The following is a 57,671-nucleotide window of genomic DNA, read 5'->3' as shown; positions in this document are numbered from 1 at the left end:
CACCGGCCGCACCGTTCTCGCCACCCTCACGGCCGCGCGGCGGATTGTCGACACGGTCGAACATGGCGTTGAAATGCATCTCGTGACCTTCGGTCGTCGAGATTTCCACCACCTGCCCGAGACCGCCGCGAAACTGGCCGGCGCCACCGGAACCGTCACGCAATTCCTTGCGCCAGAAGATCACCGGGCCGACATGCTCGGTCGCCTCGATCGACATGGAATGCACACCGCTCGGGAAGGCTGTGGCGCTGAGCCCGTCGAGGGTCGAGCGTGCACCGGCGCCGCCACTGTTGAACAGCAGCACTTCGGCGCGCTGGCCACCATCGGCCGGCGCCTTGTCGCCCTGCAGCGGGCGAACGCTGACATGCAGGTTCCACAACGCGCCTGCCCCTTCCGCAGGCACTTTGCCCGGCAGCATCTTGTGCACGGCCCCGAGAACGGCATCAGGCACCAGATGGCCAAGCACGTGGCGGACAGAAACAGGTGCCGGATGCTGGGCATTGAGGATGCAATTCTGCGGCGCAGTTACGCGGAACGGCAGAAGCGAGGCGTGGTTGTTGGGGATTTCGGGCGCGATCGAGCACTTCATGCCGTAGCAGGCATAGGCCGCCGAATAGATGATCGGGCAATTAATGCCCTTCGGACTCGGGGGCGAGGTGCCGTCAAAATCCGCAAGGATATAGTCGTCCGCCACATCGAGACGCACGGCGATGTCGATCGGCGAACCGTAACCGTCGACGCGCATGGTGTTGGAATAGGAGCCCTTCGGCAGGGCGGCAATTCGCTCGATCGTGGCATCATAACTGCGCTTGAAGATGAATTCGCCGAGCGCCTCCAGATCGGCAAGTTCGAACTCTTCCATCATGTCCATCAGGCGGCGATGGCCGATCTCGTTGCAGGCCGCCAGCGAATAGACGTCGCCGACCACCTGCTGGCTTTCGCGCACGTTGTTGTGCAGGATGTTGACGAGATCCTTGTTGACCTTGCCACGCTCGGCAAACTTCATGATCGGGATGAAGATGCCTTCTTCGTAGACCTCGTTCGCATCCGGGCCAAAACCACGGCCGCCGACATCGACCACATGCGCCGTGCAGGCGAAATAACCGACCAGCGCGCCCCTGCGGAAGCTGGGCGAGACGACGGTAAAGTCGTGCAGGTGGCCGGTTCCCTTCCACGGGTCGTTGGTGATGTAGACATCGCCCTCGAAAATGTTTTCAGGGCCTATATCGCGGATGAAATGGCCGACAGCTTCGGCCATGGCGTTGACGTGGCCGGGCGTGCCGGTGACCGCCTGGGCGATCATCTTGCCGCCGCGGTTGAAGACACCGGCGGACAGGTCGCCGGATTCACGCACGCTGGTCGAGAAGGCAGTGCGGATGAGGGTGACGGCCTGTTCTTCGACAACGGAGATCAGACGGTTCCACATGATCTGCATGTGGACTTCGGAAAGTGCGTTGGGTTTCATGTCAAATCCTCCGTTCAGGCGCTCTGCTTGACGCGAATGAGCAGGCAGCCATCGGCCTGCATGATGACTTCGCGGCTGGCGGTAATGATGGTCGAGGTTTCCCGTTCGGTGATGACCGCGGGGCCGGCAACCCAGTCACCCGGCTTCATGTCGGTGCGCGACACGACCGATGCCTGCTGGAAGGTTTCTTCCTGCACATCGAAAATCTCGCGGGTGCCACGAACCTTGGCGGCGCCGGCCTTTGCCGTTCTGCCGACCCGTTCAGGCGGTGCGACCTTGGAGGTGGCACGCAGCGACCAGCTGACGATCTCGACATCGAGACCATCGATGACGCGACCGAAGAAATGCTCGTACTGTTCGTCGAACAGTGTCTTGAACAGATCGCCATCCGCATCGGCATAATCGCGCACGTCAATTGTGACCGGCACTTCCCAGCCCTGGCCAACATAACGCATGTAGGCCGTGCATTCGAGATCCGGGTCAGCCTCGGGCGAACCCGAGCGCACGAAGGAGATTGCCTCGGCGCTGAGGTCCATGATCGTCTGGTTGATCCCTCCTGCCTCGAAACGGCTGAGGCGGCTATAGGCGCTGCGCACACTTTCGAATCCGAAGGGCGCGCGCAGAAAACCGATGGCCGAACCGACACCCGCACCCGGCGGGATCAGCAGGTCCGACATGCCGAGCTTTTCGCACAGGCGGGCAGCATGGATGGGGGCGGCACCACCAAAGGCGATCATTGTGAACTCGGAAAGCTCCTTACCGTTTTCCACCGCATGCATGCGGGCGGCGTTGCTCATGTTCTCGTCGACCACTTCGCTCAGACCATAGGCGGCCGTAGCGATGTCGGTGTCGAGCTTCGATGCGAGATCCGCATCCATCGCCTTGTCGGAAGCCGGACGGTCGAGCTTCATCGTGCCACCGGCAAACTCGTCAGGATCGAGGCGGCCGAGGATCAGGTCAGCATCGGTAACGGTCGGGTTGGCGCCGCCGCGGCCGTAGCAGGCAGGACCCGGCTCGGAGCCGGCGCTGTGCGGACCGACACGGATCTGGCGCATGCTGTCGATGGTGGCGATCGAGCCGCCGCCGGCGCCGATTTCGACCATCTCGATGACCGGAATGGAGATCGGCATGCCGCTACCCTTCTTGAAGCGCCAGGTACGGGCCACTTCGAAGGTTTTCGAGGTTTTTGGCGTCTGGTTCTCGATCAGGCAGATCTTTGCGGTCGTGCCGCCCATGTCGTAGGACAGAACCTGGTCGAGACCGTAGCTGCTGGCGATATGCGCCGCGAAGATCGCCCCGCCGGCAGGCCCGGATTCGAGCAGGCGCACCGGAAATTCGATGGCGCTTTCGACGCTGATGATACCGCCGCCCGAATGGATCATGAAGACCGGGCAACGCGTGCCCTCTTCGGTCAGACGGCCGACGAGCCGGTTGAGATAGGATGCCATCAGCGGCTTGACGAAGGCATTGGCGCAGACGGTGTTGAAACGCTGGAACTCGCGCATCTGCGGCGACACTTCCGACGAGATCGACACCGAAATATCGGCTTTCTTGGCCAGAAGATGGTCGCGGACGACCTTTTCATGCGCGCCGTTGAGATAGGAATGGATGAAGCCGATGGCGACGCTGTTATAATCGGCGGCTATGATCTCGTCGCACAGCGCGTCGACCTCGGCGAGATCGAGAGCTTTCAGCACCGAACCATCGGCACCGATGCGCTCGTCGATGACGAAACGTTCGTTGCGTGGCACCAGCGGCGCCGGCAGCACGATGTCGAGGTCATACTGCTCGAAACGGCTTTCGGTGCGCATCTCGATGACGTCGCGAAAACCCTTGGTGGTGATGAAGGCGGTGCGGGCACCACGGCGCTCGATCAGCGCGTTGGTGGCCAGCGTGGTGCCGTGAATGATCGTGTCGATCTGCGAAAGCTCGACACCGGCAACCTCGGCCACCTGGCGGATGCCCTTGACGATCGCGTTTTCGGGGAAGGAATAGTCGGTGAGGACTTTGATCGAATGGAGCGTGATGCCGACCTCCATCGCAACGTCGGTGAAGGTGCCGCCGATATCGACACCGACCCTGATCTGCATGCCATCTTTCGCCATTTTCTAACTCATGCTCCATGTGTGAGCTGTCTTGCCGCGCCGGGAAGGCTCAAATTTCGGCGTGCAGCGGCCTGTCCCCGCCCGCGCAAACAGGCGGGGGTCAAAAGCTCTTCAGTGGTTGATGTTTCTGGTGCCCTGCGCGGCGGCTCTTCGGCGGTCGCGCAGGGCTTCAGCGTTACTGCTTGCCGGTGAAGTCGACGCCCGGCAGCGTTGTCGGCAGTTTTGCGCGGTCGACGCCGATCCACTTCTTGTAGATCGCGTCCAGCGAACCATCGGCAGTATGACGGGTCACGAAATCGGTGAGGAAGGCCAGCATTTCGGTATCGCCCTTGCGGACGGCCATGCCCTGGAAATTGTCCGCAACTTTGAACTTGCGCTCGAACTGCTTGTCGTAACCGGTCTGCTTGATGACAAGACCGTAGGTCACGCTCCCGAGGATGGCATCGACCTGACCGGAAAGAAGCGACTGAACGGTTGTCGCATCGTCGTCGAAGCGCTTGATCTCGGTGTTTGCCGGAGCCGTCTTGACGAGCAACGTATCGAAGGCGCTGCCGCGGTTGACCCCGATCACATATTTACCGAGATCCTCGCCGCTTTTGATTGCAGCATCCGTCTTGCCCCAGACGGTAATGTCGTTCGACGAATAGGGAATGACATACTGGATGACCTTGGCGCGCTCTTCGGTGATTGTCATCGACGGCACCAGGAAGTCGACATTGCCGTTGACCAGCAGCGGAATGCGGTTCTGGCCGGTAATGCGCTCGAACTTCACCTCGACGCCGAGTTCCTTGCCGATCAGCTTGGCGATCTCGATGTCGAAACCGTCATTGCCGCCCTTGGCGTCGATGAAGCCCCACGGAAACTGATCCATCTGCACGCCGATGGTCGCGGTACCCTTAGCCTTGATTTCCTCGGGCGTCACGGCAAGCGCCGTCGTTACAAAAGAGGTCGCGGCGAACAGTGCGGCGGCAAGACCGCCCAGGACTTTCGAACGCGAAAAGGTCAATGCTGTATTGAACATGTAGTTACCTCTGGTTGGTTTTTTTGACATTCGTTCTTGTTTTACCGCGCGGCGTTGAGACGTCGTTCGATGCGTGAACTGCAGTAGGTCAGGGGCAGGCAGATGAAGAAGTAGATCACTGCCACCGCCCCATAGACCTGCAGCGGCTGAAACGTGATGTTGGCCATCAACTGGCCGGAGCGGGTAAGCTCCGTGAGACCCAGCAGCGCAGCGAGTGCCGTGCCCTTGATCAGGTTGACGAGGAAACTGATGGTGGCCGGCAGGCCGATGCGAAAGGCCTGCGGCAGCACGACATCCACCATGCGATGCATGTAACCGATGCCAAGCGCCCGTGCCGCCTCGCCCTGTCCATCGGGAACGGCCTGGATGCTGCCGCGCCAGATTTCACCCAGAAACGCGCTGGTGTGGAGCGACAGACCGATGGTCAGCGCTACCCAGACATCGACCTTGAAGCCGAGAAGCGGCAGGCCGAAGTAGACGAAGAACAGCTGCACCAGCAGCGGCGTGCCCTGGAAAATCTGGATGTAGGTCGCTGTGAGGATGCGCAGCGACTTCCATTTGCTGGTACGGCCAAGCGCTATGGCCAAACCGAGAATGCCTCCGAAGGTGAAGGCGAGAAGCGACAGAACGATGGTCCAGCGCGCGCCTTCGAGCAGAAAGAGGAATTCTCCCCAACCAAACTGACGGATCATCGCAGTGCCTCACTTTGCCGGGTAGGAGAAATAGACCCGGCCGATCAAGCCGAGAGCGATGGAGAAGAACTGCGACATCGCCAGATAGATGACGCCGAGGGTGAAATAGATCTCGAAGCTGCGGAACGTCTGGGAATCCAGAGTCTGGGCGAAATAGGTCAGCTCTTCGGCCGACACCGACGACATCAGGCTGGAATTCAGCATCATCAGGATGAATTGGCTGCAGAGAGCCGGGTAAACCGCCCTGATCGCCGGCCGGAACACAATGAAGCGGTAGATATCGACAGAGTGCATGCCGAGCGCCCTGCCCGCCTCGATCTGGCCAGGACGGATGGACTGGACACCGCCGCGCACGATCTCCGCTGCGTAAGCCGCACAGTTCAGCGTCATCGCCAGGATCGCCGCCTGCTCGCCGCTCAACCGGATGCCGAGTGCCGGCATGCCGAAGAAGACGAAAAACACCTGTACCAGGATCGGCGTGTTGCGGATCAGCTCGATGTAACCGATGGCGATCGAACGCAGCATGGGAAGCTTGCTCATCCGCATCAGCATGAACACTAGACCGAGGGCCAGGCCGAAGACCATGGACAGCGACGACATTCTCAATGTTCCCAAAATGCCATCGAGAAGCATCGGCCATGCAGCAAAAACGGGACTAAAATCGAATGAATAGTTCACCTGCCACCCCTCAGTGGTTGAGAATCTGGCTGAGAAACGCCTTGGTGCGTTCATGGCTCGGATTGCTGAAGAACACATCCGGCTTGGCGCTTTCGATGATCTCGCCGCGGTCCATGAAGATGACGCGGTGGGCGACGGCGCGGGCAAATCCCATCTCGTGCGTGACGCAGATCATCGTGATGCCATCGTCGGCGAGCGAGATCATCGTATCGAGAACCTCCTTCACCATCTCTGGGTCGAGTGCCGAGGTCGGCTCATCGAACAGCATGATCTTGGGATCCATGCAGAGTGCACGGGCAATCGCCACGCGCTGCTGCTGGCCGCCGGAAAGCTGCGCCGGATATTTCAGCGCCTGCTCGGCAATGTGGACGCGCTCAAGATGGCGCATCGCCTTTTCCTTGGCATCGGCAACCGATGCCTTGCGCACCCGGCGCTGCGCCAGCATGCAGTTTTCGAGAACTGTCAAATGCGGAAACAGGTTGAACTGCTGGAACACCATGCCGACATCACGGCGGATATGGTCGGCATTGCTCCCCTTCTGGCTGAGCGTCGTCCCATTGACGGTGACTGTGCCCTGCTGAATTTCCTCCAAGTGATTGATGCACCGAATAAGAGTGGACTTGCCAGAGCCCGATGGACCGCACAGAACGATGTGTTCGCCTCGGCCGACCTCGAGATCGATCCCCTTCAGCACCTGCATATGGCCGTACCACTTATTGACGCCGCTCATGGCGATGGCTTGTTCCGATGCGCTGGTCCCGGTCATGGCCAGTTCCCCTTTTTTGTTGTCAGGCTTTCAATGCGACTTCAAATACGGCATCGACCTCGACCGATGATCCGCGCGGCAGCGATCCCGCACCGAGCGCGGTGCGGACATGCCGGCCTTTCTCTCCGAAAATCTCGACAAGCAGATCCGAGGCGCCATCGATGACGGCCGGATGCGCCTTGAATTCTGGCGGTGCATTGACGAAACCACGCAACTGCGCGCAGGCGACGACCCGGTCAAGATCACCGTCCAACGCCGTATTCACTCTTGCGACGATATTGAGCGCACACAGCCGCGCCGCCTTGTAACCGTCTTCCGGCGAAATACTTTCGCCGACGACGCCAACGAAGTGCTCCACGCCATCGATCCGTGGAATTTGACCCGAAATGAACAGCAGGCTCCCCACCAGTCGGTGGGGGATATAATTACCTGAAGCCGGCGCTAGCGAAGGCAATACGATGCCCAGCTCGGAGAGACGTGCGGAGACGACACCCATAGCAATTTTCCATTTAATTTTAAGAACGCGCAGAATTGCGCGGACCTGTTCCCGGGAACATGTCACCGATCGATTTTCAATATCGTCGGCGCCGTTCCGCTTTTTGTGTGGATAAGGATTATTGAAATAACACCTCTTGTCAATATCCAAACAAGAGGTACTATCTCGCTAAAAGCAATCGTTTATTTATTTGTAAAAAATCTAATTATATCAATATTTTACAGTGGTAATATTTTATCTAATTTTTCCTCGAAAACCAAAATAGAGAATTTTTATTTTACAAAATTTTTGGCTGATTGCTGCCGAAAGGTATTTGGAGGAGGTGCCATTCGGCCGAGTGTGCGCACTCTATACGACAATTTTTGTGAAGAGGTGGTAGCATCACTGCGCCAGGTAATGTTACCTTATCTATAAAACGCGCATAAAGCGCAGCAACAATGCGATTTGGATGGCTAAAACTTGGAAACATTGACGGACCGAACCATCAAGGCTCTAAAAAGCCATATCGGCGAGAGTCAGCTTTCGAAGGGTGACAAGATCGGCTCTCTCGGCGAATTGTCTCAGCAATTCGGCGTCAGCAGAACGATCATCCGGGAGGTCGTTTCCGCTCTGAGGTCGGAAGGCGTCGTTGAAGCGCGTCACGGTGTTGGTGTGTTCGTCAGCAATCTTCCTCGCTCAACGGGCGAAGCTGCCGCCGACATGTTTGATGCAGATGCCGCCTTGGCTCCGCTGTCTCGCCTGAAAACGTCTTTCATGGACCTTATCGAGTTGCGGATGGCTTTCGAGGTTCATGCCGCTGGTCTCGCAGCGGTCCGCCGCTCCTGGGCGCAGGAATCCAACATATGGAATGCCGCCCGCCAATTCGAGGCCTCGCTGGAAGACGAAACTGCGCTCGATCATCTCGATTTCGTTTTTCATCGCTCGATTGCAGAAGCGACGAATAACGGTGCGTTCATCGAGTTCTTCAGTCTGATGAGCCTGCAGATATTGCCACAGCCGGCATTTTCGAAGCAGCTCAACCCCGCCCTGATCACCCAAGACTATATTCAAAACACCGTAGTCGAGCACCGGGCTATCTGCGAAGCGATCAGTTCGGGCAGCGCGGAACAAGCACGCGAGGCAATGCGGGCACATCTCAACCGCAGCCACCTGCGTTATCGTGGATTTTCAGATGGAACCCATTCTCCGCTGAGTAACGTAGCACGCGAGGATTAGCGGCTTTGGCCGCCGATAAGTGAGGTTGGCGCTATGAACAACATCGAGAAGCGGCAAGCCAAGTGCAGGTCCGCGGATATCAAAGATCTCATCCACGGATAGGCAAACACGACGGCATCAAAGCCCGCAAGCCGACCTTCTCTTCAAGCCAGCAACGAGACTGCCATCACCAATCAGCGATCAGCGATCAGCGATCAGAACAAAGAAGACGGCCGCAGCTTGCTTTCAACTTTTCGGAGAAATGAAAAAGCCTGCCGCGGGAGGAGGTGCGGCAGGCTTTTAAAATAATAGAACAACGGCTGGGAGGAGGAGTGCCGCGTTCTGCCAGGCTTCCCTTGGGAGGAGGATAGGGTCGCCTGAAACCCGAAGCTCTGCGGGAGGAGATGCATTGCTTCGTTGACATATGGATACGCGGATTTGCAGGCCGCAGTAAGACGGTTAATTGCAGCGCAGCCATGCAGTTTTGCATCGCTCGAACGGACAATGCCTAATTTCACGCCTTGGCTCTTAATCTCTCCTGTGAGGTCGAGACTTGGTCAAAGGATATTTGGAAACGGAGTTCACACAACAGAGAGAACATTGGGATCACCACCGCGAGACATTTAACAAGCAGATAGCGCCGAGGCGGTGGACAGAATTTCCAACACCATTTGCACGACAATCATCGATACTTTCGATCAGATACGCCTGGCCACTAGTGCAGAACCCTGGATGTTCCGCATCGATCTTGCGTTGAGCTTTAACGACATCGCTGAGGTTGACGCGATCTCTGCGCATTCGAGGTGGCCCGCGAACGGTTTCCCGAAGCCGTTCTCAAGATGACAGGCCTCCGACATGGAAGGCGTGCTGATCTCTCGCGTCGAAATCGATGCCATGGACACGTCCTGAGAGATCGGCACGCTTGCGCCACTTTGGACCTGAAGGACAATAAGCCCCATTTCACTCTGCTGCCAATAATGTGACCCTCTACCCCTAATTGCTGCCCTACTTATGGTCGGCGCTCCGCTCTTGCAGTAAGAGGGGGTAAGAGGCTGCCTGTGGCCACTTTTTAAATGGAGAATCGTTTTTGGCACGTCAGCCCGTCAAGCATGGACATGCCCACATTGAAGAGACTGAGCTTTCCTCCCGCGGCAAATCACCGAGCGGAACCCAGACCTTGCTACGCGGCCTCAATCTGCTTGAGCATGTCGCCCACGGTATTCGTGATGTGAAGGGCTTGTCAGAGCGTCTGGGCATGCCGCGCAGCACAACCCATAGGGTGCTGAGCAATCTGGTGGCGGAGGGCTACCTTCATCACGTCCCTTATCAGGGCTACACCCTGGGCTATAAGCTCATCTATCTCGGAACTCGGGCGCGCGAACAGCGGCCCCTCACACAACTGGCTCGCCCCTTTCTCGAAAAGCTTGCCGATTTCTGCGGCGATACCATCCATCTCGGACAGATCGAGGGACCGCACGTCCTCTATCTCGACAAGCTGTCCGGTCAGCGTGGCCTTGAAATGCGTTCCCGCATCGGCCAGCGCATGCCGCTTGCCTCTACCGGTGTCGGACGGGCACTGATGCTCGGCATGTCGGAAGAACGGTGGCGTGAAGTCTATGACGAGGCGGTATTGCTGCGCGAGCGGATCAATAGCGAGCGTCCTCCCCTACCCGAGTGGTCCGATTATCGTGCGGCCATGCTTGATTATCGCGAACGCGGCTGGGTGATGGAATTCGAGGAGAACGAAGTCGGTATCCGCTGCGTTGGCGCCCCGATCTTCGACATAAACGGCGAAGTTGTTGCGGCAGTCAGCATAGCGAGCGCCAGCTTTCATATGTCGAAGGAGCGTATGCTCGAACTAGGCCCAGTCGTTGCGGAGACCGCAAAGTCGATCTCCGCTGCACTTGGAAACGTGCCGGCCGAAGCGGCGCAAGCGTAGTGCTCATGACGAAGAGACTTTTGCTCGAAGGTCGCGGTGCGGCGCAGACGCCGAGCACCCATCAAAGTCTCGCACATCGATTAATGTTGTAAAACAGCGCCGGCCAAGCTGCCTTGCCCGGCGCTGCTTCGCCTCAATAAGGGGTGACCGGCGTTATCAGTGCCTCGCCAGAAAAATGGGCAGCAACATTGTCGAAAACCAAATCTCCCATGGCTTTTCGCGTTGCATGCGTGGCGCTTGCCATATGGGGCGTGACGACAACGTTCGGGCGACCATACAACGCCGCCGGGACTTCCGGCTCGCGTTCGAATACGTCGAGCCCGGCACCTGCAATCGTTCCAGCGTCAAGTGCCGCAATCAGCGCCGTCTCGTCGACCACCGTTCCGCGTGCAATGTTGATAAGGATTCCGTCCGCACCGAGCGCCGTCAAAATCTCGGCATCGACGAGGGCGCGGGTCTTCTCACCGCCATTGACGCAGATGATGAGGAAATCCACTTCACTCGCCAGGGTTTTCAGATCGGCAGCGAAAGCATAAGGCAAGCCAGCAATCGGCTGTCGGTCGGTATAGCTGATCACCATGTCGAAGCCTGACGCGCGGCGGGCGATTGCCTGACCAATGCGGCCCATGCCGGCTATGCCAAGCTTGCCGCCGGAGACTTTCTTTGTCCAGGTGAAACCGCCCTTTGCCCATTCCCCACGCTCGACGAAGCGCTGTGCTTCGACGATCTGGCGTGAGGTGGCAAGCAGCAGACCCATCGCCATGTCGGCGACATCGTCAGTCAGTACGCCGGGCGTATTGGTCACTGCAATGCCACGTGCATGGGCGGCGGCCACGTCGATGCCGTCGTAACCGACGCCGAAATCGGCAATCAGTTCCAGCTTGGGAAACTGGGCGATGAACTCGGCCGTGATCACGGATTCGCCGTTGACGGCCAAAACGCGGGCATTTTCGGCGGCCGTCTGCCGCTCGGCCTCATCCAAAAGTTCCCAGTCGGCGAGCGTGCAGGTTTCGTCGAGACGCTTTGCCAGCGCCGGGGGCAGAAAGGCGGCCTTGACCACTCTCGCTTCGGTCTTGTCGAACATCGTCATCTGCTTCCTGTTCCTACCATTCCGCCACGGAGCCGTCGGCAAGGCGCCATACCGGATTGCGCCAGTCGGGCGCCGTCTTGGACCGTTCGATGACCAGTTCTTCGTCGACCTCGACACCGAGACCGGGGCGCTTGTTGGGATAAAACCAGCCATCCTCGATGCGGAAATCGTCCTTGTTGGCGACATAGTCGAACAGTTCGGCACCCTTGTTGTAATGGATGCCCATGCTCTGTTCCTGGAACACAGCATTGTGCGAGACGAAATCGACGGCAAGGCACGATGCTAGCGCCAACGGTCCGAGCGGGCAATGGGGGGCGAGCGCCACGTCATAGGCTTCGGCCATGGCGGCGATGCGGAAGCATTCCGAAATGCCGCCGGCATGGCTAAGGTCCGGCTGGAGGATGGAGATGCCGCCGCCTTCGAGCACGCGCTTGAAGTCGAAGCGGGAGAACATCCGCTCGCCGGCGGCAATCGGAATATGAGTCTGGGCTGCAAGGCGCGGATAATATTCGGCCTGTTCGGCCAGTACCGGTTCCTCGATGAACAAGGGGCGGAACGGTTCCAGCTCGTGAATGAGCACTTTTGCCATGGGCGCTGCGACGCGGCCATGGAAGTCGAGACCGAATTCGATCGTATTGCCGAAAGCGCTTCGGATTTCGGCAACGACGGCAACGGCGGCATCGATCTTGGCCGAGCTGTCGATAATGCCCATTTCCTCGCAGCCGTTCAGCTTGAACGTGTCGAAGCCGATTTCCTGCAGCGTGCGGATATTGGCGATGACATCAGCTGGACGGTCGCCGCCGACCCAGGAATAAGCCTTGATGCGATCGCGAACGAGACCACCCAGCAGCTCGTAGACCGGCGCATCGAGCACCTTGCCCTTGATATCCCACAATGCCTGGTCGATGCCGGCGATGGCGCTCATCAGGATCGGGCCACCGCGATAGAAACCGGCGCGATAGAGAACCTGCCAGAGATCATTGATGCGGGCGGGATCCTTGCCGATCAGATATTCGCTGAGTTCGTGCACGGCGGCTTCGACGCTGCGGGCACGGCCTTCGATGACAGGCTCGCCCCAGCCGGTGACGCCTTCATCCGTCTCGATCTTCAGGAACATCCAACGCGGCGGCAGGCGATAGGTAGTGAGTTTGGTGATCTTCATTGAAAATAACTCCAGATTGGAAAATGGCCGGCACGATCAGGCGCCGACGCGTCCGGCTGCAAAGGCGGCGACGAAGCGGCGTGCCTCGGCGGTCAATTCCTGCCAGTTTCCGGCCGCGATCAGGTCGCGACGGACGAGATTGCTGCCGACGCCGGCGGCAAAGGCACCGGCGCAAGCGAAGGCTTCCAGATTATCCAGGCCGACACCGCCAACCGGAATGAGAGCCGCCTCGGCGAACGGTCCCCTGATATCCTTGATGTAACCGGGACCGAGGCTGCCGGCCGGAAACAGTTTTAGCAGGTCGCAGCCGAGCCGATAGGCTTTCACCACTTCGGTTGGCGTTGTGACCGAGGGGATCATCAGCCGCTGCCGCTCGTGGACGGCTGCGATCACGTCCGGCTCGAAATTGGGAGCGAGAACGAAATCGGCGCCGGCATCGAGCGCCAGTGTCGCAGAAACCGGATTGACCACCGTTCCAGCCCCGATCCGCATCCGGTCTCCGAGCGCCGCCTTCAGCGCCCGGATGCCCTCATAGACGGAAGGGCTGTTGCAGGTGATCTCGAACACCTTGACGCCGCCTTCGAGCAGCGCCTGGGCTGTTGGCACCACGTCGGCGGGCGAAAGCCCGCGGGCGATGGCAATGATGCCGCTTTCCCGGATGGTGGCGATAACCTCTTGTTTCAGCATTGGATCAACCTTTCTGGATGGTGGTATTTATACCTTTGCTTCGATCGGCGTGCGGACGATGAACCAGTAGCAAATGGCCGAGCAGGCAGCGATGAAGCCACCGCTGATGAAAGCGAGTGCATAAGAACCCGTGGCATCGACGATCATGCCGGTGACCAGTGGCGACAGCGAACCGGCGAAATAACCGCCGAAATTCTGGATGCTGCCGACCGAACCGACCATCGAGCTGGGTGCGACGTCGCCAGGCAGGGCCCAGCCATTGGCCGACAGCGACGACAGCATGGCCATGCCGATGGTCAACAAGGCGAGCGTTCCACCGAGGCTGGTGAAGAAGGGGGCAAGCATCAATGCAAAGCCGCCGAGCAGAGCCGAGACGGAGATGACGGCACGCTTTGCGTTGAGTGGCGAAGCGATGTTCTTGTCGACCAGCCATTTGGAGACGTAGCCGCCAAGGAAGGCACCGACGATGCCGCCGAAGAACGGTACCGAGGCGAGAAAGCCCATCGTCTTCATGTCGAGGTTCTGGGTTTTCAGCAGATAGAGCGGCACGAAATAAGTGAGGATGTTGAACATCCAGATGTAGCAGAACCAGCCGAGGATCATTCCCCAGACAACGCGATAACCGAAAAGATCGCGCCAGCGGATGGGGTTTTCACCCTTGCCCAGTTCCGTTGGGGTGCCGCCGCCATCGGCCTTGATGTAATCAAGCTCTTCCTTGGACAGCCAGCTTGTCTTTTCCGGCTGGTGATAGGCGACGATCAGCAGCAGGCCGAACAGGATGCCGAAACCGCCGGCAATGTAGAACAGTTCGCGCCAGCCGAAGCTGACCATCAGATACACCAGCAGCGGCGGTGCAAGTGCCGGGCCCCATTTCGAAGCGGCGTCCCAGATGCCGGTCGCAAGCGCCCTCTCCTTCTTCGGGAACCAGGCGGCGGTGATCTTGGCTGCACTCGGCCAGCATGGGGCCTCGGTGACACCGAGAACCGCGCGAGCGGCAATCAGGCCAAATTTGGACGAGCAGACACCGGTCAGCGCTGTGGCGCCGCTCCACAGGATTATCGCTCCCGTATAAACGCGCTTGGCACCGAACTTATCGATCAGCCAGCCGGCCGGCAGCTGAAATATAGCGTATATCAGCGAAAAAATCGTGCCGAGCAGTCCGATATCGGAATTGCTGAGCTGGAGTTCCTTCATCATCTCCGGCGCAGCGACAGACAAAGCCGTGCGGTCAACGAAATTGACCATTCCGCCAACTAGAAGGATAGCCACGATGATCCATCTGCGGCTACCGGCACTCTTGGCTGGCGCCGCAGCGTGTTGAATAGACATTTCTCTCTTCCCTTTACTTCTGAAGTCCTCAAATCAGTCCGCGGACGCGCGCAATTTCCATGGCGCCCAAGGCAGAAATAGAATGTATGCCGTCCGGCACCGTCTCGATCGGGCCGGTGAAATATGGGTCGGCGGCAATCAGCTCCATCAACGCGTCCCGCAGTCCTGCCTTGCCGGCAACAATGATCCGACTGTCGGGCAGAACGTTAAGCGAGTTGCTGCTCTTGAGCGCGATAAGGTCGCTGGCGAGAACTGCGCCGAGCAGAAAACTGGCTCGGCCATCGCGGTCGAGATCACCGAAGAGATCAAGGAGGCGCACGAGAAAAGCGGACCGTCCTATTCCGAGTCGGGCGCCGACGCCGGCTCCCTTAAGCAAGGCTTCGGAATTGACCTTCTCGGCGAAACCATGATCGACCGATCCGGCAATCAGTGTATGGCGGCTGATGACATCAAGCAGTTCTCCGGAAATGGTGGTGATCGATCCGGAGATCCGGCCGGCTTCATCAATGCCGACGAATTTCGCATGCGAGCCCGGCAGGATCAGCACCGCAGGCCCGCTGATGCCGAGCGCATGCAGCACGCCGATTGCCTCGGTTTCCTCGCCGCGCATGATGTCCATTTCATCGCAGTCATCGATGGAAATGGCACCGGCCCTGTTCTTGACACCCGGGATAAGCCAGATCGGCTGGTCGGTCACGCCGGGAAGTTCGACCGACTGCATGCCTGCCGCAAGTTCGGTTTTACCTGCAGGTGCGGGCAGGTGAGGGATTTCGCGAAGACCGTTGTTAGAGGTGATCATGCCCGAGGCGAGATAGAGGCATTTCTCGTCCGGGGATATGTTTGCACCGGCGAGCGCTTCCGACAATGCCTCACCGACAGCTGCCTTGAGCTTGTCCGTACTGCCGGTGATGGCTGTATCGCGAACACCTACTGGCCTCCCGGCTTCGGCGACTGGAGAACCGTCGCGCCATGCGATTACGCGGGTGTTGGTGGTACCTGTATCTAAAGTGGTAATCAGCATCGAAAACCCCTCCCGCGGTTCGGCTGTTAAATTATGATTGCTCCGGGAAGGAGGCAGTGAGCCGCATCCAGGATGCTTTAAATCGATGCATCATTTGTCTCAAATAATGAGATAAGCATCTCATATTTAGATATACCTGCAGTGGGCGACGGTCAAAGGTAAAAATGCCGCATTGCAGCATGGCGGGATGAAATTCGCTTCGGGGCCGCTATGTTCCGCGATGGATAAGGAAACGGCTACCGGACTCTTCCAACGACAAGTCCCAGCAGTTGATGATCGATGCCACCCATTTGAAACCCCATCGCGCAGCAGCCAGCCTAGAGAAAAGAGGGCGCTTCTCCGAATATTGGATGCACCAAAGGTGGATTGAACTTCATGCCGTTTGCCATGGTCACAGTCGGCCACTTGTCCCGATACACCCTGCCCGCATGAATTATGCTTGCATGTCTCCCATCATGGGCGAACCGCAAGGCAGTCATCTCGCATGAACCGATGCTCCACAAAAAATACAAAAGAAATCTAGACCGTGTCCGCCACGGTTAGGGACTGCAGGCGAATTCACACTTGATACGACCGCGGCACTCACACTTTTTTCAACGACATCACTGGCGCAAAACTCGGCTTCGCCAAAAACTATAACAGAGCGATACTGGATGTCGTGATTGAAGACGGCGCGGAAAAATACAATGCCGTCGAGATGGGGTGACAGTAAAACACACCGGAATGCCCTTCTGCTGGACTTTCAGCATCCGACTTGCCGACGAACGTGCCAGTGGACATAGTCGTCGATGCGCCAGTGATTTGCCGGCGTGACATAGTGCATTCCATCGATCGCGTAGCCGATCTCGCAAACGATCCCGGCATCGATGATTGGTCTATCGTCTCGCGATCACATTAGCCAGCCAGTTATATCGACGAAGACGTGTTTTGTCAGTTGGCGGTAGAGGCTGCTGTATTCCAGTCTCTATTGCAAAATGGTGATGACCATCGAAGTAACTTCGCCTAAAATCCGATCGAAGGCCATTCTGTAAAAGATCATGGGACAACTTGGGAGCGCATTTCGACCGGATATTCGGCTAGCCAAGCGTTGACATGCGTCATGAAGCCGCTTGGAGTACTCTGCATGGTCTGGTCGCTTCTATGCCGCACCCACTAGGCACAGGATGAGCTTCGACCTTTCGTGATTGCCTTGTAAAGACGTCCAGGACCTCACTAGATCTTGCTGAGACTTAACTCAGAAAAGCTCCTCGACGCATTCGCGGAGGAGCTTTTTGATGAGCGGCGTCCTCGATTCCGTTGTTTGATCTTGGTTGCGGGCACCCGCCATCAATTCACCGGGTGCGGTCGAGGCGCAGATAGCTTCGGAGAGTCTTTCGGCAAGGCGCGATGGTCACTAAGGTGGCCGAGCGACACGGCCCGAATCCGAACCACCTATCCAGCTGGCGGATGATTGCAAGGTAAGCTGGCTCTCCCTGCACCCGAGGATGCAGTGGAGTTCGCAGCAGTTATCGTTGACCCATCTGTTTCCGAGCTGCCGATCAAGAAAGCCAGCCGTCCCGAGATCATCATCGAAGCTATCACGATACGTCTGGAAGAGAGCGCATTCGCCGCTCGGATCGCCGTCTGTTCCGTCCGTCGCTAACGACACCCAGTCATCGGCGTTGTCAGTCCGCGGGCTTTAAATATGACAGGCGGCGGTGCTGGTGGCGACCGACGCGTCGGACACGACAACTCATACCAGCCTTAATAGAGCCAATGGAGGGACAAACTGCGATTTACGTTCTCAAGCTTGAGAGCCCCACGGCCATCATCATTCGCAGCTGGGTCGGACACTGCCTGACATTACAGCGACGGTTTTGGGGAAAGCCTTGTTGGCTTGGCTTTCAGCAAGAGAACTGGAGGCCATTCTTCCTGACATCGACTTCGAAGTGATTACCAAGAATTCGATTATTATGGTGGAGTTTTGGGGCCTGCCGCCGTACTACTTCTGCTCCAATGGCAGTACGAGCCTCGCCACGAGCCCACCGTGTTCTCGATCGAGCAGCACCAATTTTCCATTATGGGCTTGGATGATTTCAACAACGATGGAAAGACCGAGGCCGAACCCGGTTTCGGTGTCGTGGCGAGCCGTATCCACCTTGAAGAATGGTTCAAGAACGCGGCTCCGATATTCCTCAGGAATGCCGGGCCCATCATCCATGACGTCGATCATCGCCTGACCATCACTTATGCATAGTTCGACATTCACATGAGTGCCGAACTTTACAGCGTTTTCGCAAAGATTGGTGATCGCGCGCGTCAGCGCCAGAGGTTTAAATCTGGTGACCATGCGTGCCGGGCCATTGTAATTCACGTCATGTCCCATATCGGCGAACTCATCGCAGGTTGTCTGCAATACTGAGGCCAAATCGGCGCGTTGCGATAGTTCCCGTTGATGGTTGTCACGAAGGTAGCCAAGGCTCTCCTTCAACAGCCTGTCGATACGCTCGATATCTCCCAGCAGTGCTTCCCTTACTTCTCCCTCATTCACCCGTTCAGCCCGCAGCCGCAGGCGCGTCAACGGCGTCCTCAGGTCATGGCTGATGCCGCGTAGCATTCTTGTCCGCGACTCGACCATCGTCGAAATACGGCGCTGCATGCCATTTAGCGCGCGGGCGAGCGTCACGATCTCGACACTCCCGCGCTCTTCGAAAATTGCGGGCCCAAGCGATATATCCGCCTTCATCGCAGCGGAAGCGATACGTCGAAGCGGGCTGGTGAGCGCCCGAACCGCGAAGACCGAAAACAGGATGAGAAGCGTGACGGTCGCGACCAGATAATTCGCGCCGAATATCAGTGCGTCGTTACGAAGGAAGCTTTCGGGAAGTTCCCTTACGAGAAGCGTGTCATTATCGACCCTGGCGGCAAGAACACGTTTACCATCAACGAACGTCCTCCAGCCTCCGAATGGTACGGGATGATTTTCCGGAGGAATGAGCCGATCGACTGCAATCTGAAGGAAGGGCTCGTCAGGCGAGGATGTGGTGAACCGTTCGGAATACGAGAGGGGCTGCAAGCTCAGACGCCCGTCTTCTCGATTGGCCGCGGCAAGAACCAAACCTTTTTCCGCGGGAGTAGCCGATGCGAGGACCGAGGCGATCGCCGACACTTGGGCCGACATACTTTCCATATCGGGAGCGTTGTATTCCTCCCGAACCCAGGTTTCCAATGTCGAACCAATTACGAAAGCAATGATCAGGCAAGCGAAAATCACTGCGGTGATCTGGCCTTGTATGGTCGAGATCAACCGGGAGACCCGAAATCCCAAAGTGCCCCCTGGGGCTACACAGCCCGATATAGAAAACAATATGCCCCATGTCGCGGGGCTGGTCGGACCGAGGATAAAGCCTTCATTCGAAAAACGACATTAAGTTTTATGTCGATCGGGTTCCAACGCCCGCCCGCAATAAAGCGTAACACAAAGACATGCCGTGTCGGCTCCGCCCGTGACAGGACAGATGCGTTGCAAACACGGCTCGCTTTTCGGGGTGACGCCCGTGTCAAATCACTGGAGCACCCATGTCTTTTATCCAACGGACCGATCGGCGACTTCTCGCAAGCGCCTTATACGCCACGCTTGCGATCGTCGGCACGGCTTCGATCACGCTTGCCGCCGATGCGAGCCTGTCAGGACAGCCCCCTGAACCGCCATTCGATGAGGAACGGTTCAACAAGGAGAAACCGGAACGCAGCTGGAGCCTTATTGTTGGCGCCGGGGCTATCTACGAACCTGAATATGAAGGCGGCAAAGACTTCCAGATACAACCTGTACCATTCGTGGTTTTCAGCTACGGCGAATGGCTGGAAATTGATCCGAGAGGCGTGACGATAACCGCGCTCCGTCACGACGGCTTCGCACTCGCGGCCAAGGTTGGCTACGAGGGCGGACGCGACGATGACGACGCGGACCGCCTGGAAGGGCTGGGCGACATTGACTTCGCGGCCACCGTCGGCGCCAAGGCGTCCTACAACTGGAACGGCTTTGAAATATATGCCAGCGTCGACCAGACGATCAATGGCAGCGAGAGCCTGATCGGCACGTTTGGTGCCGAGTATCAGGCGCCGGTAACGGAACGGCTCATCCTCGGTGCGGGTGTCGAGGCGGTGGTTGCCAACGACAAGCACATGGAATCCTATTTCGGTGTGACTGCCGCCCAATCGGCAAGATCCGGTCTATCCGAATATAAGGCAGAAGCCGGCCTGAAGCGCGTCAACGTTTCGGCATCGGCAATCTACATGTTGAGCGAAAACTGGCTTGTCCGCGGTGAGGCAGGCGTAGGCTTCCTCACCGGCGACGCTGCGGACAGCCCGATCGTGGAAGAAAAAACACAGCCTTCCGCCTCCCTTTTTGTCGGCTACAAGTTCTGACAAGGACAGACACGTCAGATGACCGAAGCCGGGCGTCCTGCCCGGCCTCTTTGTTTCCAGTCGTTAGGACTGCTCAACATTCGCGGTAAACATGTAACCGCCAAGTCGCACCGTCTGCAGCAGGACGGGGGTCTTCGGATCCGCCTCGATCTTCTGCCGAAGACGGCTGATATGAACATCGACGCTACGCTCGATCGGCCCTGCAAGACCGGTATGGGTGAGCGAAAGAAGCTCTTCGCGGGTAATCACCCGGCCCGGATTGCGGCAGAAGGCAAGCAGCAGGTCGAATTCCGTCGTCGTCACCGCAACCCGGGCATTGCTCGGATCGTGCAACTGGCGGCGCAGCGGGTCGATCTGCCAGCCCTCGAAGCGCAGTTTTCGCTGAACCGCGGTAGTCACCAAGCCATAGGAGGCGCGCCGAAGCAGGCTGCGGATACGGGCGACGACTTCGCGGGGGCTGAACGGCTTGGTGACATAGTCATCGGCTCCGACCTCCAGCCCGACGATACGATCGACTTCTTCACCGAGCGCGGTCAAAAGTATGATCGGCGTCGTTTTTTCCGAGCGGATACGCCGGCAGATGCTCAGGCCATCCTCGCCGGGCAGCATGACATCCAAGATAATGAGATCGAATTCATTGTTGCGCAGCAGGGCATTCATGACATGCGCGTTTTCCGCAACGGTCGCCATCATGCCGTTTTCCTGAATGGCCAGCGCAAGCAGCTTGCCGATTTCGGGATCGTCCTCGACAATCAGAACCTTTGCATTGGCGGAATTTGCTTGCACCACTGTTGCCCTCACTCGCCTGACTGCACGCGTTTCGCATGTCGGCAGGACAGCATATGTTTCGCTTTATTAAGTTTTGTTGCGAGGATTGGGAAGCTGTCACGGTAGCCAACGAACGGGACGCAGGCCAAATGCACTCCAAGACCGATAGGACAGCGTGTTGATCGATCAATACACGCTCAACAAGCCTATGGCAGGCGTCGCTAAAGAGGCGCGAAACATTAGGAAATAAGACGAAATGAACTGATCCTGTGACCGATACTAGGCTTGCCCGGAAAACTCGGAGCAAACCTATGACGTCATCGATCCCGCGCAGCAAGCAAGCAGGTTTGCACCTTTCGCTCGTACTAATGACGACGATGGTGACGAGCGCGGCGTTTTATCTCAATCCGTCGATCGATATGGCTGTCTCACGGTATTTCTTTGACGGCGAGCAATTCCCCCTCAGGCACAACGGGTTTCTCCAGGCGCTCAGGCAGGCGAATTTCTGGGCCGGCGTCGTTGTCATAGGCGTTTCGATGGCTTTGATCGCGTCGCGCCGTTTGAGAGATGCGGCTGGCATCAATTTCGGGCGCGCGGTTATTCCCCTGGTCACATATGGAATGGGTGTTGGGCTCATCGTGAATATGTTCCTGAAAGACACTTTTGGAAGAGCCCGGCCACGGGACACAATTGGCCTGGGGGGCGATCAACCACTAACCGCTGCCTGGGAAATGTCCCAGGCCTGCCCGTCGAATTGTTCATTCACGTCCGGAGAGGCGGCCGGTGCAATGGCGATGATGTCTCTGGTTTACCTCATCCCGATCGGTTGGAACGTGACGCGCAGGGTTGTACAGATCCTGCTCGCGTCGCTTGCAATCTCATTGTCCTTCAACCGCATACTGTTTGGAGGCCACTATCTGTCCGACGTCGTGCTTTCCATGCTCATCGTCACCGCTGTGATGTTCGCTGCCGAATGGCTATTGCGCCAAATACGATGGGAAAAACTCGACCCGAATAGAGGTCGACGAGGATCTTCTCGACGTGGGAACGCGACTGATATCGCTTATCCGCGCACTCAATGAGGCCGGGCGTTTGGGCATCACGCACGGTTTCCAGCCCTTCCGAACGATGGCAGACGAAGGGCGCACTTTGCGCCTCGGCGACTGTCGGCACGTATCTCGAATTATCAAGTGAAGACATCTCCCATCGCAATCTCGAAAGAGCTGACCAACATGCAAACTAAACCCGATGCCGGTTTTCGCCGGCCGACCAACGAAGACCTGAATGACAGAGTCAAAGGCATCATTGCGACCTATCTCGACCTTCCCAGGGAGCTTGTCGTTGAAGAGGCTAGCCTGTCGCACGACCTCTGCGCAGACTCGCTGGAGATCACTGAGTTGGTGATGGTCTTCGAGGAAGAATTTGGCTGCAAGATCGGCGACGATGCGGCTGACCGATTTCTGACGGTTGGCGACATTGTCAGACATCTGCAGAGCCTTGCAGGCGTTTGAAATTGAACAGTGTCACGCACACGAGTGCCGGGAAAAACCACAGCCTATCGTGCGTTCCAGGATCAGGTTTGTTTCGCAGCGCTCCGCGCTCAAAACACCCACGCAGGAATTCGCTATCCAACAGGTACGGATCGCCCTGAATGGCCCGGAGAACGCTATCGCGCCTTATCTTCCAGGTACTGGTGTCGGCCGTCGTGATCGGAGCTCTTTTAGGCGGCCCCATCATTCTGATGCTTTTGGTGGATGGCAGCTATTAAAGGTCAGCCGCATCCTGACTGATGGAAGGTGACCACCATCGGAAGGTTTCCTACCGAACCGCAATGCCCCATGCTTCTGAATGCGGCGGCCCGAAAACTGAGAAGCCAATCGAAAAACACTAGCGAAAAAGCATTGTTTCCGCTGACATAAGGCATAGCGGCATCGTGCAGTCAGCCACCCGATATTTTTGCCTCATCGCAATTCACTCCCCTCCACGAACGCTGCCATTTTGCCTTGGGCAATATTGGCTTCAGTCAAATCCCTAGAAAAAGATGACGGGGCCAGCCTGCGGAAGCTGGCCCCGTCAAAAGCGCGCCAGGGATCGGCCTGGGGAAGCCGTGCGGTGATGGCGCGCTTATTGTCGGATCTCTTTCGAGCCCGCTTCGGCCGACTGGAGGAAAGGCCGGAAGACGTGACTGACGCGATCGCCGATATCCGAGACGATCAGGTGCAGCGATGGGATCACGATCAGCGATAGGACGGTGGAGACAAGCAATCCGCCGATCACGGAGATTGCCATCGGAGCCCGAAACTCGCCGCCTTCTCCGATCCCGAAAGCCGACGGCAGCATGCCGCCGACCATCGCAAGCGTCGTCATGATGATCGGGCGCACGCGCTCCCGGCATGCCTCGACGATCGCCTCACCACGGGAAAGCCCATGCGCCTCCCGCTCGATGGCAAAATCAACCAGCATGATCGCATTTTTGGTCACGATGCCCATCAGCATCAGGATGCCGATCACGACGGGCAGGGATATCGGGTATCCGCTTATGAGAAGGCCAGCCACGACGCCACCTATGGAAAGCGGCAAAGATGCAAGAATGGTCCAGGGCGACACTATGCTCTTGAAGAGCAGGATGAGAACGATAAGCACCAGCATGATGCCCCCTCCCATCGCGACCGCAAAGCTTTCGAAGACATCGCCCTCCGTATCCGAATCGCCGGTTGCCTGGACACGCACGCCGTCAGGCAGTTTTTTGACGCTATCGAGCTGCATCAGGCGCTCAAGCCCTTGCCCTGAAGTCAAACCAGCGGCCATATCAGCGCCGATTTCGATCCGGCGCTGACGGTCGAAGCGATCGATCGCGGCGACGGTCTCGTCGAAGCTGATCGCGGCGATAGCGGACAGCGGCAATTGCCCCCCGTTTGCGGTCGGCACACTCAGCGTTTCAAACACCGGTAATCGGCCTCGCGCGGCTCGATCAAGAACAACGCGGATCGGGATTTGGCGCGAGCCTTCGACGAAATTCGCCAGGCGCGAATCCACATCGCCAATCGTCGAAATCCGCATCGTGCTGGCAATGGCTGCGGTCGAGACGCCGAGCGTTGTCGCTTTCTCGGTATCGACCGTCATGCGAAGCTCTGGCCGCATCGCGACGTTATCGCTTGTCGGTCCGACGAAGCTACCGTCCGCGGCCATCTCCCGAAGGATTTGGTCGGTCGCGTTCTGAACGACGGCACCGTTACTGCCCAGCACAGAGAATGATATGTCGCGACCACCGCGATCGTTGAGAAAGCGCAGGCGAACGTCCGGAATGTCGATCAACGTCTTTTCAAGTTCGGCTTCGATCGCAAAGGAGGACCGGCTACGCTCGACCTTGTGCAGGAGATCGATCGAGACGACGGCGTAACGCACGTCCTGCTGGCCGCTCATGCTCGATCCGGCCCGAACCAGCACACCTTCGACCTCATCGACCTGACCGATCGTGGCCGCGATCCTATCAGTTACCTCACGGGTGTCGGCAAGGCTTGAGCCTGGCGGCAATTCGACAGTCAGCGTCAGGCGCCCGGAATCTTCTGCCGGTAGGAACGTGGTCGGTACCGACATGAGCGCGATCATCGCAAGAATGAATAACCCGAAGGCGGATATGACCGTCACCCATTTCCAGCGAAGAGTCTGTCGCAAAAAACTCTGGTAGCCGAGCAACAATCTCCCCTGCTTTGCTTCGATCGGGTGAGCGGCGCTCATCATATAGGCCGCCATGACGGGGGTGATCATCCGGGCCACCAACAGCGAGAAGAACACCGCAATTGCCACCGTCAGTCCAAATTCCCGGAAGTAGAGCCCGACGACACCGCTCATCAGGCCAACGGGCGCAAAGACAGCGATGATCGTCGCCGAAATCGCAATCACCGCAAGACCGATTTCGCCAGACGCATCGAGTGCCGCTCTGTAAGCTGATTTGCCCATATTGCGATGACGGACAACGTTCTCGATCTCGACGATGGCATCATCGATCAGGATGCCTGTCACCAGCGTGATTGCCAACAGACTGAGAATGTTGAGCGAGAAGCCAAGCAGATCGATCGCAAAGAATGTCGGGATGATCGATAACGGCAGAGCGACGGCCGCAACCAGCGTCGCGCGCCAATCACGCAGGAACAGGAAAACTATCACGATCGAGAGTGCCGCTCCTTCGAGCAGCGTGTGCATCGCCGACCGATAATTTCCGGAGGTATAAGAAACAGTGTCATCGACGATTTCGAAACGAAGATCGGGATGGCCGACACCTAATTTTTCGACGGCACCCGCCACCTCTTTGGCAACGGTCACATCGCTTGCCCCCTGCGAGCGATAAACGGAGAAACCGACAACATCGGCGCCGTTCAGCGTCGCGAATGAACGAGGTTCGGCAAACATATCGCTCACAGTCGCGACATCCGCCAACCGGACGGAGTTTTCACCACCAAGCGACAGACGCGTTTCTGCAATCCCCTCAACGGTACCGGCAGCGGCGGCGGTCGTCAGCACCTGCTCGCGGCCTTCCATATCACTGCGCCCGCCGGATCGGTCGAACTGGGTTTCCATGATCGTTTCGTTCACCGAGTTCACGGAAAGCGAGAGTGCCTGTAGCCGGTCCGCATCGAGTTCGACATGGATCTCGCGGTCGGCACCACCGATCCGATCGATACGCCCCACACCGGAAAGGCCCTGCAGATCTCGCATCACGGTGTCGTCGATGAACCAGGAGAGTTCGGCTACCGTCATCTCCTGACTGGCAACCGCATAGGTAACGATGGACTGCGCTTCCTCCTCAATGCGCTCGATAATCGGTTCGTCGATGGTTCCTGGCAGATCGCCCCTGATCCGCGCGATCACGTCACGCACATCGTTCATCGCACGATCTGGCGAAACAAGGCCGAGTTCGAATTCCACCGTTGTGACCGAACGTCCCTCGCCGATCGTGGAGGATAGTTCCTTGATGCCCGGAAGCGACGCGATCGCATTTTCGACAAGCCGCGTAACTTCGGTTTCCAGTTCGATCGGCGTTGCACCCGATTGCTCAACAGTTACCTTGACTGCAGGCGTGATGATCGTAGGGAAATGCGTGACCGGCAGGCGGGTGAAACTGTAGAGACCGACCACCGCCAGGATCACGAAAAAAAGGATGGATGGAAGAGGATTGCGGATCGCCCAGGCGGAGATATTGCCGTTCATCGCGCCATCTCCCTGTGTTCGACGGCAAAAGCCGAAGCGACATGATTTGCAGTCGGTCGATCGGACACGGCAAGAACAGGCCGAACCTTTTCCTGGGTTTTGAGAAACCCACCGGATTTCAGCACCACGATCTCGCCATCGCTGAGCCCATCGACAATCTCGACAAGGCCCTCTTGCCGCACACCCACGGTCACGTTGCGACGATCCACGACGCCATCTTTGACCACGAAGACATTGCTCGCGCCGCTTGCTGTATTGACCGCGCTTCCAGGCAGGAGAATGTTGCGCCGTGGCGAGGCGTTGATGCTGCCGCGAGCGAAGACGCCCGGCTTCAGTCCATCCGTTTCATCAAGTTCGATGCGTACCTCACCGCTGCGGGTAACCGGATCGATCTGCGCTGCGGTCAGTCGCAACCTGCCGCCGAGCAGGCCTTCGTATCCCGGCAGGCTGATCTGCGCGCGCATGCCCTCGTCGAGCCGCATGAAGCTTGTTTCGGTCACCTGCGTGACAAATTCGATCGCGGCATCCTTGGCGATGACAAACAAAGGGCTTGCGGATGCCGAGGTCATCGCGCCGATCCGAGCAGCCCGCTTGAGCACCAGCCCGGCATCAGGCGCCCTCACCGTGCTGCGCTCGACCGTCAGCGCGATTTCCTTTCGCTCGCGGGCGATCAGTTCGGCATCGGCTTCCGCCAGAGCGAGGGACTGGCGCGCGAGTCTTAGTTCCGCAACGGCGCGGGCATGGGCGTTTTCGTGCTCATCCAGAAGCTGTTGCGATACTGCGCCCTTGGGCTGCAACGCCCGACTACGCTCCAGCGCCTTGCGCGCCTCCGCCTCGCCGACCGCAGCAACATCGAGCCTGCTGCCTTCCACCTCGGCGGCGGCTCTCGCCCGCAGCATGCTCACGGAATTCTTGTCGAGCAGCATTCGCGCTTCGGTCGTATCGATCAGGGCAAGCGGCTGCCCTCGCTCGACCCGCTGCCCCACTTCGGCAAGGATATGCTCGATGACGCGCCCTTCGATAAACGGTTGAACCTCTACCTCCTCCCTGGCGATGAGCGAGCCGACAACGGGGATTTTCTCCGTCACCTCCCCCTGCCGGGCGACGACGACCGTGACCGGCGTCTGGTTTTCAGCTTGTGATGCGGAGAGAAAGACAAGCCAGACCACCAATGCCGACACGACAAGACGCAGTTGCGGCAGCACTGATCGGGATATCCCTTGCATGAATCGACCCTTCCGTTTGATCCGCAGGTACTGCGAATGATCCGAAAGGAACCGTATCGATCACGCGCTTGGCCAGTGTGTCGTCACGTTAAGAAAGGTTACGCCGGCGGTGGACAGAAAGCTCGGCTGGGTTTGCCAATGCTGCGGTTCCTGGAGCCGAACTTCTACCTGCTAGTGTCCCACGACCGGAGCTTCATGCACAAGCAGCACCACGAAGAGCCGAGGACAGGCTGATACGGGCATCGCCGGCAATTTAGCGCTCGCCACCGAGGAGAACCATCTCAGCCGCACAACCTGCGGAGGCGGCATCCCTGCAGTGCTGCAGGAAGCGATGCCCTAATCGCGTTAAAGTAAAGACATCGCTGTTCCGCTCCACGAGCATCGATTTGAGGTAGGAGCCTCGAGGTCTGCGGCTCAACGTCGACTTGGGCAGGTCCAATGCCCGGCTAGGCCTCGCTATGCCGCCGTGATCGGCAAAGAGGGCAAAAAAGGCGAAGATCGTTAAGGTCCAGCATGTGCGCCAATCAAATAGATAATGTCGCGCATGTTTGAAGCGGCTGCCCGGACAAATGGCACGCATCTGTCCGGGTGAAAAATCAGCTACTCTTCCTGAAATGCTTTCTCGCGACCCTTGCGTACCGACGGCAACAGCACGGCAACGAGCAGGACAGCCGCGACGATCAGAAGACCGGCGCTGACCGGACGGGTGACGAGTACACTCGGGTCGCCCTTCGAGAAAAGCAGTGCGCGGCGCAGGAACTCCTCCATCATCGGGCCGAGGATGAAGGCGAGAAGCATAGGCGCCGGCTCCGCATCAAGTTTGCGGAAAACGTAACCGACCACGCCGAAAATCGCCATCATATACACGTCGAAGGCGTTGTTGTTGACGCTGAACACGCCGATCGCGCAAAACACAATGATGATCGGGAAGAGGAAATTGTAGGGAATGGCGATCATCCGTACCCACAGCCCGATCAACGGCAGGTTCAGGACGAGCAGCATCGCATTACCGATCCACATGGATGCGATCAGTCCCCAAAACAGCGTGGGCTGCTCGGTCATGACTGAAGGACCCGGTTGGATGCCCTGGATGATCATCGCGCCGATCATCAAGGCCATGACGGAATTCGATGGCAATCCAAGCGTCAGCATCGGGATAAACGACGTCTGGGCACCGGCATTGTTGGCCGATTCCGGACCGGCAACACCTTCGATTGCGCCCTTGCCGAACTCTTCCGGATGCTTGGCTAATTTCTTCTCCAACGAATAGGAGCCAAACGAGGCGAGTGCCGCGCCGCCACCGGGCAGAATGCCAAGCAACGAGCCAAGCGCGGTGCCGCGCAAGATAGGCGCAATGATGCGTTTCCAGTCTTCCTTCGACGGCATCAGACCGGTAACGCGCTTGGTCATGACCGAGCGATCCGCTTCGTCTTCGAGGTTGGCAATGATTTCGCCGAGACCGAAGACGCCCATGGCGATGACGACGAAATCAAGCCCGTCAGAGAGAAGCGGCATGCCGAACGTGTAGCGAGGCACGGCCGAGTTCACGTCGGTACCCGCCATGCCAAGCAACAGCCCGACGAGAATCATGCCGAGGGCATGAAGCAACGGACCAGAGGCCATGACGATCGAGGCGATCAGGCCGAGGGCCATCAGCGAGAAATATTCGGCCGGACCGAATTGCAGCGCGACAGCGGCAAGCGCCGGCGCAAAAACTGCAATCAGGATGGTTGAAATCGTTCCGGCAATGAACGATCCGATAGCGGCTGTCGAAAGCGCACGGCCGGCATGCCCCTGACGTGCCATCTGGTAACCGTCGAGCGCGGTCACGACCGACGATGGTTCACCCGGCAAATTGACCAGAATAGCAGTCGTCGATCCACCGTACTGAGCACCGTAATAGATGCCGGCCAGCATGATCAGAGCAGATTCCGGCGGCAGTCCGAAAGTAATCGGCAAAAGCATGGCGATCGTCGCCACCGGACCAAGGCCCGGGAGAACGCCGATGGCGGTGCCGAGGAAAACGCCGACAAGGCAATAGAACAGGTTGTAGAATGTGCCGGCAACGGTGAAACCGAGCCAGAGATTTGCGAAAATATCCATCACTTCGGCCTCACTTGAACCATTCGCCGATGAGCGGCATGGGGACGCCGAGTCCCTTGATGAAAACGACGGCGCACACGATGATGAAGGCAACAAGACCGAGTGCAGCGCGCAATTCGAAGCGGAACCGTTCACTGGCTGCAGCCGAGATAAGGATCAACGCCAGGAGTGCGACGATGACGCCCGCCGTTTCCAGGAGATAGCCGAAGGCGCAGACCGACAAAGTGATCAGCGCCATGCCCTTCCAATTTAGACTGCCAATCGGCTGACCTTCACGCATAAGACCACGCAGCATGGCGATGATGCCGAAAAGGATCAGCAGGCCGGAAATGATGGTCGGAAAATAACCCGGCCCCATGCGCCCCGATGTGCCGAAGGAATAGTCTCTGGCGATGATGAAGCCGGCGAGACCGAGGGCGAGATAGATCACCCCGATGCCGAGATCCTTTTGTCCGCGTATTTGCGTCATTCTTACCTTCCTCCCTGGTATGAAGGTTATTTTGTAGAGGCCTGCCCGCCGAGAGAGGGGCCGGAGTGTTCTGTCATGGGCAGTAGCCTGAGCCCGAAGGGCTCCTCCGGCTTCTGCCAGCGCTCGATGAGACGGCGATAGACACCGTCGACCTGATCGGCGGCGCTGTAACCGATCACGTGAAAGAAGCCGCCGGCTTCCGGCGCAAGATCGGTGCGGCCGAGAAGGATGACGGAAAGGTCGCGGGGGATGGCCAACCCTGCCCGCTCAACCAGGGCCTTGAATTTGGCGCCGTCATCAATGCCCCAGATAATCAGCGCGCGTCGGCTGGCGGCCTGATCTCCGTTGATTGCATTGATAAATGCATCGACAGCAACATCCTCGTAGTCCTTGGGCGGCAGTTTCGCGACGCGGATTTCGGGCTGCAGGATCTGCGCCAGATCCGGTCGTTCGCGCAGGTTCCGCCAACGGTGAAGACCCATCTCGTTGGCGAGAAAGAAACTCGTCGTCGTGAGAAGATGGATGCAATCATGCCCGGTTGCGGTCAGGCGTTGAACCGCAGTTTCGATCGATTGGCCCCATTCGAAACCGACCGCATCGATATCGGTACCAACCAACCATGCGCCGTCAACGACGATCGTTTCCGTCTTGCGTCGGATCGCGGCGATCATGTCCACCGGCATCGTATCGAAGGAGTTCTGGACGATGCAGGCATCGAAACGTGGCAGGGTTTGAAGAACCTGCTTGGCATGTTCCGGATCGGAGTAACCGACTTCGAGCGTCACATGTCCGGCATCGGAAAGGCGCCGCTGCAACTCTTCCAGCACGAAGCGTCCGCGAAGATTGTTGGACGAGCGGCGAAGCAAAATGACACTGCGCTGAGCTTTGTCCTGGCCAGCAAGGTTGCGCGACACGGCAAGCGGTTGGGAATTTTCTCCGGTGAAAAAGGTGCCTCGACCGACATGAGCCGCCACGAGCCCCTCATGCTTCAAAGCCTTCAGTGCGCGCTCGACGTTCTGCTGACTCAGCGAAAAGTCGCGCATCAACTGCCGTACGGTCGGCAGACGCTCTCCGGGGGGGGCCGTCAATGCGACCGACCGCAAATAGGATTGGAGTTTGCTAGTCTCGGACATGAGCGTCTCCTTAATACAATACAATATGTATCTTCAAGCTAAAATTGATTTTGAATTTTGGCTTGATGTGCGGAATTTTCGGCTATAGTAACGCTATAAGTGATTATATCTAACGATACAATATATATTGTATCCAGTCGGGAGGAAAAATGTTTAGACGTCATTTCATCGCCGCAGCCGTGACTTCGCTCACGCTGGCCGCATCTCCGATTGCGGCTTTCGCCCAGGACAGCGGTCCCATGACATTGCTGGTCGGTTATTCGGCTGGCGGCAGTGCCGATTATGCGGCACGCGTCATGGCGCCGGAACTTACCAAGCGCCTCGGTCGCTCTGTCGTGGTGGAGAACGCCACCGGCGCCAGCGGTATGATCGCACTGCAGAAGCTGATCAACGGCAAGGCCGATGGTGCGACGCTCTATTACGGCGGCTTCGACACGGTTGCGGTCCCTATGGTCAACAAGTCGGTGGATATAGACTGGAAGGTATCTACCTTACCGGTCGGTCGCACCGCGCTGACCTCGATGGCAATCGCCGTACCGGCTGAATCACCCTACAAGACCCTGGCCGAACTCGTCTCGGCCGCCAAGGAACAGCCCGAAACGGTAACCTACGGCTCTCCGGGCATCGGTTCCGCCCAGCATTTCGTTGGCGAGATGATCGGCCATCGCGCCGGCGTAAAGCTTCTGCATGCCCCCTATCGTGGCGGCACGCAGGTTTCAAACGATCTGCTGGCAGGCATTCTCGATTCTGCCGTGCTGACCACCTCGACTGCACTTCCCTTCGCAAAGGACGGCAAGATCAGGATTCTGGCCGTCACCAGCGCTGAACGCGCCGCTGCATTGCCGGACGTCCCCGCTCTCGGCGAGATTGAGGGTTTCAACGGCCTGGCGCTGCCGCTGTGGCAAGGACTGTTCGTCAAGGCAGGCACCGACGAGGCCGTTGCCAAGATGATCAGCGATGCAATTGCAGAATCACTGGCCCAGGATGACGTCAAGAAACGTTTGGCCGATGCAGGCTTTGCTGCGGCCCCAATGCCGGTTGGCGAGTTTACCGGCTTCGTCGAGGAGCAGGCGAATACCTACAAGAAGATCGTCGAAGAATCGTCGATTTCCGTAGAGTAGTGATCCCGGCGCTCCGGTTCGCCGGAGCGTTTTTTTCTTTCATTGATTGATACAGATCCGGAATTGTCATGACTGCAGGAATGTTCGACTCCTTCATCACCCGCCATTGGTTCAGCGAAGAGGCGAAGGAGATCTGGAGCGACTTGCAGACTCTGCAGGCATGGCTGGATGTCGAGGCCGCGCTTGCGCAGGCTCAGGGTCGTCTCGGCGTCATTCCGGCAGACGCCGTACCGGCGATCACTGAAGCAAGTCGTCACGAGCGTTTCGATACCGAGCGCCTCAGTCGCGATATCGCCCATGCGCAGCATCCCTTCGTGCCCGTTCTTAGGCAGATGGAAGAATTCGCCGGCGAACCGGCCGCCGGATACATCCATTGGGGTGCAACGACCCAGAACATTTTCGATACCGGCGTGGCGCTACAGATGCGTCGCACGCAGGCACTGATCGACACCAGCCTGGCCACTGCGGAAATCTCGTTGTCGGAACTGGCACTCGCTCATCGCGACACGCTGCAGGCTGGCCGCACCCATGGCCAACATGCGCTACCGATGACCTTCGGCTTTAAGGTAACGGGCTGGCTTGAAGAGGTGCGCCGCGATCGTGTGAGACTGCGGGATCGCGTTTCGCCGTCCTTCGTCGCGTGCCTCGGCGGCGCGATCGGAACCTTTGCGGCGATGGGCGAAAAGGGGCCAGCGGTCGAGGCTGAAATGGCAAGAATTCTTGGGCTTGAGCCCGCGGTGCTGCCGATGCGCTCGTCCTTCGACCGTGCAACCGATTATTTTTCCGCTCTCGCCTTGCTTGCCGGGACGGCTGAGAAGATCGCCCAAGACGTCGTCTTCATGCAGCGTACGGAGATCGGTGAGGTCGAGGAGGCTTTCCATATGGGCAAGGTCGGTAGCTCGACCATGGCCCAGAAGCGCAATCCGTCCACCGCATTGTTGCTCATCAGCCTCTGCAGGCTGCTGTCCGCTCGCCTGCCGCTGATGCTGGGCTCAATGGTGCGTATGGATGAAGGCGATTCCTCGGCCACCAACGTTGCTGACGTCGCCGTCCCGGAAATTGCCATACTCGGCGCTTCGGTCGCCGCCACCCTGACGCGTCTCGTCACCGGCCTCGTCGTTCACGTCGATGCGATGAAGCGTAACGTCGAGATCACCAACGGGTTGATCGTGTCGGAAGCAGCCATGATGCAGCTTTCCGATAGACTGGGACGGCACAAGGCCCATCACATGCTCTACGAGGCGGCACAGCGCTCTGTCATGGAGGGCGTACCATTCACCCAGGCGATCTCCGAGCATCCGGAAATGGCTGGCCATGACATGGTGACGCTTGATACTGCGGGATATACGGGTTGCTCCGAAACGATTGTCGACACGCTCGCGAAGAACACGAATCCGTAGAGAGCCAGACCCCAGCGACCCAAGGACATCCTGGATGTCCTGGATGTCCTGGATGTCCTGGATGGATCTGAACCTAGCATGTTCCATTTCCAAGCGCGCCGTATCATTGATTACAGAGGATTATATCCGGCAATTTGGAATGTCTCATTGCTGTTCGCGGCATCAACGATCGGCGGCACTTACAGCAACTTGTGGGACGCAATGTGCCAATCAATGAGATCAGTTCGGCAGACTAGTCGGCGTCTATCAAACATATATCGCAAAATCTGGCGCAAAACGTTCCGCGAACGCGAACTGCCGGATTATGATAGTCTTATGGCACCACTTGCCAATGATATTGCAAACCTGCAGCAGCGACTTGATTGAGCTTGGCAACCAAGCCTGTGTTGCAGCGCAGCATCCACCGCCATCGCTTTTCCCGATGGGCATCGGCGATCCATCCACCGCGCTTGCTATCAGATAAGACTTTAGCCACAACCGCGCCATGATTTCAATTTCCGATCTTTCCACCCGCATCGCCGGCCGTCTCCTCCTTGATAAGGCCAATGTGACACTTCCAAGCGGCACCAAGGCTGGCCTTGTTGGCCGAAATGGCGCGGGGAAATCCACTCTGTTCAAAGTCATCACCGGGGACCACGGCGCCGAAAGCGGCTCCGTATCGATCCCCAAGAATGCCAGGATCGGACAGGTGGCGCAGGAAGCTCCCGGTACGGAAGACAGTCTCATCGAGATTGTCATGGCGGCCGACAAGGAACGCGCCGCGCTGATGTTGGAATCGGAAACAGCAACCGACCCGGAACGCATCGCCGATATTCAGATGCGGCTGGTCGATATTGACGCGCATTCGGCCGAAGCGCGTGCATCCAGCATTCTGGCCGGTCTCGGTTTCAACCAGGAAGCCCAGCTTCGCCCGGCATCGTCCTTCTCAGGTGGCTGGCGCATGCGCGTGGCACTGGCATCCGTGCTGTTTGCCGAACCTGACCTGCTGCTGCTCGACGAACCGACCAACTATCTCGACCTTGAAGGCACGCTCTGGCTTGAGGATTACATCCGCCGGTATCCTTACACGGTCATCGTCATCAGCCATGACCGCGACCTGTTGAACAACGCCGTCAATGCCATTGTCCATCTCGACCAGAAGAAGCTGACCTTGTATCGCGGCGGTTACGACCAGTTTGTGCGCCAGAAGGCCGAGAACGACGAATTGCAGACCAAGGCCAAGGTCAAGAACGATGCAGCGCGCAAGCATCTGCAGAGCTTTATCGACCGCTTCAAAGCCAAGGCTTCCAAGGCCAAACAGGCACAATCACGCGTCAAGGCACTGGAGCGCATGGGTACGGTATCTTCGGTCATCGAAGATCACGTTCAGCCCATAACCTTTCCGGAACCGGCGAAGCAGCCCGCCTCGCCGATTATCGCCATCGATGGTGGCTCGGTCGGTTACGAACCAGGCAATCCGATTCTCAAGGACATCAATCTCCGTATCGACAATGATGACCGAATTGCGCTGCTGGGTTCCAATGGCAACGGCAAATCGACGTTCGCCAAGTTCATCTCCGGCCGTCTGGCGCCCGAAACCGGCGATCTGCGCACAGCCCCTTCGCTGAAAATCGGCTTTTTTGCCCAACACCAACTGGATGATCTGGTGCCTGAAGAATCAGCTGTCGAGCATGTGCGCAAATTGATGCCGCAGGCACCGGAAGCCAAGGTCCGTGCCCGGGTGGCACAGATGGGTCTTGCAACCGAAAAGATGGCGACTGCTGCCAAGGATCTCTCGGGTGGTGAAAAGGCTCGCCTACTGATGGGTCTGGCGGCATTCCATGCGCCGAACCTGTTGATCCTTGACGAACCGACCAACCATCTGGACATCGACAGCCGTCATGCGCTGATCGAGGCGCTCAACGATTATGATGGCGCAGTGATTCTGATTTCGCATGATCGTCATCTGATTGAAGCGACCGTCGACCGCCTGTGGCTCGTCAACAACGGCACTGTCACCACATTCGAAGGTGACATGGACGAGTATCGCGATCTCATCGTTTCATCTGGGAAAAAGAAAAAGAAAAAATGATGTCCTGGGCGATCCCACTTCGAAGGCACGCCGGATCGAGACTAACGCGTACTTCGTTGGCGCTTTGGGTAAGCTTCTCTAGTGAGGAAAAAACACCTCCGGACCTTTTGGCTTAAGCCTGAGCCCGTTAAGCGAACTACGCGAGGAGCTGGCTCAGCGTCATTGCGAGCCCGTGATTTCTTACGCTTTTGAGTGGGATGTGAACCGCCGATCCTTACCTTTCGAAAGAGCTCAATGTACTTTGATATTGGATTTTCGCGGACAACTGCCTCGCAAACGGTTTTGAAAGTCCTCAATCTTGCCACGGGTCTAGAAAGATAACGCCGGTTCCCAGGAAGTCGTGAGTATTGCGTGTGACAACTAGTAGCCCGTGAACCAGTGCCGCTACGTCGCCGTCGATGGATGCTGAGTATCCAGCGCTCAAGCTCTAAAATGCTATGGCGGAAATAAACAGGTCGCGGGAGTCTTGAGCGCTTATCCAGTTAGTAACATTCGGATCAGCTTTACGCAGCTTGGAGACGACGTTTGTGTCGAGCAAATATTTCAAGAAGAATCGATCTCGCGGCTGGTGATTACCAGCCGAGGTGGATCAAAATCGATATTCGATAAACCAGGCATGGAGAGCGCGTCGACAAGATTGTGATGTTTGCCGATCAGGCGCTCAAAATCGCCGTATGTCATAAGGACATGCGGCGGTCTGCCTCGATCTGTAATAACGACAGGCCCCGCCTCGGAGGCCTTTTCGCTGTGCTGACATCGTGGTTCATTTTGCAGCTGGTTAAGCTGATAGTGCCCATACGAGTCTCCATGTAGGAGCATACCCACATGGAGAGCCTATGATCTCCACATTTGTAGGACTAAAGTCGAGATTTTACTGCCACTATGTTCGGCTCGTCCAAACTCGGATCTTTGATCAATGAGTTAAACCGCAGAACGTCCAAATGAGCGGCTATCAACTCGCATTTTCTCATGCTTATCGGACACGTCCTCCCACGAAAGGACCCGCGGCAGCACGACAGATATCTTCTCACAAAGTGTCGACACATTGGTAGACAGATACGATTTTGCTGATCTATATTGAATGCAATCAGATCAGGGGAACAGAATGGACGGGTTTGACGTCATCGTCATCGGAACAGGATCAGCGGCATGCTCGGCAGCGCTACGTTCTGCAAAGGGTGGGCTTCGTGTCCTCGCGATAGAGAAGAGTGCAAAGCTCGGCGGAACCTCGGCAATGTCCGGATCCGGCGTCTGGATCCCGGCAAACCACATCGCGGCAGCGGAAGGCGTATCCGACAGCAAGCAGGAAGCACTCGATTATCTGCGTGCCGTGCAGCCGGCGGATTGGGCAGACAGGGAAGGCACCCGCCATCGTGCCTTTGTCGAAAACGCACCGACCATGTTGAAGTTTCTCTCCGACAATACGCCGATCGATTTTCGGCTGATCGACGAGCCCGACCCCTATGTTGAAGCATCCGGCGGAAAGAAATACGGGCGCATGTTGTCGCCCATGCCCTTAAGCAGGCGACTGGTCGGCAAATATGCCGGCAAGATACGGCGATCCACCCTGCCGCATGTCTTCACCTATCAGGAAAATGTCGATCTGGACCTCTACCATCGTCCGTTTTACGCCATTTTCAAGATGTGGCCGAAGCTCTTCTGGCGCTGGCTGAACAATGCAGGCGCCCAGGGCACAGCGCTGATGACCGGCCTGATCAAGGGCTGCCTCGATGCCGGCGTGACATTCCGGCTCGAGACTCGGGCCGTCGGACTGGTGCAGGACGACAGTGGTCGCATCACCGGCGTCGAGATCGAGAGCTCGGGGCGGCGCGAAACCATTTCCGCACGTCGCGGCGTGGTAATCGCTTCCGGCGGTTTCGAGTGGAACAAGGAAATGCGGGAGCGTCATTTCCCCGGCCCGCTCGACCGCATCGGAACGCCGATGAGCAACGAAGGCGACGGCCAGAAAATGGCGGAAGCCGTCGGCGCGCATCTCGACAACATGGACCAGGCGAATGTCTATGTCTGCCTGCCAACGCGTTATGAGGGAAAGCGCTACGGATTGCCGATCAACTTTCTCTACGAGCCGCATTCCATCGTCGTCAACCGCAATGCCAAGCGGTTCGTTAGCGAGGCGCATTTCAACATCGGCGAGGCGCTCGATGCCCGCGATGCCGATGGCGCGCCGGTGAATCTGCCCTGCTATCTGGTCGGCGATCATCGTTTCCTGGAATCCTCCTTCCCCTTCCGCTGGTATGCCTCTTACGAGCGCGACTGGGTAAAAAAAGCCAATACGATTGAAGAGCTCGCTGCCAAGCTCGGCTTGCCGGCAGCGGAGCTTAAAGCATCGATCGACCGCTGGAACTCCTTCTGCGCCAAAGGCGCCGATGACGATTTCCATCGGGGCGAACCGGCCTGGGAGCGCAAGAAGGATGGCGGCAAGGTTCGGCTCTACCCGATCGACGAGGCGCCTTATGTCGGCCTTTCGGTCAACCGCTCGATCATCGGCACCAAAGGCGGCGCGCGCACCAATGAATTCGCCCAGGTTCTGCGGCAGGACGGCTCGATCATTCCGGGGCTCTATGCCGCGGGTCTGGCGATGGCCAATCCGATCGGCACCAGGGCCGTCGGTGCCGGCACGACGCTCGGCCCGAACCTGACATGGGGGTTCATCTCGGCCGAAACGATCCTGAAGCAGAACCAGTAGGTCGCGTATTTCGATGTCAGGGCCGGCCTTGCGCCTTTCCTGGCCTGATATGCCAGTGCATGAAACGAGAATCTTGAAGCGTCGCAGGCTTCCTGCCACGCCATAACGAGAGGGAACGAGAATGGAAGACGTTGCAAAATCCGACACGCCCGCCGGTGTTCACGTATCCGGCCCGGATGAACGGGAGAGCTATTGGCAACCCGTGCCTGCCAACGGCCATGTCGACGTGGCGCTGGCGCCGCACATCGTTCCGATGGAATCTCCGTTCGGGATGGGAACGCAGTCTGTGGCACCGGGCGGTTACGTCCGCGAACACACGCATGATCGCAACGAAGAAGCGGTCTACGTGATCGAAGGCCATGGCCGCGCCGTGATCGACGGGAAGGAATTCCCGCTGGCGCCGGACACCGCGATTTTCCTTCCCAAAAATGTCCGGCACATGTTCATCAATGACGGCGACACCCGGCTGCGCTGGGTCTGGCTCATCGTGCCGAACGGCCTTGAGGACTTCTTCCGCCAGATCGGCAAGCCGCGCAAACCCGGCGACCGTGTCCCCTCGAATTTCCCACGTCCGGAAAACGTGCTGGAAATCGAGCGACATACGGTTTTCGGCACGGACCTGAAAGACAAGTTCGACCCCCTGAAGCAGAGCTGATCGCCATGGCATCGGTCGAGCCCGTTACCATTGGATTGATCGGCTTCGGTGCGCTGGCCAGGCAGGTCGTTGCAGCATTCGAGGCGCAGACGATCCGATGGGTCGTGCTGCTTCGCGATGGGTCGACCGCAAGGCCGCCGACGTCCGTAAAGATAGTACGGCGCCTCGACCAGCTGATTGCGGAACACCCGCAGGCCGTCATCGAGGCAGCCGGCCAGCCGAGCGTCACGGCCTATGTGCCGGACATTCTGCTTGCCGGCATCCCGGTTGTGGTCGCCTCAGTCGGAGCGCTTGCAGACGAGGATACCGCCCGCGCGATCGCGGACGCCCGACAGGCATCCGGCGCACGGCTTGTCATTCCCTCGGGTGCGATCGGCGGTCTCGATTATCTTGCAGCGGTATCTAGCCTTCCCGACGCGAAGATCCGCTACCGGCTGAGAAAGCCGGTAGCGGCCTGGCGCACTGAACTGGAAGCGCTTGGCCGTTCGAACATCACCGAGCAGGTCGTGCTGTTTACGGGCAGCCCTGCGGAAGCGGCAAGGCTTTATCCCAAAAATACGAATGCCGCCTTCACCGCAGCCCTTATCGCTCATCCCGCCGAGATTTCGGTCACGGTCATTGCCGATCCGGACATTGATGGCAACATTCACGAGATCGAAATCGATAGCGCCGCCGGCAACGCACAGTTCCGCTTCAACAATGCGCCGTCGCCCGACAATCCCAAGACATCCGCCGTCACCGGTCTCAGTCTGGCAGCGGCTGCACGCGATATTCTCGACATCGGAAGGAAACTCTAGTGGCTTTTTTCGTCGCGCCTGATGGCTGCCGTATCCACTACGAGACCTTCGGTGACCAGGGGCCGCGGGTGATGCTTATTCCCGGCCTCGGCGGCGATGGCCGTTTCTGGGGCGGAGTGGTCGACGAACTTCTGGGAACTTTCCGTCTGACGGTTGTCGATCACCGCGGCGCGGGTCGAAGCGACAGGCCGGAAGGAGGTTATTCGATCGCCCGGATATCGGCCGATTGCGCTGCCATCGCCGCATTACAGGGGGAGGCCGTTCACATCGTTGGTCATTCGACCGGCGGCGCGATCGCGCAGACGCTGGCGCTCGACCATCCGGGTATCGGCTCAAGCTTCACGATCAGCAGTTCATGGGCACGGGCAGACGAACGCTTCCGCAGTCTCTTCATCGCGCGCGCAGAACTTCTGGAAGGTGGCCTGCCGGAGGCCTACCAACGGCTGACCCATATCTTCGGCCACGAAGCATCCTATCTCGACGACCACAAGGACCGATTCGAAGCTGCGGTAAGGGCGGCGACGACCGCCCTGGCGCCACTCAACGTCACTGCCGACCGGGTGCGCATGCTGCTCGACCATGACCGGCTGGACGATCTTCGGCGGATCGACCGTCCGGTTCACGTCATCACCGCCGATGCCGATATCCTGACGCCACCGGCGCTGTCGCAGGCGATCGCGGACGCGATCCCTGGTTCGCACATGACCAAGCTCACCGGTGCACATTTCCATCCGAAAGACCGACCGCGGCAATTCACCGAATCCATTCGCCTTTTCATCGAAAAAGTCTCGACATGACAGAAGCCCCAACACCCGAACTGACCGATCCTCGCCTCTCTGCCGCTCGCGACCTGCTGCAGGCAGGTCGCGACATGGCGCGCCAATGGCGGCTCGGGACATGCCTGTTTCTGTCGGAGAAAGGCGTTGGTTCGGAAGCTGCGTGGAAGACGCGCTGCGCCGCCGAAGGGCGGGTGATGCAGCATGCGCATATCGGGTTTCGAGACGTCAACCGCACGATCGATGCCATCCGCACCGTTCATGCAACCTGCGCAAGATCGGGTGTGACGGTCGATCGGTTCGGCATCACGCTGGACTGGTCGATGGGTTATCCGGAAGCCATGCGGGCCAAGGCTTCACGCGGAACCGGCATCGTGCTGGGCGGACCGGAGGATTTCGCCCGGATCACCAATGCCGCGCCGGCCGCGGCGCATTTCGGCGATTTCATGCTCGGGCTTCCCGGCGCGGTCGAAAACACCCGCTCCGCGATTGCCGCAGGCGCGACGGCGATCGGCAATCTGGGCCAGTATTTCACCTTCCGGCTTCCCTACTGGGACGACGACGTCGCAACGACCGAAGCGACCGTTACCGCGCTTGGCCTGATCGCGGCGCAGGATGAAACGATACTGGTACATTCAAACCTGGACGACGGATTTGCCGGCCTGTTCATCGACATGGCCTGCGCGCTCGGCATGGTCGTGATCGAGAAATACATCGTCGAGGACCTGATCGGCGCCCGCGTCTCGCATTGTTACGGGCACCATTTCAGTGACCCGCTGTCACGCGTGGCCTTCCATGCCGCCCTTGTTCAGATCAATGATGCGCCCGGCACGATGATCTTCGGCAACACGGTGGCTTACCAGTCGACATCGGCGGGAAATTACGCCAGCCTTTCCAGCTACCTGACGGCCGATATCCTGGCGCTCGGACGCTGGCCTTCCGGCCATGCCGTCAATCCCGTGCCGGTGACCGAAAACCAGCGCATCCCCGATATCGACGAGATCATCGACGCGCAGACCTTTGCCCATCGCCTTGCCTACCATGCTCCCTTCTACGCGCCGATCCTGGACTGGCCGACGATCGAGGCGATGGCAGCGACGCTCGTCGAAGGCGGCCGCCGTTTTGCCGCAGCGGTCATCGCAGGGCTGGCTGACCGCGACGTCGATACGAAGGATCCGGCGGCGCTGATGCTCGCCATCCGCCGCATGGGGCCGAAGCGGCTGGAGCTTCTGTTCGGGCCGGGCGCCGAGACGCCGCGCGGAAGGCAGCCGCTCATCCATGCCGAATGGGCACGTGAACTCAATCACAAGGCCACCGAGTGGGTGGGGCGACAATCTCCGCTGGAGGTCCCGAAGACGCCGCTGGTCTGCATCGGTACGACGGACGTGCACGAGCACGGCAAATACCTGGTGGAGCAGGCACTGGAAGGACTGGGCGCTGACATCGTCGATGCCGGGGTCGCGGTTGATCCGGAGACCCTTGTGAGGCGCGCAAAGGATGCCGGCGCAAACGTCATTGCCATCAGCACGTATAATGGCGTTGCGCTATCCTATGCGAAAGCCGTGAAGGCAGTCATGGCCTCTCACGGGCTCGATTTGCCGCTGCTTGTGGGCGGCCGCCTGAACGAGATACCGAAGGATTCCAATTCCGGCCTGCCGGTCGACGTACGATCCGATCTCGCGGCCGCCGGATGTTTTCCTTGTTCGGATCTCGACGAGATGCTGGCCGCCCTGCGCACCACCATCCCGTCTGCTTGAAGATCTACCAGGCCGTCATTCCACCATCGACGGTGAGGATGGAGCCTGTTGCGTAAGAGGATTCGTCACTGGCCAGCCACAGGATCGCCTGGGCAATCTCGTGGGGCTGCGCCACCCGGTTCATCGGTGCCCGTGCGTTGAGGGCCGCGACGAAACCGTCCGGATCGGGATGGGTTTCGAGGATCTTGTCGAAATAGCTCGACCATGTCGTGCCGGGCGCGACGGCGTTGACCCGGACTTTCTGGCCCGCATGGTCGAGAGCCATCGATCGCGTCAAGGCTGCGACCGCCCCCTTCGACGCGACATAGGCCGCCCTGTCGGCAAGCCCGACATTGGCGACGTTGGATGCGGTGTTGACGATCGCCCCGCCCCCGGCCATCAGCGGGATCACGTGTTTGGAGCAAAGAAAGACGCCTTTGACGTTGACCGCCATCAGGGCATCCCAATCCGCCGCCTCTGTCGTCAACACCGAACCACGAAAACCATAACCGGCATTGTTGACGAGGATGTCGACGGCACCGAACAGCTCGGCCGCGCGTTTCGCCATCGCCATCACCGCGGCCTCGTCCGACACGTCCGTCGCAATCGCCGTACCACCGACCGCCAGGGCGACTCGCTCGGCCGCGGACGCGTCCCGATCCACGACAAGAACCCGGGCACCTTCGCGCCCGAACAACTCGGCCGTCGCCGCGCCGATACCGGCGCCGGCGCCCGTCACGATGGCTGTCTTGCCCTTCAAACGCATTATCCACGCTCCTTTTCCAACTGTCTGAAATCTATTCTGCAGAAATGCTTGCAAAGTGTCGACACTTTTGTATTAAATTTCATAACGCATTTGGAGGCCTCTTGTGAAGAACACACCCTCGACGGAAGACCATCTCGAAATCTACCGGAAGATGCTGATGGTGCGGCATCTGGAAGTCGGGCTTGGCGCCCTTCACAAGGAAGGCCGGACCCGCGGCCCCATTCACCGCTGCGACGGCCAGGAGGCTGTCGGCATCGCGGCCACGGCCATGCTGGAAACGGAAGACAAGGTGGCGACAACCCATCGCGGCCATGCCGTCTATATCGGCAAGGGCATGGCCATGCGGCCGGTCATCGCCGAGATCTTCGGCCGGACGACCGGTGCCTGCGGCGGCCGGGCCGGTCACATGCTGGTGGCTGATGCTGCAAAGGGCGTCGTCGGCGGCAATGCGATTGTCGGTGCCGGGATTCCGGCGGCAACGGGCATGGCGCTTTCGATGCAGATCATGGGCAAAAAAAATGTCGCGATGTGCGTTTTCGGCGATGGAGCGGCGCAGACCGGCATCTGTCACGAATCGATGAACATGGCCGCGCTTTGGAAACTGCCGGTCGTTTTCGTGCTGGAACACAATCAGTTTGGACTGACCGTGCCTTCGGATGTGCAGTCATCCGTCGACGACATTTCGGTGCGCGCCGCCGGCTATGGCATGCCTTCGGAGATCGTCGACGGCAATGATGCGATTGCAGTCTACCGCGCCGTCTCCGGCATGGTGGAGCGCGCCCGGCGCGGCGAAGGTCCGGGCATGATCGAATGCAAGACCTATCGTCTGGAAGGATTTTCGACATCCGACATGGGCGGTTATCAGGCGCCTGACGACATCGCAGCCTGGAAAGCACGCGATCCGTTGATCGTATCCAGAAACGTGCTTCTTGCCGACGTTGGCGAGGCAAAGCTCGCCGAAGTCGAGGCCCAGGCGAAGGCAGAGGTGGATGCAGCCTTCGAAGCCGCATTGTCCGACCCGATGCCGCAATTTGCAATCGATGAAGCATGCAACCCCTATAGCGAGGCGCACTGACATGGCACTGATGCGATATGCCGAAGCCTTGAATGCAGCGCTGCGCGAAGAAATGGCCGGCGACCCCTCGGTGTTTCTCTTCGGTGAGGATATTGGCCGCTACGGTGGCGTCTTCAAGGTCACGAAGGGCTTGATGGAGGAGTTCGGCGAAAGCCGCGTTCGCGACACGCCGATTTCCGAACAGGCGATGACCGCGATGGCCGTCACGGCCGCCATGACCGGCACTCGCCCGGTGCTGGAAATCATGTACGCGGACTTCATTCCGCTATCGCTCGATGCGCTCGTCAATCAGGCCTCGATCTACAATTACATCTGGAATGGCCAGGTCAAGATGCCCTTTGTCCTGAGAACCCAGGGCGGCGGCGGCGCAGGCGCGGGCGCCCAGCATTCCAAGGCACTCGACTCGATGCTGGCGCATATCCCCGGCATCAAGGTCGTTGCCCCGTCGACCCCCGCAGACGCGAAGGGCATGCTGAAGGCGGCGATCCGTGACGACCAGCCTGTCGTTTTTTTGGAGCACAAGCTGCTCTACAACATCCGCGGCGAAGTGCCGGACGGCGACATCATCGTGCCGCTCGGCAAGGCGGCAACACTGCGCGAGGGAACGGATGTTTCCATTTTCGCCACATCGAAAATGGTCGTCGAAGCGGTCAAGGCCGCAGATCTTCTGGCGGGTGACGGCATTTCGGCCGAGGTGATCGACCTGCGCTCGCTGCGCCCGCTCGACGTCAACGCCATCACACGCTCGATCGCCAAGACCCATCATGCCGTGGTCGTCAACGAGGGGTGGCGTTTCTGTGGTTATGCGGCAGAACTTTCTGCCACGATCATGGATCACGCCTTCGACGAGCTCGACGCTCCCGTCGCACGCGTCACCCTGCCGGACATGCCGATCCCCTATTCCGAGCCACTGGAAACGGCGATGCTGCCCAATGCTGAAAAAATCCGCGCTGCCGCTCTCGCAACGCTGAAATGAGGGTGTGACGATGACAACCCATCCCATCAGCATTGAAACTGCCGGCGGCGAATACATGGAGTCCGTGCTTGTCATTGCCTGGTCGGCCAAGGCTGGCGACCGGGTAAAGGCTGGCGACCTGCTGGTCACGGTCGAAACGGCGAAGGCTGCCACGGAAATCGAAGCGGACCGCGACGGCTGGCTGGCGGAAATTCATTACCAGGAAGGGCAGGAAGCGCCGGTCGGTGCGATACTGGGTGCGATATCGGAAACCGAGCCGCAGCCATTCGCTGACACGAGCAAGACGCAAAGCGCGCCCGCGGCTGTCGAGAAAGCAGCGTCAGCCACAGAAACCGCTGAAACGGCTGTGCCAATCTCGTCCGTCGCGGGCGCTCGGATTGTCGCCAGTCCTTTGGCGCGTCGCCTCGCATTGCAGGCGGGTATCGACCTTTCCGGTATCGCAGGATCCGGTCCCAACGGCCGGATCAAGCAGCGGGACATCGTCAAGGCGATCGATCAGCGGAAGTCACCCAAACCAGCAACTGCCGCCTCGCTGGCAGCACCGCTTGTCAACGCGCCTCAGGACAGTCTTCCGATCGTGCTGCTGCACGGTTTCGGCGCCGACCGGTCCGCCTGGCGACAGGTGATTCCGCTGCTTGGCAGCAATATCCACACGGTCGCGATCGACCTTCCCGGGCACGGATCGAATGCCGATCAAGGTGCCGAAAGCATCGAGGACCTGGCCGCTTTCGTATCCGACACGCTCGAAGACGCAGGCATCGAACAGGCACATGTCGTCGGACATTCCCTCGGCGGGGCAACGGCGCTCAGCCTGACCTCCGTCGGCCGGGTCGCCGTCCGCTCATTGACCCTGCTTGCGCCGGGCGGCCTCGGTCCGGAAATTGCCGGCAGCTTCATTGCCGGGCTCACCCGATCGACGTCCGCGGACGCCCTCGATCGCTGGCTGACATTCATGCTCGCCGAGGCGACAACCCTTCCTCAAGGATACGCCAGCGCAATCCTGCGGCAGATGGAAAAGCTCGGCAACAGGGCTGCTCTGCAAACCCTCGCCGGCCATCTGTTCTCCGGCGACACCCAGATCTTCGACGGCGTGCCGGCCCTTTCCCGGCTCGACGTACCGACGCGGATCATATGGGGAAGGTCCGACCGCGTCATTCCCTGTAGCCATGCCTTGCGGGCACCGGATTTTGCAGCGGTTCATCTTTTGTCGGGTGTCGGGCACGTGCCGCAAATGGAAACCCCGGCCCTGACGGCCCGACTGATCATGGAGACAGTGAGAAGCGCGAAAACATGACCCCGGCGTACCGGCCAGACCCGTGGTCGGCCACAACAAGCAGACATCAAGGAGCACAGAATGATCTTCGACCATCGCACCTACACTGCCAAGCCCAACATGTTGCCGAGCTTTCTCAAGCTCTATGAGGACGTGGGCCTGCCGATGCAGCGCCAATATCTCGGAGAACCTTTCGGTTTCTTCCAGACCCATATCGGCGATCTGTCGCGCACCGTGCATCTGTGGAAATACGACAGCCTTGCCGATCGTGAAGCCCGTCGCGACCAGATGGAGGCCGACCCTGAATGGCAAGCCTACCGCCGCAAGGTGATCGACACCGACTATCTGGCCGATATGCGCAACCAGATTCTCAAGCCGGTATCCTTCTTCATTCCTGGAAAGTAACATGCATCTTCATTTCTCGGCCGAGGGCCAGAGCTGGCCGATCAAGCTGACCGGCAATGCCGAGAGGACGCGCAACGCAATGTTGCGCACCCTTCCGATGCCCCTCCAACTGCATACGCCGAAGATCGCCGGCAGCCATATCTATTGGCACGCCCCTTTTGTCGAAGACGTCGAGGGCGCGACCCATGTCCTGGATGCGCCGGCCGGCGCCTTCCTCTACTGGCCCGTTCGCCAGTTTCTCGAGATCACCTTCGCACCGCTCCAGGCCGAAACGGCGCAGGTGACATTGCTTGGCGTGCTGGATGCGCCGATCGAGAGTATCGCTTCGCTTGCCGCGACGCTGAAGCGTGATCAGGGCCGGCGCATCATCTCGGGCAGCTTGACGCCGGACGATGGCGAAATACCGCCATCGACCTCCCCGTCTCCCCTACCCGCCGACATGCTTTCGGCGCACCAGCGGCTCTGGAAGGAAATGCCTGCCGACATCGCTCAGGTGACTGCGTCGCGCGCCATCATGCATCCGGCTGGCCCGGTATTTGCTGCCGAAGGCGAAGCGCGCGTATTGCACGAGCTTTTATGGTGGACGCGTGCCGAAATCGGCAAGCGAGATGAACGCGTGTTGCGCCAGACTGCCGAACTCGCACTCAACAAGGCGGCGACGCGGCTGCGCGACTTCTGCCACATGGACGAAACGCCGGCGCTTCTGTTTACGCTGGAATCCGCCATGAACGGCCCGCTGCACTTCAATGCGTTGATCGATGAGGCGATCACCGTCGCCGGTCGCATCGGTGCCTGGATCGACCTCCTCATTCCATGGAACGACCTCAATGAGTCTTTCCGCAAAGCGCTAGACTGACGAGGAAGCAGATGGTGAAGAAAACAATCGGGATTGTCGGCTTCGGGGTCATTGGTCAGCGATGGTCGGCTGCCTTTCTGCACGCCGGTTACGATGTCCGCGTCTATGATCGGGCAGACAATCAGGAAGCGGATTTTCGGCTGCTGCTTCCCAGCCTGCTGGGTGACCTTGAGGCGGTCCGCCCGCGGGGCGTAGCCGAGCCTGGTGAGATCAGGCTTTTTACGTCCATGACCGAGGCCATGGACGGCGTCGATTTCGTTCAGGAAAGCGGGCCGGAGACTCTGGAGATCAAGCGCAAGCTGTTATCGGAAATCGAAAGCTGCGTGTCGGATCATATCGTCATCGCCTCGTCGTCCTCCGCGCTGCTTGTCTCGGACATGCAGAGTGAATGCCGGCTTCCCGGACGGATCGTGCTGGGCCATCCGTTCAATCCGGCCCATCTCATGCCGCTTGTCGAAATCGTTGGCGGATCCCTGACCGATCCGTCGTCGGTTGAGGTGGCAAGGGCGATCTATGAGGAAATCGGCAAAAAGCCCGTGGTGATGAACCGGGAAATCACCGGCCATCTGGCGCTGCGCCTGATGGGGGCGATGTGGCGCGAGGCGATCGCGCTCGTCCGCGATGGCGTCGCCTCGGTCGAGGATATCGACCGGGCCTTCGTCTATGGACCTGGCCCCAAATGGACGCTGCAGGGATCCTTCATCTCCAATCAGCTCAATGCGGAAAACATGGACGATTTTCTGCGCAAATACGGCCCCACCTATCAGGCGATCTGGGACACGCTGCTGGACGCGAAGCTTGACGAGCAAACCATCGCTGCCGTGACACAGTCGACCAGCATGGCCGTTGGCGGGCGCAGTCAGGCGCAGCTGAAAACCGAACGCGAAGCCGGGCTGGTCTCGATCCTGAAGAGCGTCGCCGAACACGGCGCATTGTAAACATCTTGAAGGAGAACCGCGATGAACTATCGCTGCGCGCTGGTGACGGGCGCCTCTAAAGGCATCGGTGCCGCCATCGCTTCGGCGCTCGTGGCCGAAGGTCTCGTCGTCTATGCGCTCGGACGCAACGAAGCTCCGCTGTCCGAGCTCGCCTCGCGACTGGGTGAAAGGTTGAAACCGGTGGCAGCCGACGTGCGTGATCATTCGCGGATCGCCGAAAAGCTGGCCGGCGTCGAGATCGACGTGCTGGTCAACAACGCGGGCGGCATCTCGACAGTCCGGCCACTTCACCAACAGACGGCCGAGGAGACGGAAGAGGTTGTTGCCCTTAATTTGACCGCGCCGCTGCAGCTCATACGCATGATGCTTCCGGGCATGATCGCCAGGCAGAAAGGGCATATCTTCAACCTGACCAGCACCGCGGCCTCCGGCGCATTCCCCGGCACGACAGGCTACGGCGCCGCCAAGGCCGGACTGTCGCAGGCAGGCCGGATTCTCCGCTACGACCTTGCCGGAACAGGTGTGAGGCTCACCGAGATCGCGCCGGGCAGAGTGGAAACGCAGTTCTACCTTCAGGCCTTCGATGGCGATGCGGCCGACTTGCAGGAACGGATGTATGCGAAACAGCGCCCGCTACGCCCGGAGGATATCGCCGCGGTGCTTGTCGGCGCCCTGAACCTTCCTTCGCATGTGGACGTGGCGGAACTGATCGTTTCTCCGACAGATCAGGCGATCGGCGGCCACATCTATCCCGCTCCCTCCACCTCATCGACGTAACCACTGCGATCTTTCGGTACGGATGTGAGCCGTGCGAAAACCGCGTCGCAAGCGGCCTGCCAGGCAGCAGGCTGTCCCCGCTCTTCCAGAACCTCAAGGCCGAGTTCGGTAATGCCGCCGGGCGTTACGAGATCCTTGAGGATCGTTTCCATCGGCTCGGCAGTTTCGGCAATCATGCGGCCAGCGGCGACGAAGGTCTGGGCCACGAGTTGGCGCATCGTCTGCTGATCCGCACCATGATCGTGCCCCCAGTGGACGCTCTGCCGCACGATGTCCTGTGCCCAGCCGTAGATTGCGGCATTCACCGTTGCCACCTCGAATTCGTCCTCGTTGCGAAGCGCGATCGCCAGGCCGAAGCGCGCGATCAATTGGCGTGCTTCGGCGATTTCCGGATAAAATACGGTCGGGCTGGCGTTGATTTCAGCCGCCGTCAGCGGCATGGCGCGCACGATCCGGGCTGCAATCGCTGGAAATTGCGACAATGCAACGCCGGCACAAACGGAAACCACGATCTGTCCGGCTCTCCAAGGCAGGCCTTCCAGCGCCGCGGTTGCATCTGCAGGGCGAACCGCGAGGATGACTATTTCTGCCCGCTCCACCAATTCACGGTTGTCAACACAGATCTCCAGCCCATATCGGGCGGCAAGCTCTTTCGACTTTCCTCGCGGCGAAAGCAATATTGTCTGGCGGTCGCCGGACTTCATGAGGCCCGCGATCATGGCGGCGGCAAGATGTCCTACACCCAGAACTCCGATTATCATATTATCCGATCTCCATGATCTTGAGGTTGCATCGATCACACATTAGAAACGATCAGAACTGCATATATAACTGTCGACAATATCGCTCGACGACGGACCATTTACTGATGAAGAATTCCCCAGAAACGACCGACCACATCGCTCTTGCCGAGACCGCGGAGCCGGAAACCCGCAGATCTGCAGACAGCAGCGAGCGCGCGTACAATGCCATCCGGAAGCTTCTGGTGGAGTTCCAATTGAAGCCGGAGGAGCGCATCAATGAAATGCGGCTGGCAAAGAGCCTTTCCATCTCCCGCACGCCGATCAGGGAAGCTCTGAACCGTCTTGCATCGGAGGGCTTCGTATCGCTCACGCCCAATCGCGGTTTCTTTGTCCGAAGCCTCAGCACGGAAGGTCTTATCGACCTTTACGAATTGCGCTCGATCATTGAGTGCGCAGCTTTCCGTCTGATGTGCGAGCGAGCCTCCGACGATGAAATCGACAGTTTGCGGTCGTACTGGGCCGGCCTCGTCGAGGGTTACCGGGATCAACCACCGGACGATATCCTGGCGGAAGACGAACGGTTTCACGTTCTCATCGCCGAACTGTCCGGAAACCCCGAAATCGTCAACCAACTGCAGGCGATCAACGCACGCATTCGTTTCATCCGCCGCATTCAGATCGAGCATCGCAGCCACGACAAGGATCTGGTCGCTGCGCATTCGGCAATCGTCGATGCTGCGATAAAGCGCGATGCGGAAGGCGGGACGGAGTTGTTGCGCAAACATATCGAACTCACAGTTTCTGCCACGCAGGAAGCTCTCAAAGATGCCTTGCTCAAGGTCTATTCCTCCGCCGATCAGAGCCCGCGCCAGCGCCGCGGCCGAGCCGCATCCAACACATGAATAAAACGTGGCAAAATTGAACGCAATAGTGTCGACACTTTCTTGACGTATCTCAAATTGTCTGCTTCCATAGCGTTACCAGCAAGAAGACCACTAAGGCCTGCTGACGCGATAGGACCGCAACAAAGGGGAACACAATGAAGCTGATCGCTGCGCTATCTCTTACGACTGCCCTTTTCGGCACACCAGTTTTCGCCGAAGAGATCACCGTTGGTCTTGCTGGCCCGACATCCGGGCCACAGGCATTTTTCGGAACCACATGGCATAACGGCTTCAAGCTTTACATCGACAAGCTGAATGCCGCCGGCGGCGTCAACGGCGTTACCGTGAAGATCGACCAGCAGGACGACCAGGCCGATCCGCGCCAGGGCACTCTGGTCGCACAGAAGTTCTGCGATGACGACGGCGTGATCCTCGGGGTGGTCAACTTCAATTCCGGCGTGGCGCAGTCGACCTTGCCGATCTACGAAGATTGCACGCTTGCGACCATGACATTTGGCTCGAACCCGGCGCTGACGCAGCAGGGTTACAAGTTCATGGTTCGCCCTGTCGCCAACGACTTTGCCGGCGCCCTGCTGCCCGCCGAATACGCACTGCAGAAGCTCAGCGCCAAGACCGCTCTCATCGTCAACGACAAGCAGGTATTCGGTCAGGGGATCTCGGAAATCTTCGGTAAGAATTTCACGGCTGGTGGCGGCAAGGTGCTGGATACGCTCTCCGTCGCACCAACGGACGTCGATTTCAGCGCAGTTCTCGCGCAGATCAAATCGAAAAATCCCGACGTGATTTATCTCGGCGCCGTAATGCCGCAACTGGCGCTGTTCGCCAAGCAGATGCACGAACAGGGCGTCAAGGCGACGCTTATGGTTCCGGATGGCGGCTACACGCCAGAATTCATTTCCCAGGCAGGTCAGGCCAATGTCCAGGGAGCCACGGTTGCCGTACAGGCGCCGCCACTGGATGCCACGCCGGCGATTGCGGATTTCGCCACGCAGTACAAGGCCAAGTACGGCCAGGATGCGGGCCCATATTCGATCTATGGCTATGCCCAGGGACAGATCCTTGAGGCCGTGTTGAAAAGCACCAAGGGCTTGACTCGCGAAGACATGAACGACGCGCTGCACGCCGTTAAAGCCGACACGGCTATCGGTGTTCTCGAGTTCGACGAGAAGGGTGATCTGAAGGTGGCCCCTTCCTATCTCTACAAGGTCGACGGCGACAAGTTCACCTTGATCGGGACGAAATAACGGCACGACAAGTCGGGCCGGCTCGCGCCGACCCGTGACTTTTCGACCGCGCGGCTGCAAACTCGCTCGCGAGCGCAGCCGCGTCTCCTATCCCGCCGTTTGCGGCGCACGTGGACAGGACACCCATGCTCGGAATCCTTATTCAACAAACATTCAACGCCCTGACGATCGGTGCCATCTACGCACTCATCGCGCTTGGCTACACCATGGTCTACGGTGTCCTGCGCATGATCAACTTCGCCCATGGCGAGATGTTCATGCTGGGGGCATATGCAGCGTTTCTGGCGCTCACCCTGTTCGTCGGCGATATCGGCGGCGTCGGCGCGCTTGCCCTGACGCTGGTTTTTGCGGTGGCGGTCGTCGGCGTAGGATTGGTCGGCGTCGGCATTGAGCGACTGGCCTACAGGCCGTTGCGAAACTCCAACCGCCTGGCGCCGATGCTGTCTTCTCTCGGCGTCTCGCTGTCGCTTGTCACAGGCGTGCAGATCATGGCAGGCCCCCAGCCTGTCGCTTTCCCCAGCTTCTTCCCGGCAACCCGCATCGGAATTCTCGGCGGCACCGTCACGCTGGTGCAGATCGGCATTCTCGTGGCGGCTTTCGTGCTGATGGCGGCGCTCTACGTCCTGGTCAACCGAAGCCGGGCGGGCATCATCGTTCGTGCCGTGTCGGAAAACCGCTCGACCGCCCAGTTGCTCGGCATCAACGTCAACCTTGCCATATCCCTGGTGTTTTTCTTCGGTCCGCTTCTGGGTGCGGCCGGCGGCATCCTTTATGCGAGTTATTACGGTATCATGACACCCACGATGGGCGCCGTCGTCGGCCTGAAGGCCTTCACCGCGGCAATCCTCGGCGGCATCGGCTCCATCCCCGGCGCGATGTTGGGTGCCTTCATCCTCGCTTTCGTCGAAGTTGCCGGGACGGCCCTGCTACCTGTCCTTTCGGGTGGTTTGCTCGGCACCGAATATCGCGACGTCCTGGCATTCGTCATTCTCATACTCGTTCTTCTTGTCCGGCCCGCAGGTATCCTCGGTGAGCCCGTCTCGGAGGAGAGCATGGTTTACAAGAGGGAGTTCTGATGTCCTCCGTCGACACATCCGTTCAAATGCGCATGCGAGGCGGCAGACTCCTGTCCCTGTTGATCCTGGCGACCGCTGTTGCCCTGATAATCGTGACGCCCTTCCTGCCGAACTATTATGTGCGCGTCGCCAATGGCCTGCTGATCTACATTCTCCTCGGCATCGGCCTCAATATCGTCATCGGCTATGCAGGACTGCTCGACCTAGGCTTCGTCGCTTTCTACGCCGTCGGGGCCTATACCTATGCGCTGCTGGCGAGCCCTCAATTCGACCTGCATCTGCCATTCCTGCTCATCGTGGTGATCGCAGCCGCCGTCGGAGCGATCACCGGCATCCTTCTTGGCCTTCCGGTGCTGAAGATGCGGGGAGACTATCTGGCGATCGTGACGCTCGGCTTCGGCGAGATCATTCGTATCGTGATCAATAATCTGGATTGGCTGACCGGCGGACCCAAGGGCATCGCCCGATTGGACAAGGCGTCGATCGCTGGGATCGAACTGGCAAGGCCGACTGAAATCTACTGGCTCCTGATCGTGGTTGTCTTCGCTGTCGCGATCTTCGTGTGGCGGATGGAGAAATCCATTCTCGGAAAGGCCTGGGCGGCCATCCGCGAAGACCAGGATGCGGCGCGCGGTATCGGCATCAACACGACGAATGCCAAGCTCGCAGCCTTTGCGACCTCCGCAACGATCGGCTCTATCGCCGGTGTCATCTTCGCGGCATCGCAGCGCTTTGTCAGTCCGGACAGCTTCGCACTGCAGGAGTCCGTCCTGATCGTGCTGATGATCGTGATCGGCGGCATCGGCAATATTCTCGGGATCGTCATCGGCGCGGCCATCCTCATCCTGCTTCCGGAAGTCCTTCGGGAATTCGCCGAGTGGCGCATTCTGTTCCTCGGCCTGTTGATGATCGTGCTGATCATCGTGCGACCTGCCGGGATCGTGCCGCGCACGTTCGGACCGGAAAAACTCATTCGGGGGCTGTTCGGAAAATGACACTCGTTTTTCACAACCTTCGCAAGCAATACGGCAGTCACGTTGCGATCGACGACGTCTCGACGGTATTTCAACCGGGCCTCATCCACGGCATTATCGGCCCCAACGGCGCCGGAAAGTCTACCCTGATCAACATGACTGCCGGCTCCTATCTGGTGTCCGGCGGCAGGATCAGCCTCGACGATCGAACGCTGAGCGGCCTGAAGAAATACCAGATCGCCAATTCAGGCGTCGCGCGGACCTACCAGAACATACGGCTGTTCGACCAGATGACGGTGCTCGAGAACCTGGAAGTCTGTTTCTATCCGACGCAGGTCGGACAGGTCTGGCGGGAAATTCTCTGGCCGCCATTCGCAGCGAAGCGACGGATAAACCGCCGCGACGTGTGTATGGAGCTGCTCTCTTTTTTCGGCCTGCAGCACTATGCCGATGCCGAAGCCGGGAGCCTGCCATATGGGCGCCAGCGCATGCTGGAAATCGCCCGCGCTCTGGTGACCAATCCGCGTGTGCTACTGCTCGACGAACCGGCAGCCGGCCTCAATCATCACGAGACGACAGAACTGACCGCCAGGCTTGCGGAGCTGAAATCGCCCGACCGCATCATGATTGTCGTCGAGCACGACATGGATCTGGTCATGAGTGTCTGTGACCGCATTGTCGTGATGCATCACGGCAAGCTTCTCTTCCAGGGAACCCCCGCGGAAGTTCAGGCAAGCTCCGACGTCCAACTCGCGTATCTGGGAACAGCCAATGACATCGACGACATCAAGACCGCTGCTAAAGATCGCCGGGCTCAACTCGGGATACGGGCGCGTCGGCGTACTTAACGCCGTCGACCTGGAAGTCGACGAGCGCGAGATCGTCGTCATTCTCGGGCCGAACGGTGCCGGCAAGACAACCCTGCTGAATTCGATTTCCGGTGTTGCGCGCGCAACCGCGGGATCGATCGAGTTCGACGGCAAGGATATTACCGGCGCACGGCCGGAACAGGTCGTGCGCATGGGTCTCGCGCATTGCCCGGAAGGCCGGCAGATTTTCCAGCGGCTGACGATCGAGGAAAATCTCGTTGCAGCCCATATCGGACGCGGCGGCAGGAGCTTCGAAACCCTTCGCAACGAGGTGTTCGAACTTTTCCCGATCCTGAAGGAACGCCGCAACGGTATGGCAAGCAGGATGTCGGGCGGCCAGCAGCAAATGCTCGCCATCGGCCGGGCGCTGATGGCCGAACCGAAGCTGTTGATGCTGGACGAACCTTCGCTTGGCCTTGCACCGAAAATCATCCAGCAAATCTTCCACATCATTCTCGATCTTTCGAAATCCGGGATCTCCATCCTGCTTGTCGAACAGAACGTGCAGCTCGCGCTGGAATGCGGTGATTACGCCTATCTCCTGAACACGGGCCGGGTACGCGTCCATGGGCCGGCGCAGGAACTTGCCGAGCATTCGGCAATCAGCGAGCATTATCTCGGCGGTGCGATCGAGGAGACAATCCATGTTTGAGGTCGACTGGCAGACCCCGCATCTCTGGAGAAAAACAGCTCAAACGCGGACGACGGCGCCCAGGCTCTCAGGGGATCACCACACGGATGTACTCGTTGTGGGCGGCGGCTTCACCGGCATGGCCGCCGCTCTCGGCGCCCGAGATTGCGGACTGAACGTCGTCCTGCTGGAAGGTAACGAGATCGGTTCGGCTGCGTCAGGTCGCAATAACGGGCTCGTTATCTCCCACCATTCGAAAGCGTCGCCTTCCGAATTCGAGAAGGTTTACGGCAAGCCATTGGGAGAGCGCTACAACCGCATGGTAGCGGATGCGGCGGGTGTCGCCTTCGGCCTGATGCAGCGCTTCAACATCGATGCCCATCAGGTGCAGGAAGGCTGGATTCAGCCGGCGCATACGGAAAAGACGCTGGAGCGCGCGCGCCAGTTCCATGACGAGTGGAAAGCCTTCGGCGCGAATGTCTCCTGGCTCGACCGCGACGACGTGTCAGCCCGTATCGGCAGCCCCTATCTGGGCGGCTGGATGGTGCACAATTCGGGCCACATCAACCCTTTCGCGATGACGATCGGGCTTGCTGACGCACTGGAACGTGAAGGCGTGAGGATTTTCGAGAATTCCCGCGCGACACGTATCGAGCGCATCGCGACCGGTTGGCGGGTTCTGACCACGTCGGGAAGCGTCACTGCGCCGGAAGTCATTCTCGCCACCAACGCCCTGACCGAAGACATCTGGCCGGGGCTGAAGCGTACGCTCATACCATTCAAGGTGTTTCAGGCGGCGACGCCTCCGCTCTCGGAGGAACTGCGGGCGCAGATTCTGGTGGGCAATCCTGCCGTATCCGACATGCGCAACGATCTCCGTTATTTCCACTACGATTGCGATAACCGCCTCGTCAGCGGCGCCACGCACTCGCTCTGGTTCGACGAGGCCCAGCGCGGACGCGCGAAGGTCGCCCAGATGCTTGGAAAGGCATTCAAGGCATTCGGCGGCCCGCCCGAAGTCGATGAATATTGGCATGGCACGTTCGCGGTTGTGCCCGACCGGCAACCGCGTCTCTACCGCTTGGCACCCGGTCTCGTGTTCGGCGGCATTTACTCGGGCCGGGGCGTCGCGCTCTCCATGTCACTCGGCCAGGAGCTGGGTCGCTGGGCAGCCGGCAAAAGTAGCGACGATCAGATGCCGCTTCCCGTCACATCCATGAAACCGATCCCGTTACATGCGCTGGCCGTGCAGACAGCAAACAAGATGCATGCATGGCATCGGCTGAAAGATCGCCTTGGTTGAAATCCATTTCCGCTTTGATCCCATTATTTTATGAGGCCAGGATGACAGATACCAGAGACCATTCTAACGACGACGCGGTCGTGTTGGCCGGGTGCTTCATCTGCATTTTACCTGACAGAGATTGCCGACCTGAAAGCAGATACAAGCGAGATCGGGCCTTGTCTTTCCCGCATTTGCCGCTTCGATCGGCTCTGCGTTCTTTCCTCAACCGATACCTGCGCCTTATTCGCAAAGCCGGATCCGTAACGGCCTAGATTTTCACAGCCGTCTGCACCATCGGGCTGATGATCCCAGGGATTCGACGAGCGTATTTAAAGCGACGATGAAGCATTTGATGGAGTTGTGAGCTCATATGGAAATCCGGCACATCGCAATCGTCGGCACTGGTATCATGGGAAACTCCTGGGCAATCGTCTACGCGAGAGCCGGCTTTCGGGTCAGCCTGTATGACCGCGAAGCTGGGCCAAGAGCGCTGGCGCCACAAAAGATCCGGACAGCCTTGGAGCATTCCCGGCCGCTGCTTCGTGACGGCGATACCGTCGACGGTGTGCTGGAACGCATCACGGTCAGAGGTGAACTTGTCGATGCCGTCTCTGGCGCTCAGTTTGTCCATGAGTGCATCGAGGAGAAGATCGACA

Annotated in this window: 47 protein-coding genes and 4 pseudogenes (2 of these 51 only partly in view); 28 read left to right on the top strand and 23 right to left on the bottom strand. The window is 58.9% G+C overall.

Going from position 1 to position 57,671, the window contains the following annotated elements; translation table 11 throughout:
- The 7 genes from FHP24_RS20505 to FHP24_RS20475 form a co-directional block, all read right to left on the bottom strand.
- A protein-coding gene (locus FHP24_RS20505) for a hydantoinase B/oxoprolinase family protein (RefSeq protein WP_139678093.1) crosses the window boundary here: on the bottom strand, nt 1-1,465 show its 5' portion. 173 nt of this gene lie to the left of the window's left edge; 1,465 of the gene's 1,638 nt are visible here — the first part of the coding sequence; the start codon lies at nt 1,463-1,465; its stop codon lies beyond the left edge, outside the window.
- A 14-nt stretch (nt 1,466-1,479) separates the two neighbouring features.
- A complete protein-coding gene (locus tag FHP24_RS20500) occupies nt 1,480-3,570 on the bottom strand; it encodes a hydantoinase/oxoprolinase family protein (protein WP_139678092.1) in 2,091 nt (696 codons plus the stop codon).
- Between the two features lie 175 nt (nt 3,571-3,745).
- Nucleotides 3,746-4,591, bottom strand: a complete 846-nt coding sequence (locus FHP24_RS20495) for a transporter substrate-binding domain-containing protein (RefSeq protein ID WP_139678091.1) — start codon at nt 4,589-4,591, stop codon at nt 3,746-3,748.
- A gap of 41 nt (nt 4,592-4,632) precedes the next feature.
- Nucleotides 4,633-5,283: an amino acid ABC transporter permease gene (locus FHP24_RS20490; protein WP_139678090.1), complete on the bottom strand. Its 651-nt coding sequence runs from the start codon at nt 5,281-5,283 to the stop codon at nt 4,633-4,635.
- A 9-nt stretch (nt 5,284-5,292) separates the two neighbouring features.
- Nucleotides 5,293-5,961, bottom strand: a complete 669-nt coding sequence (locus FHP24_RS20485; RefSeq protein ID WP_139678089.1) for an amino acid ABC transporter permease — start codon at nt 5,959-5,961, stop codon at nt 5,293-5,295.
- A 10-nt stretch (nt 5,962-5,971) separates the two neighbouring features.
- On the bottom strand, nt 5,972-6,727 hold the full coding sequence (locus tag FHP24_RS20480; protein WP_139678088.1) for an amino acid ABC transporter ATP-binding protein: 756 nt from the start codon (nt 6,725-6,727) through the stop codon (nt 5,972-5,974).
- Between the two features lie 22 nt (nt 6,728-6,749).
- The gene (locus tag FHP24_RS20475) at nt 6,750-7,223 is read right to left on the bottom strand and encodes a RidA family protein (RefSeq protein WP_139678346.1); all 474 of its coding nucleotides are present in this window, start codon (nt 7,221-7,223) and stop codon (nt 6,750-6,752) included.
- A gap of 459 nt (nt 7,224-7,682) precedes the next feature.
- On the opposite strand from FHP24_RS20475, the gene FHP24_RS20470 reads away from it, so the two are divergent.
- Together FHP24_RS20470 and FHP24_RS20460 are read left to right on the top strand one after the other, a co-directional pair.
- Nucleotides 7,683-8,438, top strand: a complete 756-nt coding sequence (locus FHP24_RS20470) for a FadR/GntR family transcriptional regulator (RefSeq protein ID WP_139678087.1) — start codon at nt 7,683-7,685, stop codon at nt 8,436-8,438.
- A gap of 1,066 nt (nt 8,439-9,504) precedes the next feature.
- A complete protein-coding gene (locus FHP24_RS20460) occupies nt 9,505-10,356 on the top strand; it encodes an IclR family transcriptional regulator (protein WP_210237848.1) in 852 nt (283 codons plus the stop codon).
- A 133-nt stretch (nt 10,357-10,489) separates the two neighbouring features.
- Here the strand turns inward: FHP24_RS20460 and FHP24_RS20455 are convergent, their stop codons facing one another.
- The 6 genes from FHP24_RS20455 to FHP24_RS20420 form a co-directional block, all read right to left on the bottom strand.
- Nucleotides 10,490-11,446, bottom strand: a complete 957-nt coding sequence (locus FHP24_RS20455) for a 2-hydroxyacid dehydrogenase (protein ID WP_210237847.1) — start codon at nt 11,444-11,446, stop codon at nt 10,490-10,492.
- Between the two features lie 13 nt (nt 11,447-11,459).
- Nucleotides 11,460-12,608, bottom strand: a complete 1,149-nt coding sequence (gene dgoD, locus FHP24_RS20450) for a galactonate dehydratase (RefSeq protein WP_139678086.1) — start codon at nt 12,606-12,608, stop codon at nt 11,460-11,462.
- 36 nt (nt 12,609-12,644) lie between these two features.
- Nucleotides 12,645-13,295 carry a bifunctional 4-hydroxy-2-oxoglutarate aldolase/2-dehydro-3-deoxy-phosphogluconate aldolase gene (locus tag FHP24_RS20445; protein WP_139678085.1) on the bottom strand — a complete coding sequence of 217 codons (651 nt, stop codon included), beginning with the start codon at nt 13,293-13,295 and terminating at the stop codon, nt 12,645-12,647.
- A gap of 27 nt (nt 13,296-13,322) precedes the next feature.
- Nucleotides 13,323-14,624: an MFS transporter gene (locus FHP24_RS20440; RefSeq protein WP_139678084.1), complete on the bottom strand. Its 1,302-nt coding sequence runs from the start codon at nt 14,622-14,624 to the stop codon at nt 13,323-13,325.
- Nucleotides 14,625-14,652: 28 nt separating this feature from the next.
- Nucleotides 14,653-15,645, bottom strand: a complete 993-nt coding sequence (locus FHP24_RS20435; protein WP_139678083.1) for a 2-dehydro-3-deoxygalactonokinase — start codon at nt 15,643-15,645, stop codon at nt 14,653-14,655.
- A 1,981-nt stretch (nt 15,646-17,626) separates the two neighbouring features.
- Complete coding sequence (locus FHP24_RS20420) at nt 17,627-18,805, bottom strand: ATP-binding protein (protein WP_246091872.1); 1,179 nt, start codon at nt 18,803-18,805, stop codon at nt 17,627-17,629.
- A gap of 398 nt (nt 18,806-19,203) precedes the next feature.
- Between FHP24_RS20420 and FHP24_RS20415 the strand changes: the two genes are divergently transcribed.
- Nucleotides 19,204-20,052 carry a MipA/OmpV family protein gene (locus FHP24_RS20415; protein ID WP_139678081.1) on the top strand — a complete coding sequence of 283 codons (849 nt, stop codon included), beginning with the start codon at nt 19,204-19,206 and terminating at the stop codon, nt 20,050-20,052.
- Between the two features lie 63 nt (nt 20,053-20,115).
- On the opposite strand, the gene FHP24_RS20410 is transcribed toward FHP24_RS20415, so the two are convergent.
- Complete coding sequence (locus tag FHP24_RS20410) at nt 20,116-20,838, bottom strand: response regulator transcription factor (protein ID WP_139678080.1); 723 nt, start codon at nt 20,836-20,838, stop codon at nt 20,116-20,118.
- Nucleotides 20,839-21,131: 293 nt separating this feature from the next.
- Here FHP24_RS20410 and FHP24_RS20405 point away from each other — a divergent pair, with 293 nt between their 5' ends.
- Together FHP24_RS20405 and FHP24_RS20400 are read left to right on the top strand one after the other, a co-directional pair.
- Nucleotides 21,132-21,902 carry a phosphatase PAP2 family protein gene (locus FHP24_RS20405; protein WP_139678079.1) on the top strand — a complete coding sequence of 257 codons (771 nt, stop codon included), beginning with the start codon at nt 21,132-21,134 and terminating at the stop codon, nt 21,900-21,902.
- 150 nt (nt 21,903-22,052) lie between these two features.
- On the top strand, nt 22,053-22,331 hold the full coding sequence (locus FHP24_RS20400; protein WP_139678078.1) for an acyl carrier protein: 279 nt from the start codon (nt 22,053-22,055) through the stop codon (nt 22,329-22,331).
- Nucleotides 22,332-22,944: 613 nt separating this feature from the next.
- Here FHP24_RS20400 and FHP24_RS20395 read toward each other — a convergent pair.
- The 5 genes from FHP24_RS20395 to FHP24_RS20375 all read right to left on the bottom strand — a co-directional run bounded on the left by FHP24_RS20395 (nt 22,945) and on the right by FHP24_RS20375 (nt 30,959).
- Nucleotides 22,945-26,028 (bottom strand): efflux RND transporter permease subunit, encoded by a 3,084-nt coding sequence (locus FHP24_RS20395; protein WP_139678077.1) that lies wholly within the window; start codon nt 26,026-26,028, stop codon nt 22,945-22,947.
- A complete protein-coding gene (locus FHP24_RS20390) occupies nt 26,025-27,254 on the bottom strand; it encodes an efflux RND transporter periplasmic adaptor subunit (RefSeq protein WP_139678076.1) in 1,230 nt (409 codons plus the stop codon). Before FHP24_RS20390 ends, FHP24_RS20395 begins: the two co-directional genes overlap by 4 nt.
- 600 nt (nt 27,255-27,854) lie before the next feature.
- Complete coding sequence (locus FHP24_RS20385; RefSeq protein WP_139678075.1) at nt 27,855-29,357, bottom strand: tripartite tricarboxylate transporter permease; 1,503 nt, start codon at nt 29,355-29,357, stop codon at nt 27,855-27,857.
- Between the two features lie 10 nt (nt 29,358-29,367).
- Nucleotides 29,368-29,826, bottom strand: coding sequence for a tripartite tricarboxylate transporter TctB family protein (locus tag FHP24_RS20380; protein WP_139678074.1), 459 nt, complete (start codon nt 29,824-29,826; stop codon nt 29,368-29,370).
- Between the two features lie 26 nt (nt 29,827-29,852).
- The gene (locus FHP24_RS20375) at nt 29,853-30,959 is read right to left on the bottom strand and encodes a GntR family transcriptional regulator (protein WP_139678073.1); all 1,107 of its coding nucleotides are present in this window, start codon (nt 30,957-30,959) and stop codon (nt 29,853-29,855) included.
- Nucleotides 30,960-31,108: 149 nt separating this feature from the next.
- Here FHP24_RS20375 and FHP24_RS20370 point away from each other — a divergent pair, with 149 nt between their 5' ends.
- The 3 genes and pseudogenes from FHP24_RS20370 to FHP24_RS20360 form a co-directional block, all read left to right on the top strand.
- The gene (locus FHP24_RS20370; RefSeq protein WP_139678072.1) at nt 31,109-32,080 is read left to right on the top strand and encodes a Bug family tripartite tricarboxylate transporter substrate binding protein; all 972 of its coding nucleotides are present in this window, start codon (nt 31,109-31,111) and stop codon (nt 32,078-32,080) included.
- A gap of 68 nt (nt 32,081-32,148) precedes the next feature.
- The gene (locus FHP24_RS20365; RefSeq protein ID WP_139678071.1) at nt 32,149-33,480 is read left to right on the top strand and encodes a class-II fumarase/aspartase family protein; all 1,332 of its coding nucleotides are present in this window, start codon (nt 32,149-32,151) and stop codon (nt 33,478-33,480) included.
- Between the two features lie 484 nt (nt 33,481-33,964).
- A pseudogene (locus tag FHP24_RS20360) lies at nt 33,965-35,548 on the top strand (ABC-F family ATP-binding cassette domain-containing protein); the annotation flags it as partial.
- Between the two features lie 295 nt (nt 35,549-35,843).
- Here the strand turns inward: FHP24_RS20360 and FHP24_RS29075 are convergent.
- Together FHP24_RS29075 and FHP24_RS20350 are read right to left on the bottom strand one after the other, a co-directional pair.
- Nucleotides 35,844-36,098 (bottom strand): annotated as a pseudogene (locus tag FHP24_RS29075) (hypothetical protein).
- Nucleotides 36,095-36,348, bottom strand: a pseudogene (locus FHP24_RS20350) (type II toxin-antitoxin system Phd/YefM family antitoxin). The pseudogenes FHP24_RS29075 and FHP24_RS20350 overlap by 4 nt, the downstream one beginning before the upstream one ends.
- A gap of 308 nt (nt 36,349-36,656) precedes the next feature.
- On the opposite strand from FHP24_RS20350, the gene FHP24_RS20345 reads away from it, so the two are divergent.
- The 5 genes from FHP24_RS20345 (at nt 36,657) to FHP24_RS20325 (ending at nt 42,243) form a co-directional block, all read left to right on the top strand.
- Entirely contained in the window at nt 36,657-38,258 is a 1,602-nt protein-coding gene (locus tag FHP24_RS20345) for an FAD-binding protein (protein ID WP_139678070.1), read from the top strand.
- A gap of 121 nt (nt 38,259-38,379) precedes the next feature.
- A complete protein-coding gene (locus tag FHP24_RS20340) occupies nt 38,380-38,913 on the top strand; it encodes a cupin domain-containing protein (protein ID WP_139678069.1) in 534 nt (177 codons plus the stop codon).
- A gap of 5 nt (nt 38,914-38,918) precedes the next feature.
- Nucleotides 38,919-39,710 carry an aspartate dehydrogenase domain-containing protein gene (locus FHP24_RS20335; protein WP_139678068.1) on the top strand — a complete coding sequence of 264 codons (792 nt, stop codon included), beginning with the start codon at nt 38,919-38,921 and terminating at the stop codon, nt 39,708-39,710.
- Nucleotides 39,710-40,507 (top strand): alpha/beta fold hydrolase, encoded by a 798-nt coding sequence (locus tag FHP24_RS20330; RefSeq protein WP_246091871.1) that lies wholly within the window; start codon nt 39,710-39,712, stop codon nt 40,505-40,507. Before FHP24_RS20335 ends, FHP24_RS20330 begins: the two co-directional genes overlap by 1 nt.
- Nucleotides 40,504-42,243, top strand: a complete 1,740-nt coding sequence (locus FHP24_RS20325) for a cobalamin-dependent protein (RefSeq protein WP_139678067.1) — start codon at nt 40,504-40,506, stop codon at nt 42,241-42,243. Before FHP24_RS20330 ends, FHP24_RS20325 begins: the two co-directional genes overlap by 4 nt.
- Nucleotides 42,244-42,247: 4 nt before the next feature.
- Here FHP24_RS20325 and FHP24_RS20320 read toward each other — a convergent pair whose 3' ends face one another.
- Nucleotides 42,248-42,988, bottom strand: coding sequence for an SDR family oxidoreductase (locus tag FHP24_RS20320; protein ID WP_139678066.1), 741 nt, complete (start codon nt 42,986-42,988; stop codon nt 42,248-42,250).
- 103 nt (nt 42,989-43,091) lie between these two features.
- Here FHP24_RS20320 and FHP24_RS20315 point away from each other — a divergent pair, with 103 nt between their 5' ends.
- The 7 genes from FHP24_RS20315 to FHP24_RS20285 are packed head-to-tail and all read left to right on the top strand — an operon-like array spanning nt 43,092 to nt 49,288.
- A complete protein-coding gene (locus FHP24_RS20315) occupies nt 43,092-44,063 on the top strand; it encodes a thiamine pyrophosphate-dependent dehydrogenase E1 component subunit alpha (protein ID WP_139678065.1) in 972 nt (323 codons plus the stop codon).
- 1 nt (nt 44,064) lies between these two features.
- On the top strand, nt 44,065-45,039 hold the full coding sequence (locus FHP24_RS20310) for an alpha-ketoacid dehydrogenase subunit beta (protein WP_139678064.1): 975 nt from the start codon (nt 44,065-44,067) through the stop codon (nt 45,037-45,039).
- Nucleotides 45,040-45,049: 10 nt separating this feature from the next.
- Complete coding sequence (locus FHP24_RS20305; protein WP_139678063.1) at nt 45,050-46,333, top strand: acetoin dehydrogenase dihydrolipoyllysine-residue acetyltransferase subunit; 1,284 nt, start codon at nt 45,050-45,052, stop codon at nt 46,331-46,333.
- 60 nt (nt 46,334-46,393) lie between these two features.
- On the top strand, nt 46,394-46,717 hold the full coding sequence (locus FHP24_RS20300) for an NIPSNAP family protein (RefSeq protein WP_139678062.1): 324 nt from the start codon (nt 46,394-46,396) through the stop codon (nt 46,715-46,717).
- A 1-nt stretch (nt 46,718) separates the two neighbouring features.
- Complete coding sequence (locus FHP24_RS20295) at nt 46,719-47,573, top strand: hypothetical protein (protein WP_139678061.1); 855 nt, start codon at nt 46,719-46,721, stop codon at nt 47,571-47,573.
- Between the two features lie 11 nt (nt 47,574-47,584).
- Nucleotides 47,585-48,511 (top strand): 3-hydroxyacyl-CoA dehydrogenase NAD-binding domain-containing protein, encoded by a 927-nt coding sequence (locus FHP24_RS20290; RefSeq protein WP_139678060.1) that lies wholly within the window; start codon nt 47,585-47,587, stop codon nt 48,509-48,511.
- A 21-nt stretch (nt 48,512-48,532) separates the two neighbouring features.
- Nucleotides 48,533-49,288 (top strand): SDR family oxidoreductase, encoded by a 756-nt coding sequence (locus FHP24_RS20285; RefSeq protein WP_139678059.1) that lies wholly within the window; start codon nt 48,533-48,535, stop codon nt 49,286-49,288.
- Here FHP24_RS20285 and FHP24_RS20280 read toward each other — a convergent pair.
- Complete coding sequence (locus FHP24_RS20280) at nt 49,258-50,049, bottom strand: pyrroline-5-carboxylate reductase family protein (RefSeq protein ID WP_139678058.1); 792 nt, start codon at nt 50,047-50,049, stop codon at nt 49,258-49,260. The two genes, FHP24_RS20285 and FHP24_RS20280, sit on opposite strands and share 31 nt — an antisense overlap.
- Nucleotides 50,050-50,156: 107 nt before the next feature.
- Between FHP24_RS20280 and FHP24_RS20275 the strand changes: the two genes are divergently transcribed.
- The 8 genes and pseudogenes from FHP24_RS20275 to FHP24_RS20240 form a co-directional block, all read left to right on the top strand.
- Nucleotides 50,157-50,933 (top strand): GntR family transcriptional regulator, encoded by a 777-nt coding sequence (locus tag FHP24_RS20275; protein ID WP_180356067.1) that lies wholly within the window; start codon nt 50,157-50,159, stop codon nt 50,931-50,933.
- Between the two features lie 137 nt (nt 50,934-51,070).
- Nucleotides 51,071-52,180: a branched-chain amino acid ABC transporter substrate-binding protein gene (locus FHP24_RS20270; RefSeq protein ID WP_139678056.1), complete on the top strand. Its 1,110-nt coding sequence runs from the start codon at nt 51,071-51,073 to the stop codon at nt 52,178-52,180.
- Nucleotides 52,181-52,305: 125 nt separating this feature from the next.
- The gene (locus tag FHP24_RS20265) at nt 52,306-53,256 is read left to right on the top strand and encodes a branched-chain amino acid ABC transporter permease (RefSeq protein WP_139678055.1); all 951 of its coding nucleotides are present in this window, start codon (nt 52,306-52,308) and stop codon (nt 53,254-53,256) included.
- 146 nt (nt 53,257-53,402) lie between these two features.
- Nucleotides 53,403-54,251, top strand: a pseudogene (locus FHP24_RS20260) (ABC transporter permease subunit); the annotation flags it as partial.
- Complete coding sequence (locus tag FHP24_RS20255; protein WP_139678053.1) at nt 54,248-55,078, top strand: ABC transporter ATP-binding protein; 831 nt, start codon at nt 54,248-54,250, stop codon at nt 55,076-55,078. The pseudogene FHP24_RS20260 and the gene FHP24_RS20255, both read left to right, overlap by 4 nt.
- Nucleotides 55,002-55,751, top strand: a complete 750-nt coding sequence (locus FHP24_RS20250) for an ABC transporter ATP-binding protein (RefSeq protein WP_246091870.1) — start codon at nt 55,002-55,004, stop codon at nt 55,749-55,751. The genes FHP24_RS20255 and FHP24_RS20250 overlap by 77 nt, the downstream gene beginning before the upstream one ends.
- Nucleotides 55,744-57,033: an NAD(P)/FAD-dependent oxidoreductase gene (locus tag FHP24_RS20245; RefSeq protein WP_180356066.1), complete on the top strand. Its 1,290-nt coding sequence runs from the start codon at nt 55,744-55,746 to the stop codon at nt 57,031-57,033. Before FHP24_RS20250 ends, FHP24_RS20245 begins: the two co-directional genes overlap by 8 nt.
- A 352-nt stretch (nt 57,034-57,385) precedes the next feature.
- A protein-coding gene (locus tag FHP24_RS20240; protein ID WP_139678051.1) for a 3-hydroxyacyl-CoA dehydrogenase crosses the window boundary here: on the top strand, nt 57,386-57,671 show its start. It continues 695 nt past the right edge of the window; only the first 286 of its 981 coding nucleotides appear in the window; its start codon is at nt 57,386-57,388; its stop codon lies beyond the right edge, outside the window.

This window comes from Aliirhizobium smilacinae, assembly GCF_006335145.1.
Classification (GTDB): Bacteria; Pseudomonadota; Alphaproteobacteria; order Rhizobiales; family Rhizobiaceae; genus Neorhizobium; species Neorhizobium smilacinae.
Note: the sequence above shows the minus strand (reverse complement) of the source record. Positions and strands in the feature narration are given on the sequence as shown.

What these genes read in the sequence shown, in the direction of transcription:
- FHP24_RS20500 (WP_139678092.1), bottom strand. Translation starts at nt 3,570, where the DNA reads ATGGCGAAAGATGGCATGCAGATCAGGGTCGGTGTCGATATCGGCGGC.
- FHP24_RS20495 (WP_139678091.1), bottom strand. Translation starts at nt 4,591, where the DNA reads ATGTTCAATACAGCATTGACCTTTTCGCGTTCGAAAGTCCTGGGCGGT.
- FHP24_RS20490 (WP_139678090.1), bottom strand. Translation starts at nt 5,283, where the DNA reads ATGATCCGTCAGTTTGGTTGGGGAGAATTCCTCTTTCTGCTCGAAGGC.
- FHP24_RS20480 (WP_139678088.1), bottom strand. Translation starts at nt 6,727, where the DNA reads ATGACCGGGACCAGCGCATCGGAACAAGCCATCGCCATGAGCGGCGTC.
- FHP24_RS20475 (WP_139678346.1), bottom strand. Translation starts at nt 7,223, where the DNA reads ATGGGTGTCGTCTCCGCACGTCTCTCCGAGCTGGGCATCGTATTGCCT.
- FHP24_RS20455 (WP_210237847.1), bottom strand. Translation starts at nt 11,446, where the DNA reads ATGACGATGTTCGACAAGACCGAAGCGAGAGTGGTCAAGGCCGCCTTT.
- dgoD (WP_139678086.1), bottom strand. Translation starts at nt 12,608, where the DNA reads ATGAAGATCACCAAACTCACTACCTATCGCCTGCCGCCGCGTTGGATG.
- FHP24_RS20445 (WP_139678085.1), bottom strand. Translation starts at nt 13,295, where the DNA reads ATGCTGAAACAAGAGGTTATCGCCACCATCCGGGAAAGCGGCATCATT.
- FHP24_RS20440 (WP_139678084.1), bottom strand. Translation starts at nt 14,624, where the DNA reads ATGTCTATTCAACACGCTGCGGCGCCAGCCAAGAGTGCCGGTAGCCGC.
- FHP24_RS20435 (WP_139678083.1), bottom strand. Translation starts at nt 15,645, where the DNA reads ATGCTGATTACCACTTTAGATACAGGTACCACCAACACCCGCGTAATC.
- FHP24_RS20420 (WP_246091872.1), bottom strand. Translation starts at nt 18,805, where the DNA reads ATGTCGGCCCAAGTGTCGGCGATCGCCTCGGTCCTCGCATCGGCTACT.
- FHP24_RS20415 (WP_139678081.1), top strand. Translation starts at nt 19,204, where the DNA reads ATGTCTTTTATCCAACGGACCGATCGGCGACTTCTCGCAAGCGCCTTA.
- FHP24_RS20405 (WP_139678079.1), top strand. Translation starts at nt 21,132, where the DNA reads ATGACGTCATCGATCCCGCGCAGCAAGCAAGCAGGTTTGCACCTTTCG.
- FHP24_RS20400 (WP_139678078.1), top strand. Translation starts at nt 22,053, where the DNA reads ATGCAAACTAAACCCGATGCCGGTTTTCGCCGGCCGACCAACGAAGAC.
- FHP24_RS20395 (WP_139678077.1), bottom strand. Translation starts at nt 26,028, where the DNA reads ATGAACGGCAATATCTCCGCCTGGGCGATCCGCAATCCTCTTCCATCC.
- FHP24_RS20390 (WP_139678076.1), bottom strand. Translation starts at nt 27,254, where the DNA reads ATGCAAGGGATATCCCGATCAGTGCTGCCGCAACTGCGTCTTGTCGTG.
- FHP24_RS20385 (WP_139678075.1), bottom strand. Translation starts at nt 29,357, where the DNA reads ATGGATATTTTCGCAAATCTCTGGCTCGGTTTCACCGTTGCCGGCACA.
- FHP24_RS20380 (WP_139678074.1), bottom strand. Translation starts at nt 29,826, where the DNA reads ATGACGCAAATACGCGGACAAAAGGATCTCGGCATCGGGGTGATCTAT.
- FHP24_RS20375 (WP_139678073.1), bottom strand. Translation starts at nt 30,959, where the DNA reads ATGTCCGAGACTAGCAAACTCCAATCCTATTTGCGGTCGGTCGCATTG.
- FHP24_RS20370 (WP_139678072.1), top strand. Translation starts at nt 31,109, where the DNA reads ATGTTTAGACGTCATTTCATCGCCGCAGCCGTGACTTCGCTCACGCTG.
- FHP24_RS20365 (WP_139678071.1), top strand. Translation starts at nt 32,149, where the DNA reads ATGACTGCAGGAATGTTCGACTCCTTCATCACCCGCCATTGGTTCAGC.
- FHP24_RS20345 (WP_139678070.1), top strand. Translation starts at nt 36,657, where the DNA reads ATGGACGGGTTTGACGTCATCGTCATCGGAACAGGATCAGCGGCATGC.
- FHP24_RS20340 (WP_139678069.1), top strand. Translation starts at nt 38,380, where the DNA reads ATGGAAGACGTTGCAAAATCCGACACGCCCGCCGGTGTTCACGTATCC.
- FHP24_RS20335 (WP_139678068.1), top strand. Translation starts at nt 38,919, where the DNA reads ATGGCATCGGTCGAGCCCGTTACCATTGGATTGATCGGCTTCGGTGCG.
- FHP24_RS20325 (WP_139678067.1), top strand. Translation starts at nt 40,504, where the DNA reads ATGACAGAAGCCCCAACACCCGAACTGACCGATCCTCGCCTCTCTGCC.
- FHP24_RS20320 (WP_139678066.1), bottom strand. Translation starts at nt 42,988, where the DNA reads ATGCGTTTGAAGGGCAAGACAGCCATCGTGACGGGCGCCGGCGCCGGT.
- FHP24_RS20310 (WP_139678064.1), top strand. Translation starts at nt 44,065, where the DNA reads ATGGCACTGATGCGATATGCCGAAGCCTTGAATGCAGCGCTGCGCGAA.
- FHP24_RS20305 (WP_139678063.1), top strand. Translation starts at nt 45,050, where the DNA reads ATGACAACCCATCCCATCAGCATTGAAACTGCCGGCGGCGAATACATG.
- FHP24_RS20300 (WP_139678062.1), top strand. Translation starts at nt 46,394, where the DNA reads ATGATCTTCGACCATCGCACCTACACTGCCAAGCCCAACATGTTGCCG.
- FHP24_RS20295 (WP_139678061.1), top strand. Translation starts at nt 46,719, where the DNA reads ATGCATCTTCATTTCTCGGCCGAGGGCCAGAGCTGGCCGATCAAGCTG.
- FHP24_RS20290 (WP_139678060.1), top strand. Translation starts at nt 47,585, where the DNA reads ATGGTGAAGAAAACAATCGGGATTGTCGGCTTCGGGGTCATTGGTCAG.
- FHP24_RS20285 (WP_139678059.1), top strand. Translation starts at nt 48,533, where the DNA reads ATGAACTATCGCTGCGCGCTGGTGACGGGCGCCTCTAAAGGCATCGGT.
- FHP24_RS20280 (WP_139678058.1), bottom strand. Translation starts at nt 50,049, where the DNA reads ATGATAATCGGAGTTCTGGGTGTAGGACATCTTGCCGCCGCCATGATC.
- FHP24_RS20275 (WP_180356067.1), top strand. Translation starts at nt 50,157, where the DNA reads ATGAAGAATTCCCCAGAAACGACCGACCACATCGCTCTTGCCGAGACC.
- FHP24_RS20270 (WP_139678056.1), top strand. Translation starts at nt 51,071, where the DNA reads ATGAAGCTGATCGCTGCGCTATCTCTTACGACTGCCCTTTTCGGCACA.
- FHP24_RS20265 (WP_139678055.1), top strand. Translation starts at nt 52,306, where the DNA reads ATGCTCGGAATCCTTATTCAACAAACATTCAACGCCCTGACGATCGGT.
- FHP24_RS20255 (WP_139678053.1), top strand. Translation starts at nt 54,248, where the DNA reads ATGACACTCGTTTTTCACAACCTTCGCAAGCAATACGGCAGTCACGTT.
- FHP24_RS20250 (WP_246091870.1), top strand. Translation starts at nt 55,002, where the DNA reads ATGACATCGACGACATCAAGACCGCTGCTAAAGATCGCCGGGCTCAAC.
- FHP24_RS20245 (WP_180356066.1), top strand. Translation starts at nt 55,744, where the DNA reads ATGTTTGAGGTCGACTGGCAGACCCCGCATCTCTGGAGAAAAACAGCT.